General features: G+C 71.1%; 55 protein-coding genes and 5 pseudogenes (2 of these 60 running past the window's edge). 25 read left to right on the forward strand and 35 right to left on the reverse strand.

All coding sequences use genetic code 11. From position 1 onward, the window contains the following. Nucleotides 1-403 carry the 5' end (the start) of a CocE/NonD family hydrolase gene (locus K7B10_RS36805; protein WP_372481512.1) on the reverse strand. The gene continues 1,307 nt to the left of window position 1, outside the view, so 403 of the gene's 1,710 nt are visible here — the first part of the coding sequence; its start codon is at nt 401-403; its stop codon lies off the left edge, out of view. A gap of 93 nt (nt 404-496) precedes the next feature. On the opposite strand from K7B10_RS36805, the gene K7B10_RS36810 reads away from it, so the two are divergent. Next, on the forward strand, nt 497-1,213 hold the full coding sequence (locus K7B10_RS36810) for a TetR/AcrR family transcriptional regulator C-terminal domain-containing protein (protein WP_229343494.1): 717 nt from the start codon (nt 497-499) through the stop codon (nt 1,211-1,213). A 38-nt stretch (nt 1,214-1,251) separates the two neighbouring features. Here the strand turns inward: K7B10_RS36810 and K7B10_RS36815 are convergent. From K7B10_RS36815 to K7B10_RS36825, 3 genes and pseudogenes are all read right to left on the reverse strand, one after another. Then, nucleotides 1,252-1,458: pseudogene (locus K7B10_RS36815) on the reverse strand (transcriptional regulator); the annotation flags it as partial. Between the two features lie 54 nt (nt 1,459-1,512). Beyond that, nucleotides 1,513-2,112, reverse strand: coding sequence for a TIGR03086 family metal-binding protein (locus tag K7B10_RS36820; protein ID WP_229343496.1), 600 nt, complete (start codon nt 2,110-2,112; stop codon nt 1,513-1,515). 142 nt (nt 2,113-2,254) lie between these two features. Next, nucleotides 2,255-2,626, reverse strand: a pseudogene (locus K7B10_RS36825) (class I SAM-dependent methyltransferase); the annotation flags it as partial. A 95-nt stretch (nt 2,627-2,721) separates the two neighbouring features. On the opposite strand from K7B10_RS36825, the gene K7B10_RS36830 reads away from it, so the two are divergent. The 5 genes from K7B10_RS36830 to K7B10_RS36850 all read left to right on the forward strand — a co-directional run bounded on the left by K7B10_RS36830 (nt 2,722) and on the right by K7B10_RS36850 (nt 5,528). Beyond that, nucleotides 2,722-3,360, forward strand: coding sequence for a dihydrofolate reductase family protein (locus K7B10_RS36830; protein ID WP_229343498.1), 639 nt, complete (start codon nt 2,722-2,724; stop codon nt 3,358-3,360). 69 nt (nt 3,361-3,429) lie between these two features. Beyond that, a complete protein-coding gene (locus tag K7B10_RS36835; RefSeq protein ID WP_229343500.1) occupies nt 3,430-3,834 on the forward strand; it encodes a hypothetical protein in 405 nt (134 codons plus the stop codon). After that, on the forward strand, nt 3,795-4,277 hold the full coding sequence (locus K7B10_RS36840) for a hypothetical protein (protein WP_229343502.1): 483 nt from the start codon (nt 3,795-3,797) through the stop codon (nt 4,275-4,277). The genes K7B10_RS36835 and K7B10_RS36840 overlap by 40 nt, the downstream gene beginning before the upstream one ends. Nucleotides 4,278-4,438: 161 nt before the next feature. After that, nucleotides 4,439-4,660 carry a DUF7489 domain-containing protein gene (locus K7B10_RS36845; RefSeq protein WP_229343504.1) on the forward strand — a complete coding sequence of 74 codons (222 nt, stop codon included), beginning with the start codon at nt 4,439-4,441 and terminating at the stop codon, nt 4,658-4,660. Between the two features lie 298 nt (nt 4,661-4,958). Next, nucleotides 4,959-5,528 (forward strand): ribosome-inactivating family protein, encoded by a 570-nt coding sequence (locus tag K7B10_RS36850; RefSeq protein WP_229343506.1) that lies wholly within the window; start codon nt 4,959-4,961, stop codon nt 5,526-5,528. Nucleotides 5,529-5,645: 117 nt separating this feature from the next. Here the strand turns inward: K7B10_RS36850 and K7B10_RS36855 are convergent, their stop codons facing one another. The 3 genes from K7B10_RS36855 to K7B10_RS36865 form a co-directional block, all read right to left on the reverse strand. Next, a complete protein-coding gene (locus K7B10_RS36855) occupies nt 5,646-6,176 on the reverse strand; it encodes a GNAT family N-acetyltransferase (protein ID WP_229343508.1) in 531 nt (176 codons plus the stop codon). A 137-nt stretch (nt 6,177-6,313) separates the two neighbouring features. Beyond that, nucleotides 6,314-6,958: a fasciclin domain-containing protein gene (locus tag K7B10_RS36860; RefSeq protein WP_229343510.1), complete on the reverse strand. Its 645-nt coding sequence runs from the start codon at nt 6,956-6,958 to the stop codon at nt 6,314-6,316. Between the two features lie 84 nt (nt 6,959-7,042). Continuing rightward, nucleotides 7,043-8,629 (reverse strand): molybdopterin-dependent oxidoreductase, encoded by a 1,587-nt coding sequence (locus tag K7B10_RS36865; RefSeq protein ID WP_229343512.1) that lies wholly within the window; start codon nt 8,627-8,629, stop codon nt 7,043-7,045. Nucleotides 8,630-8,945: 316 nt separating this feature from the next. On the opposite strand from K7B10_RS36865, the gene sigK reads away from it, so the two are divergent. The 3 genes from sigK to K7B10_RS36880 are packed head-to-tail and all read left to right on the forward strand — an operon-like array spanning nt 8,946 to nt 10,975. Continuing rightward, a complete protein-coding gene (sigK, locus tag K7B10_RS36870; protein WP_229345694.1) occupies nt 8,946-9,533 on the forward strand; it encodes an ECF RNA polymerase sigma factor SigK in 588 nt (195 codons plus the stop codon). Further along, nucleotides 9,530-10,279, forward strand: a complete 750-nt coding sequence (locus tag K7B10_RS36875) for an anti-sigma factor (protein WP_229343514.1) — start codon at nt 9,530-9,532, stop codon at nt 10,277-10,279. The genes sigK and K7B10_RS36875 overlap by 4 nt, the downstream gene beginning before the upstream one ends. A 60-nt stretch (nt 10,280-10,339) precedes the next feature. Beyond that, nucleotides 10,340-10,975 (forward strand): carbonic anhydrase, encoded by a 636-nt coding sequence (locus K7B10_RS36880; protein ID WP_229343516.1) that lies wholly within the window; start codon nt 10,340-10,342, stop codon nt 10,973-10,975. Between the two features lie 36 nt (nt 10,976-11,011). Here K7B10_RS36880 and K7B10_RS36885 read toward each other — a convergent pair whose 3' ends face one another. Continuing rightward, nucleotides 11,012-12,466, reverse strand: a complete 1,455-nt coding sequence (locus tag K7B10_RS36885; protein ID WP_229343518.1) for a hypothetical protein — start codon at nt 12,464-12,466, stop codon at nt 11,012-11,014. A gap of 165 nt (nt 12,467-12,631) precedes the next feature. On the opposite strand from K7B10_RS36885, the gene K7B10_RS36890 reads away from it, so the two are divergent. Continuing rightward, nucleotides 12,632-12,778, forward strand: a complete 147-nt coding sequence (locus K7B10_RS36890; RefSeq protein WP_229343520.1) for a hypothetical protein — start codon at nt 12,632-12,634, stop codon at nt 12,776-12,778. 189 nt (nt 12,779-12,967) lie between these two features. Here K7B10_RS36890 and K7B10_RS36895 read toward each other — a convergent pair whose 3' ends face one another. Continuing rightward, nucleotides 12,968-14,233 (reverse strand): hypothetical protein, encoded by a 1,266-nt coding sequence (locus K7B10_RS36895; protein ID WP_229343522.1) that lies wholly within the window; start codon nt 14,231-14,233, stop codon nt 12,968-12,970. Between the two features lie 338 nt (nt 14,234-14,571). Continuing rightward, nucleotides 14,572-15,480: a LysR family transcriptional regulator gene (locus tag K7B10_RS36900; protein ID WP_229343524.1), complete on the reverse strand. Its 909-nt coding sequence runs from the start codon at nt 15,478-15,480 to the stop codon at nt 14,572-14,574. 313 nt (nt 15,481-15,793) lie between these two features. On the opposite strand from K7B10_RS36900, the pseudogene K7B10_RS41405 reads away from it, so the two are divergent. From K7B10_RS41405 to K7B10_RS36930, 7 genes and pseudogenes are all read left to right on the forward strand, one after another. Continuing rightward, nucleotides 15,794-16,084 (forward strand): annotated as a pseudogene (locus tag K7B10_RS41405) (gamma-glutamyl-gamma-aminobutyrate hydrolase family protein); the annotation flags it as partial. Between the two features lie 106 nt (nt 16,085-16,190). Next, on the forward strand, nt 16,191-16,562 hold the full coding sequence (locus tag K7B10_RS41410; RefSeq protein WP_308284698.1) for a gamma-glutamyl-gamma-aminobutyrate hydrolase family protein: 372 nt from the start codon (nt 16,191-16,193) through the stop codon (nt 16,560-16,562). Beyond that, entirely contained in the window at nt 16,559-17,290 is a 732-nt protein-coding gene (locus tag K7B10_RS36910; RefSeq protein WP_229343526.1) for a FadR/GntR family transcriptional regulator, read from the forward strand. The genes K7B10_RS41410 and K7B10_RS36910 overlap by 4 nt, the downstream gene beginning before the upstream one ends. Then, nucleotides 17,287-18,726 (forward strand): amino acid permease, encoded by a 1,440-nt coding sequence (locus tag K7B10_RS36915; protein WP_229343528.1) that lies wholly within the window; start codon nt 17,287-17,289, stop codon nt 18,724-18,726. Before K7B10_RS36910 ends, K7B10_RS36915 begins: the two co-directional genes overlap by 4 nt. A gap of 89 nt (nt 18,727-18,815) precedes the next feature. Further along, nucleotides 18,816-19,832: an asparaginase gene (locus tag K7B10_RS36920; RefSeq protein WP_229343530.1), complete on the forward strand. Its 1,017-nt coding sequence runs from the start codon at nt 18,816-18,818 to the stop codon at nt 19,830-19,832. 56 nt (nt 19,833-19,888) lie between these two features. Beyond that, nucleotides 19,889-21,298 carry an aspartate ammonia-lyase gene (gene aspA, locus K7B10_RS36925; RefSeq protein WP_229343532.1) on the forward strand — a complete coding sequence of 470 codons (1,410 nt, stop codon included), beginning with the start codon at nt 19,889-19,891 and terminating at the stop codon, nt 21,296-21,298. 37 nt (nt 21,299-21,335) lie between these two features. Then, nucleotides 21,336-21,593, forward strand: a pseudogene (locus K7B10_RS36930) (transposase); the annotation flags it as partial. A gap of 201 nt (nt 21,594-21,794) precedes the next feature. On the opposite strand, the gene K7B10_RS36935 reads toward K7B10_RS36930, so the two are convergent. Continuing rightward, complete coding sequence (locus K7B10_RS36935; RefSeq protein ID WP_229343535.1) at nt 21,795-22,850, reverse strand: AraC-like ligand-binding domain-containing protein; 1,056 nt, start codon at nt 22,848-22,850, stop codon at nt 21,795-21,797. 454 nt (nt 22,851-23,304) lie between these two features. On the opposite strand from K7B10_RS36935, the pseudogene K7B10_RS36940 reads away from it, so the two are divergent. Further along, nucleotides 23,305-23,598, forward strand: a pseudogene (locus K7B10_RS36940) (alpha/beta fold hydrolase); the annotation flags it as partial. A gap of 211 nt (nt 23,599-23,809) precedes the next feature. Here the strand turns inward: K7B10_RS36940 and K7B10_RS36945 are convergent. From K7B10_RS36945 to K7B10_RS36960, 4 genes are all read right to left on the reverse strand, one after another. After that, a complete protein-coding gene (locus tag K7B10_RS36945; protein ID WP_229343537.1) occupies nt 23,810-24,067 on the reverse strand; it encodes a hypothetical protein in 258 nt (85 codons plus the stop codon). Beyond that, nucleotides 24,057-24,293, reverse strand: coding sequence for a hypothetical protein (locus K7B10_RS36950; RefSeq protein ID WP_229343539.1), 237 nt, complete (start codon nt 24,291-24,293; stop codon nt 24,057-24,059). The genes K7B10_RS36945 and K7B10_RS36950 overlap by 11 nt, the downstream gene beginning before the upstream one ends. A 469-nt stretch (nt 24,294-24,762) precedes the next feature. Then, a complete protein-coding gene (locus K7B10_RS36955; protein ID WP_229343541.1) occupies nt 24,763-25,005 on the reverse strand; it encodes a hypothetical protein in 243 nt (80 codons plus the stop codon). A 16-nt stretch (nt 25,006-25,021) separates the two neighbouring features. Continuing rightward, nucleotides 25,022-26,236, reverse strand: coding sequence for a PI-PLC domain-containing protein (locus K7B10_RS36960; RefSeq protein WP_229343543.1), 1,215 nt, complete (start codon nt 26,234-26,236; stop codon nt 25,022-25,024). Between the two features lie 533 nt (nt 26,237-26,769). Between K7B10_RS36960 and K7B10_RS36965 the strand changes: the two genes are divergently transcribed. Then, entirely contained in the window at nt 26,770-27,678 is a 909-nt protein-coding gene (locus K7B10_RS36965) for a glycoside hydrolase family 25 protein (RefSeq protein ID WP_229343545.1), read from the forward strand. 603 nt (nt 27,679-28,281) lie between these two features. Here K7B10_RS36965 and K7B10_RS36970 read toward each other — a convergent pair. From K7B10_RS36970 to K7B10_RS36985, 4 genes are all read right to left on the reverse strand, one after another. Beyond that, a complete protein-coding gene (locus K7B10_RS36970; protein WP_229343547.1) occupies nt 28,282-30,522 on the reverse strand; it encodes a helix-turn-helix domain-containing protein in 2,241 nt (746 codons plus the stop codon). A 941-nt stretch (nt 30,523-31,463) separates the two neighbouring features. Beyond that, nucleotides 31,464-34,040 carry a class III lanthionine synthetase LanKC gene (gene lanKC / locus K7B10_RS36975; RefSeq protein WP_229343549.1) on the reverse strand — a complete coding sequence of 859 codons (2,577 nt, stop codon included), beginning with the start codon at nt 34,038-34,040 and terminating at the stop codon, nt 31,464-31,466. Nucleotides 34,041-34,245: 205 nt separating this feature from the next. After that, on the reverse strand, nt 34,246-34,458 hold the full coding sequence (locus K7B10_RS36980) for a hypothetical protein (RefSeq protein WP_229343551.1): 213 nt from the start codon (nt 34,456-34,458) through the stop codon (nt 34,246-34,248). 527 nt (nt 34,459-34,985) lie between these two features. Then, nucleotides 34,986-35,600 (reverse strand): TetR/AcrR family transcriptional regulator, encoded by a 615-nt coding sequence (locus K7B10_RS36985; protein ID WP_229343553.1) that lies wholly within the window; start codon nt 35,598-35,600, stop codon nt 34,986-34,988. Between the two features lie 37 nt (nt 35,601-35,637). On the opposite strand from K7B10_RS36985, the gene K7B10_RS36990 reads away from it, so the two are divergent. Beyond that, on the forward strand, nt 35,638-35,964 hold the full coding sequence (locus K7B10_RS36990) for a rhodanese-like domain-containing protein (protein WP_229343556.1): 327 nt from the start codon (nt 35,638-35,640) through the stop codon (nt 35,962-35,964). A 296-nt stretch (nt 35,965-36,260) separates the two neighbouring features. Here the strand turns inward: K7B10_RS36990 and K7B10_RS36995 are convergent, their stop codons facing one another. Together K7B10_RS36995 and K7B10_RS37000 are read right to left on the reverse strand one after the other, a co-directional pair. Further along, nucleotides 36,261-36,674 (reverse strand): rodlin, encoded by a 414-nt coding sequence (locus tag K7B10_RS36995; protein WP_229343558.1) that lies wholly within the window; start codon nt 36,672-36,674, stop codon nt 36,261-36,263. A 274-nt stretch (nt 36,675-36,948) separates the two neighbouring features. After that, complete coding sequence (locus K7B10_RS37000; RefSeq protein WP_229343560.1) at nt 36,949-37,842, reverse strand: hypothetical protein; 894 nt, start codon at nt 37,840-37,842, stop codon at nt 36,949-36,951. 86 nt (nt 37,843-37,928) lie between these two features. Between K7B10_RS37000 and K7B10_RS37005 the strand changes: the two genes are divergently transcribed. From K7B10_RS37005 to K7B10_RS37015, 3 genes are all read left to right on the forward strand, one after another. Beyond that, on the forward strand, nt 37,929-38,873 hold the full coding sequence (locus tag K7B10_RS37005) for a DUF6891 domain-containing protein (protein WP_229343562.1): 945 nt from the start codon (nt 37,929-37,931) through the stop codon (nt 38,871-38,873). Nucleotides 38,874-39,040: 167 nt separating this feature from the next. Further along, nucleotides 39,041-39,346: a hypothetical protein gene (locus K7B10_RS37010; protein WP_229343564.1), complete on the forward strand. Its 306-nt coding sequence runs from the start codon at nt 39,041-39,043 to the stop codon at nt 39,344-39,346. A 123-nt stretch (nt 39,347-39,469) separates the two neighbouring features. After that, nucleotides 39,470-39,985 (forward strand): hypothetical protein, encoded by a 516-nt coding sequence (locus tag K7B10_RS37015; protein ID WP_229343566.1) that lies wholly within the window; start codon nt 39,470-39,472, stop codon nt 39,983-39,985. 486 nt (nt 39,986-40,471) lie between these two features. On the opposite strand, the gene K7B10_RS37020 is transcribed toward K7B10_RS37015, so the two are convergent. The 14 genes from K7B10_RS37020 to K7B10_RS37085 form a co-directional block, all read right to left on the reverse strand. After that, the gene (locus tag K7B10_RS37020; RefSeq protein WP_229343568.1) at nt 40,472-41,713 is read right to left on the reverse strand and encodes an MFS transporter; all 1,242 of its coding nucleotides are present in this window, start codon (nt 41,711-41,713) and stop codon (nt 40,472-40,474) included. A gap of 112 nt (nt 41,714-41,825) precedes the next feature. Next, nucleotides 41,826-43,067: an Nramp family divalent metal transporter gene (locus K7B10_RS37025; protein WP_229343570.1), complete on the reverse strand. Its 1,242-nt coding sequence runs from the start codon at nt 43,065-43,067 to the stop codon at nt 41,826-41,828. Between the two features lie 45 nt (nt 43,068-43,112). After that, nucleotides 43,113-44,285 carry an L-2-hydroxyglutarate dehydrogenase gene (gene lhgD / locus K7B10_RS37030; RefSeq protein ID WP_372481513.1) on the reverse strand — a complete coding sequence of 391 codons (1,173 nt, stop codon included), beginning with the start codon at nt 44,283-44,285 and terminating at the stop codon, nt 43,113-43,115. 79 nt (nt 44,286-44,364) lie between these two features. Then, entirely contained in the window at nt 44,365-45,180 is an 816-nt protein-coding gene (locus K7B10_RS37035) for a class I SAM-dependent DNA methyltransferase (protein WP_229343574.1), read from the reverse strand. Between the two features lie 107 nt (nt 45,181-45,287). Continuing rightward, entirely contained in the window at nt 45,288-45,683 is a 396-nt protein-coding gene (locus K7B10_RS37040) for a VOC family protein (protein ID WP_229343575.1), read from the reverse strand. Between the two features lie 41 nt (nt 45,684-45,724). Continuing rightward, a complete protein-coding gene (locus K7B10_RS37045; protein WP_229343578.1) occupies nt 45,725-46,846 on the reverse strand; it encodes an Ldh family oxidoreductase in 1,122 nt (373 codons plus the stop codon). 74 nt (nt 46,847-46,920) lie between these two features. Continuing rightward, the gene (locus tag K7B10_RS37050) at nt 46,921-48,267 is read right to left on the reverse strand and encodes an ATP-grasp domain-containing protein (RefSeq protein WP_229343581.1); all 1,347 of its coding nucleotides are present in this window, start codon (nt 48,265-48,267) and stop codon (nt 46,921-46,923) included. A 75-nt stretch (nt 48,268-48,342) separates the two neighbouring features. Then, entirely contained in the window at nt 48,343-49,698 is a 1,356-nt protein-coding gene (locus K7B10_RS37055) for an aspartate aminotransferase family protein (RefSeq protein WP_229343584.1), read from the reverse strand. Nucleotide 49,699: 1 nt separating this feature from the next. Next, nucleotides 49,700-50,131: a cupin domain-containing protein gene (locus tag K7B10_RS37060; protein ID WP_229343586.1), complete on the reverse strand. Its 432-nt coding sequence runs from the start codon at nt 50,129-50,131 to the stop codon at nt 49,700-49,702. Between the two features lie 63 nt (nt 50,132-50,194). After that, a complete protein-coding gene (locus tag K7B10_RS37065) occupies nt 50,195-50,650 on the reverse strand; it encodes a discoidin/SUN/FTP domain-containing protein (RefSeq protein ID WP_229343588.1) in 456 nt (151 codons plus the stop codon). A gap of 40 nt (nt 50,651-50,690) precedes the next feature. After that, entirely contained in the window at nt 50,691-51,374 is a 684-nt protein-coding gene (locus tag K7B10_RS37070; protein ID WP_229343590.1) for an HAD family hydrolase, read from the reverse strand. Nucleotides 51,375-51,432: 58 nt separating this feature from the next. Continuing rightward, entirely contained in the window at nt 51,433-52,752 is a 1,320-nt protein-coding gene (locus K7B10_RS37075) for a 3-keto-5-aminohexanoate cleavage protein (protein WP_229343591.1), read from the reverse strand. Further along, nucleotides 52,740-53,039 carry a hypothetical protein gene (locus K7B10_RS37080; RefSeq protein ID WP_229343594.1) on the reverse strand — a complete coding sequence of 100 codons (300 nt, stop codon included), beginning with the start codon at nt 53,037-53,039 and terminating at the stop codon, nt 52,740-52,742. The genes K7B10_RS37075 and K7B10_RS37080 overlap by 13 nt, the downstream gene beginning before the upstream one ends. A 33-nt stretch (nt 53,040-53,072) precedes the next feature. Next, nucleotides 53,073-53,258, reverse strand: a complete 186-nt coding sequence (locus K7B10_RS37085) for a hypothetical protein (protein ID WP_229343596.1) — start codon at nt 53,256-53,258, stop codon at nt 53,073-53,075. A 304-nt stretch (nt 53,259-53,562) separates the two neighbouring features. Here K7B10_RS37085 and K7B10_RS37090 point away from each other — a divergent pair, with 304 nt between their 5' ends. Together K7B10_RS37090 and K7B10_RS37095 are read left to right on the forward strand one after the other, a co-directional pair. Then, entirely contained in the window at nt 53,563-54,591 is a 1,029-nt protein-coding gene (locus K7B10_RS37090) for a helix-turn-helix transcriptional regulator (RefSeq protein ID WP_229343599.1), read from the forward strand. A gap of 268 nt (nt 54,592-54,859) precedes the next feature. Continuing rightward, a protein-coding gene (locus K7B10_RS37095) for a hypothetical protein (RefSeq protein ID WP_229343601.1) crosses the window boundary here: on the forward strand, nt 54,860-55,061 show its 5' portion. The gene runs 158 nt beyond the window's last position; 202 of the gene's 360 nt are visible here — the first part of the coding sequence; it begins with the start codon at nt 54,860-54,862; its stop codon lies beyond the right edge, outside the window.

A 55,061-nucleotide genomic window follows, 5' to 3' on the forward strand; every position in this document is an offset into this window, starting at 1 on the left:
CGCGCAGCCAGGACACCGTGGCCAGGCCGTCGTCGGCCTCGTTGCGCCACAGGTCGAACGTGCCTCCCGACCCGCCGGTTCCGCGGCAGCTCTGCAGGACCACGTGAAAGCCCTGTTCGGCGAAGAGCAAGCCGTACATGGGGGACCACGGCAGGCCCCGGCCGTACGGGGAGCGCACCAGGAGGGTGGGGAAGTCGCCCTCGGTGCGGGGGAAGTAGTGGTCGGTGATCAGCGGAGTGCCGTCGGCGGCCGGCACCACCAGCCCGGGCTCCCAGCCGACCTCGTGCAGTTTGGCCGGGAGGCGGCGCCATGTCGCCCTCATCATCCGTGCGGCCAGCGGCGGTTTCCCGGCCGGTGGTGCCCAGATCGACCTCGACACGGGACCGCGCGTGGGAGTAGTCATGGTTCCCCTCCTAATTTCCGTACGTTGTACGAGAATAGCTCATGCTTGACTGGGGTCCGCAAGGGACGCCGATCAAGGAGAGGAGCGTGGACCGTGCCCACCGAAGGAAATGCCGGCGCCCCGGCAGTCGACCCCCAGCAGCTCTGGCTGGGCTCCGACCAGCCGCGCAGGGGGCGCAAGCCCGCCTACAGCCGAGAGGTGATCACGGCGGCCGCCGTGGCCCTGGCGGACGCCGAGGGGCTCGAAGCGGTCACCATGCGGAAGGTCGCAGCGGAGGTCGGAGCCGGCGTCATGTCGCTCTACAGCTACGCCCCCGACAAGGAGACGCTGCTGAACCTGATGGTCGATCACGTCACCGCCGAACTGCCGACCGCGTTCACGCTCACCGGCGACTGGCGCGCGGACCTGAAGGCCATCGCCCGCCTTCAGCGCGCCCACATGCTGCGCCATCCCTGGCTCCCCGCCGCCCTCACCACCCGCCGCGTCCCCGGACCCCACACCCTGGCCTTCCTGGAACGCGCACTCGCCGCCCTGCGGCCCGCCGGACTGGACGGGGCGGCGAAGCTGGAGGTCTTCGCCCAGCTCACGGCATTCGTGGCGGGGCACGTGGCTCACGAGACGGCGCAGGCCGCGCTGGCGCAGTCCCCTGACCGCGCCGCGGCGGAAGCCCGCTACCTCGCGGCGGTCGCCACGGACGGCAACCACCCGGAACTCGCCGAAGCCCTCTCCACCCCCGGACGCCCCCTTACGCCCGACGCCACCTTCGCCCGGTTCCTCAACCGCCTCATCGGCGGCCTCGACACCGACTGACCGAATCCCCGATCACCTCGGCGGCCGCGCGACGGCACTCACGGCCGTGGCGCGGGCCGCGGATCCGGCGCGGTCTCCAGGGCTACGGCCCGCAGGGCGGCCGCAGGCCGTACGACCGGCTCCGCCTGCGGCCGGGGGAGGCGGGCCAGGAGCAGACTCCGCTGCTCCTGCGGTCCGCAGCGCACCGGGAGGACGCGTACGCCGGGCGGCGCCGCGGCGGCCAGCGCCGCGGGCACGGTGGTCAGCCGCAGCTTCTCGGTGCGACGCCGGGTCAGGGTTCTCGGCGGGCGACCGCGGTGTCACGGGGTCGGGGGTGTCCAGTGCGGATCGCGGCCGCTCAGCCCGACCGCCCGGTCGAGCAGCGGGGCGTCGTCCGGTACGGGCACGACTGCTCCGAAGATGCCCCCGCCGCGGCCCTCGTCCTCGGCGGCCCGCAGCAGGAACGCGTGCGAGACGCGCAGCGCGGCGCGGTCGGGCGCGTACTCCTGGCCGGTGGCCCGGGCCAGGTCCCAGCCGTGGATGACCAGTTCGTCGGCGGCGACCACCCCCGCGATCTCGCCCGGCAGGTCCACGCCTCCGGCACGGGTCATGCCCGTCCAGGCAGCCGGTTCCCTCCAGGCCTCGGCCATCTCGCCGAGGGCCCGGGGCAGCCCCTCGCGCCAGTCGGCGGGCAAGGAGGGCGTGGTGGCGCCGGGGGCCGTGGCCGTCGAGGGGCCCAGGTCCTTGCGGGCGGCGTCGCGGAAAGCGACGGCGAGCCCTGAGAGGTGGCCGAGCAGGTCGCGGACCGTGTACTCGGGGCAGGGCGTCCGGCCTGCGAGCGCCGCGTCGGGGACCTCACGCGCGAGCCGGGCCACGAGCCGGGCCTGCGGCCCGAGATCGACAGCCGTCGTGTCGGTCATTTCTCCGCTCCCTCCGAGGTGCTGCGCCTGAAGGGTAGACCGGTGACGAAGCCGGAACTCATCGCCACGCGGGCACTATGTCGCGGCTGCGCCGCCACGGTCCGGCCATTCCTCCCGGAGCATCGCGTACACCAGGTCGTCGCGCCATGCCCCCCTTGAACGTCCAGTCGAAGGTATAGCCGGTGGTCGCAGGGTAGTCAGGGCGGGGATCCTGGATCGTATAGGCCACGAAAGGGTGGTCCACCGACGTGACCAGCCGGCCGCAGGGCCTGATCACTCGCCGCAACTCGGACAGCGTCGGCCCCCAGTCCTCCAGGTAGTGCAGCACCAGAGACGCGACCACGTCGTCGAACGCATCGTCGTCGAACGGCAGGGGGTCGCCCAGGTCGGCCACGTGCAGGGTGACGCCGTTGCCCAGCCGCCGTCTTGCCAGCGCCAGCATCCCGGCGCTGGCGTCGATGCCGGTGACGACCGCGCCGCGGTCGCGCAGCGCGGCGGACACCGGACGGAACCCGGGCGGGCCCGCACCGGGCTCGCCGTGTCGATGAGTTCGCGGGCGTCCGCGGGTCTATCTCTTGACGGAGACAACCGACTCATCGGGAGGAAGCCATGGGCCTCATCCACATCGAGATGTTCGCGACCCTCGACCTCGTCGGGCAGGCGCCCGGCGGCCCGGAGGAGGACCCGTTGGGGTTCCCGTTCGGCGGCTGGCAGGCGCCCCTGCTCGACGAGGTCGCCGGGGCGCAGGTCGGCGCGGCGTACGAGGGCACGGACGCCCTCCTGCTCGGCCGGCGGACGTACGACATCTTCGCCGCCTACTGGCCCCACCAGAAGGGCGGCGAGGACGGCGAGATCGCCACGCTCTTCAACAGCGTCCCGAAGTACGTCGCCTCGCGCGGCAGGCCCGACCTCTCGTGGGCCGGGTCCACGCAGCTCGGCCCGGATCTCGCCACCGCGGTGCGTGAGATCCGCGACCGGCACGAGCACGTGAAGGTCGTCGGCAGCCTGAACCTCGTGCAGAGTCTCCTGCGCGAGAAGCTGTTCGACCGTCTCGACCTCTGGCTGCACCCGATCCTGCTCGGCGTCGGCAAGAAGGTGTTCGACGGCGGCGCGGTACCCACCAACGTCACCCTCCTCGAACCCCCGGCGGCCAGCCCGAAGGGCACCGTCTACCTGCGCTACGGGCTCGCCGAAGGCACGCCCGGGACGGGGGACATGAGCGCCCCCGACCGCGGCGTCGGAAGCTGACTCCACGCCGTCCCTCCTCTGAAACAGGCGTCCGGGGCGCCGCGCAACTTCCGCCCCAAGGAGTCCCTGGTGGCCGCGGGCAAGGACGTGGTCCTGAGGTGGCACGGACCCGACACCCTCACGTACCGGATCCAGGGTCCGGACGGCTCCGCGGAGACCGTCACGTCGAGGAACGGGACGTCCGGCTGGGAATGGTCGCCGAAGGCGGGCCAGGAGCCGAAGAGGGACGCCACGTACACCCTCATGGCCACCTTCCCGGGCTCGCAGCAGCCCGGGTCCTTCCTCACCACCACCGTCCACCTGCGCAGCCCCGAGTTCGAGAGCGTGACGGCTACGAGCGGGGTGCACGCCCCGTGGGTCGAGGGGACGGCGGAGAAGGGCAGGATCACCTTCACCGCGCGGGGCGCGCGGTTGCAGGACGACGCCCGGTCACCGTGTCGGCCTCGGCCGCCACGGCCGAGGCCGACACGGTGACCGCGACGTGGGTGCGCGGCCGCGACACCGGCGCCGGGTGGATCCGGTTCCCGTCCGACGGGATCACGGTCGGCCACGGACCGGGAGGCGACCTGGGCACGGTCACGGCCGGCAAGATCAGTGTGAACGACCTCACCACGCGCCGGGCCCAGTTCAAGGAACGGCTCACCCTCCAGGGAGGGCTGACCGTGGACGACGTTCTGGAGACGCAGGACGGGCCACCGCGGCTGGTCGTCCGCGGCCGCCTCGACGCCGAGGGCGACGTGAACGCCGCCGGCGGACTCACCGTCCAGGGAGACTCGCTGTTCATCGGGAAGGTGAATGCCAACGGGCACCTGTCCGTCCGCAACAAGGACGTCGGATGGATCATGCACACCCGGGACGACCTGGTCGCGATCAACGGTGACCTGCGCGTCCACGGGGCGTTTCGCTCCGACAGATGACGGATGTCCCCGCTCGTGAGGGAGGGCCGGTGTCGTGGGCAGGTTCGCCGGGGCCATCGGCGGCCTGCCCGCAGGAGACGCTCCCGCATGACATTTGTACGGCCCGAGACGGGATGCGTGGCCCTACCGGAGGGGGTGTGGCAATCCGTAGGCTCCACACCATGTCGAACTCACACAAAATCGGACGTGACGACTCCTGGGAAGGTGTCGTGGTCGACCTGTCCAGGGGCATGCTCGACGGCGCGAACATGTACCACTTCGCCGAGATCCGCCTCGCCCACGGAGAAACGGTCAAGGTCCGGATCGGCCGCGGCCTCTGGAAGTCGATCGCGGTCGGAGACCGGATCGTCAAACGGCCCGGAGTCGACCCCGTCAAGGGGTAGCCGTTTTCACCCGCGTCCGGCGGGCCCTTCGCCTGCGTGCCCCACGCGCGTGCCGCGGCGCTCGCGGCACCGGGACCACCTGCCGATTTCTTAGCATCAGGGGCCAACTATTCGCCCGGCTGCCACCAGGGCGACTACAAAGGATCGGACCGATCCGAACCCTGCGATGGGAAGAATTCCGAAGGCGGTGTATGCGTATGCGTGAACACGGCAGGACCGAACCGATCGCGGTCAGATTACTTCGGGAAAGGCGGATGTCTGGCGGTCTCCCTTGATACGGCCGACCATGCTGAGACCCGTGTCGTTTTCCCCGGCGCACGCGTCAGCGGACGAGTACCAGTACTTGACGGCGACCATCCGGTCGAGGGCGGTGGATGCCCAGGGATTCTTCGGCGGGGCCTCGCGGCAGCCGGGGGAAATGGCCTACCTGCCCCTGCACGTTCAGCTCCGGGGTCTGTCCCTCGACCTCTACATCGAGCTCCGCCTGCAGAACGGGGGCATGCGCATCGTCGGATTCCGCAACACCCTGGAAAACGGGCAGGCCCCACGGGAAGCGTGCGTCCGGCACGTGCGGGATTCCGTTGCGCCACCCGGAATACCGCGGACCGAAGTCCTGCCGTTCGGCGGGGACCGCTCCGACTTGGAGACGGCCGCCGCCGTGCGGCGACGGGGAATTTCGCTGGGGCGCCGGCAACTGGGCAACGCGGTCACCTGGCTGCACCGGAACCGGGATCCGAAGTGCACCGCGCACGGAATTCTCGTGCTGTCGGAAATGATCTGCGAGGCCGCCCGCTACCCCGCCCTGGCCGATGCGATGTCGCGCATCTGGATGACCGGCGGACGGCTGTCGGACGCGGCACCCGCCTGAATTCCTTACCCGGGTGCGGCCCGGGCCGCACATGCGGCTCCGGAGCCGCATGTGCGGGGGAGTGGCCGGCGGCTGGAGCGGCCGTGTTCGCGCTCACGCGACGGTCGGGGTGGTCGGTCACATGGGGTACGAGAACAGGCGTACCGCTCCGGCCGGCCAGTGCGCACCGTCGTGCAGCGGCGTCCACATGGTGCGCAGCGGCATGGTCACGGGACCCCCGTGTTGTTCCACGCTGACGTCCTGGTCCAGCACCCGCCAGCCCAGCCGCCGATAGAGGGGGACGAGCGGCGGTCGGCAGAAGAGGAGGCCGTGCCGGGGGCCCATCGTCCGGGCGTGGTCGAGGGCCGCGGCCATGACGAGGCGGGCGAGTCCCCGTCCGCGTACGTCCGCTGCGACGGCCACCCCTCCGACCCCCACCACCTCGATCCCGGCACCATCGACCGAAACGGGTATCCGAAGCAGGCCCGTATGGGCCACGAGCCGGCCCTCCAGCCTGATGCCGAAGTGCTCGTCCTTGGGCAGCCATGCCAAGCCGGTGTCGGCGACACCGAACGGATCGGCGCCCTCGCCGAGGATTTCCGCCTGCTCGGTCTTCGTGTATCGGGTGAGGCGCACCGCTGTCGGTGGCACGGATGACAAGTGGTCCATCCGGACATGGTCCTGTCTCGGCGGTCCCCCTGGCCAACCGGGGTGCTCCACACCCGGGATAGCCCAACCCCGGCTGGTCCGGCGCCCCTTGCTTCCCGAGGGGCGCCGGACCGTACACGTATGGCAGCCGCCGGCTGCTACTTCGGCATCAGGACGGTGTCGATGATGTACACGTTGGCGTTGGCGGTCTTCACGTTGCCGCAGACCACACCGGCGGTGCCGTTGACCTTGTAGGTCTCGCCGGAGCCCTTGGTGGTGAGCATGCCCTTCTGCAGGGTCTCGAAGGAGCCGTTCCCCAGCTGCTCGGGCATCAGCCTCTGGCCGACGACGTGGTAGGTGAGGATCTTGGTGAGGGTGGCCTTGTCGGCGAGGACCTTGTCGAGGTCGGCCTTCGGGATCTTCGCGAAGGCGTCATTGGTCGGTGCGAACACCGTGATGTCCTTGGCGTTGTTGAGGGTGTCCACGAGATCCGCCCGCTTGACCGCGGCGACCAGCGTGGACAGGGCGGGGTTGTTGGACGCGGCCGTGGCGACCGGGTCCTTGGCCATGCCGTCGAAGGAGCCCGCGCCCTCCTTGGGGACGCCGGCACAGGCCGGCCCGAAGGGCTGGTCCGCCGTCGTCGCCTCGGCGGGGGTGCTCTCGCCGGCCCTGGCCGGATCGCCGGCGGCTGCCGGGGCGGCCTTGGTGTTGTCCGACGGGTCGGAGCAGGCGGCCAGCGAGAAGGGCAGCAGGACGGCCGCGGCGACGGCGATCCCGGTACGGCGGATCTGCATGCTGTTCATGATGGTTCTCTCCTTGGTAGAGATGGTTCGCATCGATGGGTGGTTCATGCCGGACACGGCCCGGGGGCTGCCGGTCCGGTGGTCTCAGGGGACGGTGACGAAGACGCTGTGCCAGCCGCTCGCACCGTCGGGGATCGTCCGCGTGCGGTCTTCGGTCTGCACCGCCCCGGTGCCGTCGCTGGCGCGGACGGTGAGGGTGTGTCCGCCGGGCGTGGCCCGCCAGCGGTAGGACCACTGGCGCCAGGTGTCGAGGGTGCTCTGGGCGGCGAGGACCGCGTCCTGCCAGGGCCCGTCGTCGACACGGACCTCGACACGGCTGATGCCGCGGTGCTGTGCCCAGGCCACGCCGGCGATCACGACGGTGCCGGCGGCGGGGCGGGCGAAGGGCTTCGGGGTGTCGATCCGGGACTGCGTCTTGATCGGCGCCCGGCGGGCCCACTTCCGCTTCACCCAGTACGGGTCGTAGGCGTCGAAGGTCGTCAGCTCGATCTCGGTGATCCACTTGCAGGCGGACACGTATCCGTACAGGCCCGGTACGAGCATCCGGACGGGATAGCCGTGCGCGAAGGGCAGCGGCTCGCCGTTCATGCCGACCGCCAGCATCGCGTCGCGCCCGTCCATCACGTCCTCGACGGGGGCTCCGAGGGTCATGCCGTCCACGGAGCGGGCCACCAGCTGGTCGGCCCCGCCGCCCTTCGAGGGAGGTTGGACACCGCATTCGGCGAGCAGGCCGGCGAGAGGGACACCGAGCCAGCGGGCGGTGCCGACGTAGGGCCCGCCCACCTCGTTGGACACGCACGTCAGGGTGATGTCGCGCTCGATCAGCGGTCGGGCCAGAAGCTGGGCGAGGGTGTACCCGCGGGGCCGGGTGACGCCCTTCCCCTGGATCCGCAGCCGCCAGGTCCCGGCGTCGACCTTCGGTACGACAAGAGCGGTGTCGACCCGGTAGAAGTCCCGGTTGGGCGTCGTGAAGGCACTGATCTCCGGGACCTTCAGCTGAGCTCCGGCCGGGACCGCGGGCGCCGGTGAGGCGGGGGCGGGCAGCGCGAGGCCGGCGCGGGAGGCCACGGCGCCCCGGCCGCGCCGCCCGGAAAGGGTCCGGCCGGCCACCCCGGCTCCGGCGGCGGACGCCGCGGTCACGGCCGCCACCGTGAGGAACCCCCGTCGGCTCCAGCCGCTCCCGGTGCCCGTGCCACCTGAAGTGGAGCCGACGGGGGCGGCTTTGCCGGCCAGGCCGTACAGGACGGCCGCGGCCGTGAGGGCGCCGACGACGGAGGGGAGGGCGTCACCGGCACCCGCGGAATCGGGCCTGCTCAGGGCCGCGGCCGCGCCGACTACCCCGAACACCAGGGCTCCGGCCGCCCCCGTACGCCGCAGCCGCAGCGACACGACTCCCAGGACGGCCGCGAACAGGGCCAGCACGAGCAGGATGCCGACCTGGAGGACGGTCTTGTCGTCCTCGCCGAACGTGCGGATCGCGAAGTCCTTCACCGCCGCGGGCGTCCGGTCGATGACCGCACCGCCGACCACCGTCACCGGCCCGGCGGCCGGCCGCAGGAGACCGGCGGCCAGCTCGGCGACGGCCAGCGCGCTGAACCCGGCCAGAAGCCCGGCCAGCGCCCCACGGGCGGTGCGGAGGAAGGTGGTGCGGAAGCTGCTCACACCCGGCATTCGCCTCCACCCGACCGGTGGATTGGTCTGTCACCCGAACGAGTGACAGTCGCCTTCTCGCGGCCTCCAGGGCCTCTGCGCGTCTGCGACGGTGACGCCCCCGCCACCCCATCCGGACGCGCTTGCGCTACGAAGTACGGGTGAGAGGCACTCTGCACGGCTCTGCTGCCGGACCGCCCCGAGGCGGCTGCCCGGCAGGGCCCGACTTACGAAGGACTCCCATGCCATGGACACCCCGCCCCCGGGAGGCCGGCCCCGGCCGCCCCTTCACCCGGCTGCCGCGGCCGGAGCCCGCCCTGTGAACCAGCCGCACCCGATGAACCAGCCCCATCCGACCGGTTCCTCCGGCCACACCCGCCCCGCCGACCTCGCCGCACTCATGCAGCAGGTGGAACGCGGTGACAAGCAGGCCTTCTCGGCCCTGTACGACGCTCTCGCACCCATGGTCTTCGGGATCGTGGTCAAGGTCGTGCGCGACCGTGCCCAGTCGGAAGAGGTGGCCCAAGAGGTCATGATCGACCTGTGGCGGCAGGCCGCCCGCTACCGGCCCGAGGCGGGCAGCGTGACCACCTGGGCCTCGACCATCGCCCACCGGAGGGCGGTCGACCGGGTCCGCTCGGCACAGGCCGCCGCCGACCGCGAGCAGGCCCAGGCGGCCCGCGAGCACCACACGGCCTTCGACGAGGTGTCCGAGGAGGTCGAGACCCGCCTGGCGAGCGAACAAGTACGCCGCTGCCTGCGCGGCCTGACCGAACTGCAGCGCCAGGCCGTGACCCTGGCCTACTACGGGGGTCTGACCTACCGTGAAGTCGCCCAGACGCTTCGCACCCCGCTTCCGACCATCAAGACACGCATGCGCGACGGGCTGATCCGGCTTCGCGACTGCATGGGGGTGACCACGTGAACCAGCACGCATCCGATGTCCACGGCCTGGCCGCGCCGTACGCGCTGGACGCCCTGGATCCCGCCGAGCGCGCGCAGTACGCCGCCCACCTGGCCGCGTGCGAGGCCTGCCGGCAGGACGTGGCCGACTTCCGGGCCACCGCCGCGCGTCTGGCGGCCTCCGTGGCCCAGGCCGCGCCCGAGCTGATGAAAGAGCGCACGCTGGCGGCCGTCGATCACGTACGACAGCTCCCGCCCCGGGTTCACGCAGCCGCCCCGGTCCCCTTGCGCGGCGTGCTGCGCCGCAAGGCGCTGCCGATGGCCTTGGCCGCGAGCCTCGCCGCGGCGGCCTCGTTCGCCGGCCTGGCCGCCTGGCAGCACCAGGAGAAGCAGCAGCTGGAGCAGCGGGCCCGGCAGAGCGAGCAGCGTTTGGACGCCGTCAGCGGTGTCCTGGCCGCGCCGGACGCCCGTACGGTCCACGGCCGGGCCGGCAACGGAGCCTTGACCTCGGTCGTCGCCTCCGACCTGCGGAACAGGGCGGTCTTCACCGCCACCGGCCTGCCCGCGCCGCCCGCGGGCAGGACGTACCAGCTGTGGCTCGACCACGACGGGACCATGCGCCCGGCCGGGTTCATCCGCCAGGACGGCACCGTCCTGCTCGACGGAGACGCCGCCGGCGCGGCCGCCGTCGGCCTGACCCTCGAACCCGCCGGCGGTTCCCCGCAGCCCACCACCGCCCCCCTGCTCCTGATGGCCCTCCCCGCCTGAAGCCACGGCCCCGGCGGACCCCGCGGTGTGGCGGTCCGGGCGGGGTCGTAGCCTGCGGTCATGAGTACCTCGCCGTCTCCCGCTCCGTCCGAGGCCTTCGAGCTGCTGCTGGCCGGGAACCGCCGGTTCACCGCGGGCTCGTCCGAGCACCCGAATCAGGACGCCGCACGCCGTACCGAGACGGCGCCGGCCCAGCGTCCTTTCGCCGTGCTCTTCGGCTGCTCCGATTCACGGCTGGCCGCCGAGATCATCTTCGACCGCGGTCTGGGCGACCTGTTCGTCGTCCGCACCGCGGGCCACGTGGCGGGTCCGGAGGTCCTCGGCAGCATCGAGTACGCGGTGAGCGTGCTCGACTGCCCTCTGGTCGTCGTGCTGGGCCACGACACGTGCGGCGCGGTCGGAGCGGCGCGCGCCGCCCTGACCGACGGCGTCAGCGCCACCGGTTACGTACGCGACGTCATCGAACGCGTCACCCCCAGCGTGCTGGCCGCCCGCGCCGCGGGGCTCACCGACGAGAACGACATCATCGCCGAGCACATACGGCACACCGTCGACCTCCTCCTGGACCGCTCCCGCGTCATCGCCGACCAGGTCACAGCGGGGCGCACCGCCGTCGTGGGCCTGTCCTACCGGCTGGCCGACGGCAGCGCCCGCGTCGTCACCACCCACGGCCTTCCGGGCGAAGCGGCGGCCTGACCGCCCGGTCACGTGCCGCGGGCCACGGTGACCGGGTCAGTCCCGGCCGCCGCCGCGGGCGTCCAGGGCGGTGATCACCGCTCCGCTGCGCAGTGTCGCCGTCAGGGCGGGCGGGGGAGCGGGGGCCGGGGGAGCCTGGGCGGTGAGCGTCCGGCCGGCCGTACGGGAGTGCAGTGACCCCGTGGCGGTGATCTCCGCCACCTCCCGGCTTCCCGCGGCCAGTTGGTAGCCCCGGCCGGACGGAGCCCGCCAGAGCGTCGCCGCGAGGACGTGCTGTCCGAACCGCCCGCAGGCTGCGGTCGACTCGGCATGTGCCACGGCCAGGGAGGCCCCTGTCGGCGGCCGGAGCCGGATCCGGACGTCGCCCCGGCCGTCCCAGTGGGTGGCGCGGGTGCAGGACCAGACGGCTCGCCCGGTGCTCTCGGGGAGTTCCGTGACGGCGAAGTCCCACAGGTTGACCGCCCGGACCGCGCGCCCGTCCACCTCACCCAGCGTGCAGGCCTCCTGGGCCCAGCGGGCCAGGGCGGCGGGCCCCGTCGCCTCGCGGGGCTGGCGGGCGGGCGGCACGTCGGCGCCCTCGGCGGGCGGGGTGTACGTCAGGTGGACGGGGAGCAGGCCACCGAGGTCGGCGAGGAGGAAGGCGTGCTTCTCCACGATCCGCGGCGAGGAGGCGACCTCGAGGACCGGGCGCGGTCCGCAGCCCTCGCTCCCGGCACCGCGCGTGGCGGCATCGCCCTCGCGCTGCCCCGCTGCCCCGTGCGGGAGGTCGGTGGTGACCGTCCCGTCGGAGCCGATCGGCAGGGGCCGGGCGGCGCCGGCGGGGGCGGTCAGGTCCCGGACCCCCGCGGTGGCGATCCACGGCGCGAGGAGCCGGCGGGCGGTGCCTGCGTCCCGGGTCAGGGTGACGGCTGCCGCCGTGGTGACGTTGGCGTCGTCGGTCCGGGCGATGTCGAGGCTGCGGCGGCCGCCCCGTTCGGTGTAGCGGACGATCCGGTCGGCGTCGAGAAAGACGACGACGAGGGTGCCCGGCCCGGGATCGCCCGCGAACAACAGCTGCGGCGGGTGCCCCGGCGGCTCCGCCGAGACTCCGGGCGCGACGGCGACGGCCGTTTGCGAAGTCGGCGCGGCCCAGGTGCCCAGTGCCCGGGTGAGGAGGGCCCGGTCCCCGGTGCGCGGACCGCGGGCCGGCCAGGCGGTGAAGTCGACGCGGCCGGTGTCGGACCAGGCCTGGGCGGGCACGCGGACCAGGCGCGCGGGGTCGAGGGCCGCGCGGGCGGCGGGAGCTCCGGCGTACGGGGCGGGGAGCCCGGAGTCCGGCCCGCCGGCGGTGGCCCGGGTGAGCCCGGCGGCCAGCAGCAGGACGGCGGTCAGGCCCCAGGCGGCGCGGACGCGGGTGCGGCGCAGCAGCAGATCGGTGGGGCGGGTGTGGACGTCCGCCGGGTGTGAGATCGTTTCGCTGGCGGACCGCGGCCCCGTCCCGACCGAGAGCACGGCACTGCCGTCGGCGCGGGACCCCGTAGCGCCGCCGGGTCCTCCCGGCGAAACCGGATCGGCCTCGGCGTCCGGTCCCGCCGATTCCGCGGCCCCCGGCGCCGCGCCGGCGGCCCCCGGCGCGGCTGAGGCGTCACCGGCTGGCAGCCCCAGCCCCAGCAGTGCATGGCCACCGTGGCCGGCATCCCCGGGCCCAGGGCGGGCACCGGGGAGCGCTACGCCCTGGCAGGCTTCCGCCGCCTCCTCGCGGAGAAGGCGCAGCGCACACGGGAGCGCTCCGACTTCGCCGATGGCTGGCTGCCCCGCATCTAGCCGCGCCATCGGCGTCACTTCGGCTCGGCACGCAGCAGCATTTCCTCCGGTGTGGAGGGTGTTTCAGGGGGAGGGATCCCATGCCTCGGGGCCTGCGCCGCGCCATTCCACGAAGTCGGGGTCGGTGACGGGCGGGTCTACCCGGCGATCGTGCGGTTGTGGGAGAACGCCTGGGCCGAGTTCGTACCCTTACGGTCCGGGTGGGGTGGCGGTCTGATCGTCGTTCAGGCGGGCTCGCCACTCGCTGACGTGTTCATCGGGTAGGGAGGCCAGGCGGGCGATCTCGGCGTCACTGCGTCCGTCGGACCAGGCCAGGATCCGTGTCACGGTGCGGTTTCGTCCGGCGCGGAAGTCCTTGAGCAAGTTCTCAAGGCGTTCGACTTCCTCGCCTTCGAAGAGGAGTTGCCGGTCGACGCCGGCGCGTTCCTCGGCACGCAGGTGTCGGAGGTAGGTGTTGAGTCCGGTCAGGACGAGCCCGTGTTCGCGCGCGGTGTTTTGGAATCTGTCGTTCAGGTCGGTCAGCACGCAGTCGGGGACGTCGGCGAGTGTGGCTCCGGGGGGTCTGGCCGCTTCCCAGGTGCTTTTGCCGGTCTCTGTGGTCTCCAGCCAGGTGCGGGCGTCTGTCGGGGTGCGGGCGCCGGATGCCTGTGCGCGGTAGGCGTACAGGGCGGCCCGGTGGCCGTAGAAGGTGAAACCGTCCTCGATGTGCCTCTCGGCGGTGCGGCAGGTTCTGCCCGGCACTCCCCCGTAGCCTGTGGCGGGGTGGTAGTCGGCGTAGGCGTCGAGTTCGGCGTCGGCGGCCACGGCCCAGGAAGGGTCGCAGAGCTCGGGGTTGGCGGCGAGGAAGGCGCCGACCTCCACGCGCCAGGCGGGGGTCGGTGTCGTGCGCAGCCTGGGCCAGTGGAGTGCGCCGGAGGGGTCGAGGGTGTGGGTCGCGGTGTGTTCGATGTCGTCCCAGGCGGTGGCGGCCTCGGCTGACCATTCGAGTTCGCCGTCCGGTCCGATGCGGTGGATCGAGTCGACGAGGCGCTGCACGGCGGGGAGTATGCGCTGTGCGAGGGTGTGGAGCTCTTCGGCGGTGAAGAAGCGCCAGGTACAGCCTTGCTGTGGGTCGTGGGTGAGGTGGCTGAGGAGTTGGACCATGGTTGCGGGGGCAGGGATGGTGCCGTCGCCGAGTGCCCTGCGGGGGAGTCCGGGGAGTTGGCCGGTGAGGTTGTCCCCGGCGGCGCGCCAGTTGGTGTCGCCGAACCAGACGGCGCCGTCGTGGGGGTCGATGGCCAGCCACTGCTGGTATCGCGTTCCGGGGCCGTAGCGCTGTTCCTGCTGTTCGGCGTGCTCGTCGTGCCATACGTACTCGGCTGGTGGCGGGTCCAGCTCTGCGGCGATGAAGGCGTCCTCGGGGCGGTAGCCGGTGAGGATGCGGGCCGTTCCTGGCGCGCTGTCGGCTGCGGTCATGAGGGGTTTCCTCTCGGTGGAACGTCAACCGGGGCCAACGTAGTCCGCTCGCCACATAGTAGTTCAACTTTCAGCCACTGCGTCCGATAGTCGGACGCGCTGGGAACGCTGGCCTCGCGGAATGGTCTACGCGCGTGCAAGCGGCGCCAAGTTGGCTGCAATTCACGTGGCCTCCATGGCCTGTTCACCTCTGGCTGCGGCGTCCGATCGGCCTGCGGGAAGGGGGACGGGGAGCAGCGTTGCGATCCCCTTCCCGCAGCCGGCGCCCTTCCGGGCTGGGGGGTGGATGCGTGGTGAGGCGGCGGGCCGGCCGCCTATGGCTGCGGGCGCCGTGCGCGTCAGGAGAGTGCGGCCCGCGCTTGGTCGGCGAGCATCTGCTCGAGGTCCAGGACGGCGCGTGGGGTGTGCCGGGTGTCGATGCGGACGGCATAGATGAAACGGGTCAGGCGGGGTGCGGCCAGGGGGCGGGCGACGATCTCGGGGCTGGTGCGGGGCAGGGCGAGCTGTGGCATGAGGGCCACGCACATGCCCGCGGCCACGAAGCCGAGCACGGTGTTGAAGTCGTCCCCCTCGTACTGCAGGCGGGCCTGGAAGCCGGGCGTCCGCGCCATCTGGGAGAGCAGTTCCAGGCGCAGTGCGGCCTCCGGGGCGGCGATCCACGTCTCGGAGGCGAGGCTGGCCAGGTCGATCACCTCCCTGTCGGCCAGGCGGTGGTCGGCCGGGACGACGGCCACCACCGGGTCCCGGGCGACCAGGGTCCGGCGCAGCATCCGGGGCGGAGGCATGGGGATGAAGTCGTAGTCATAGCTGAGGGCCAGGTCCATGTCGCCGCGCTTGAGCCGGCTGTAGCCGGCTTCGGGTTCGAGTTGGCAGAGGCTGACCTGGACGTGGGGGTAGGCGGCGTGAAGCCGGGCCAGCGCCTGGGGAACGATGCCGGTGGCGGCCGAGGCGAAGGCGCCGAGGCGGATCCGTGCGGCGGTGCCGGCGCGCATGGCGTCCAGTTCGGCCGATGCCGCCACCAGGGCGCTGCGGACGCCCTGTTCGGCGTCGAGGAGGACTTCGCCGGCCGGTGTGGCGCGCACGGGGCGGCGCTCGAGCACCCGAAGACCGGCGCGGCGTTCGAGTTCGGCGATCTGCTGGGAAACGGCGGGCGAGCTGTAGCCGAGTTCGCGTGCGGCGGCGCTGAAGGAGCCGTGCCGCACCACGGCTTCGAGGGTGGCGAGCAGGCGGGGGTCGAGTCCGTGCACGGAGTTAAGGCTCACTTATCTGTCGCGAAGATGTGTTTTCTTGTGATTCAAGATGAATGCCAGCAGGATTCTTGCTCGCGGCAAGAAGAACGCAGGCCTGTGTCCCCGGGCCGCGCGAACGCCTCTCCCCGCCCTCACGGCGCCCTCCACCCGTACCGCCTTCGCCTCCGCAGCCTGCCGTGGACGGGGCACGGCGGCGGACGGTGCGGATCGAACCGTCGACGGGCACCCCTCACGCCCCGAAAGGAAGTGGTATGCCCCAGCAACCGCTCATGGGACTCACCACCTACCTCGCCAACGCGCAGTGGGGTGAATGGGACATTCCCCCCGCGGTGCTGCCCGCGGCGTACCCGGACTGCGCACAGGCGGCGGGCGGCCGCACCGTGCTGCCGCCGCCGGACGGGCCGGAGGCCGCGGCCGATGTGGTCGGCCGTCTGGACGCGATCGCCCTGAGGGGGGTGAGGGCCTGGATCCCGCCCCGTACGGGGCCGTGCCCCATCCGCGTACCGGGCCGCCGGTGCGTGAGCGCGACGGGTGGGAGCGGGCCGTGCTGGCCGCCGGCCTCGCCCACCACACACCCGTGCTCGGGGTGTGCCGGGGGATGCAGCTCATGAACGTACACGAGGGCGGCACCGTCATCCAGCACCTGCCCGACAGCGTGGGCCACGACGGCAACAACCCCTACCGGGGCCACTTCTGCCGCCCACGCCGTGACCACGGCGCCCGGGACACAGGTCGGCGCCCTGCCGCCGGGGACGCATCAGGTCGCCACGCACCATCATCAGGCGGTGGAGCGCCTCGGCGCGGGGTTGATCGTCGCCGCCAGTACGGCGGACGGCACCGTCGAGGCGATCGGGAGCAGCCGGTACCGCTTCGCCGTGGGCGCCCAATGGCACCCCGGAGATGGGTGTCGACGCGCCGGCCGTGCAGGCCCTGGTGGCTGCCGCGGGCTCCGCCGAAGGTACCGGTCCTGCCCGGACGGCCGGACGGAATACGCGCACGGTGCGAAGCGCGCAGGGCCGGATTTTCCCGACACAGGTGTCTTGACACCTCGGGACGCACCCCTCAGGATCACAGCGTGAACCTGTCAGACAGCCAGACAGGTGGCTCCCTTCCGCGACGCGTCAGCGCCATGGAAGCGGTATTCGGCCACCTGCGCAGCGCCATCGAGCGCGGTGAGTACGTCGTAGGCGACAAGCTCCCCTCCGAAGCCGAGTTGTGCCGCGCCCTCGAGGTCAGCCGGCCCGTACTGCGGGAGGCCCTGCGGGCCCTGCAGGCCATGGGGCTGACCGTCTCCAAGAGCGGCAAGGGCACCTTCGTCGTGGCCAACACGGTCGAGGACCCCACCTTCGGCGACTACGCCGCCAGTGACCTGCTGGAGGTGCGCCGGCACGTCGAGATCCCGGTCGCCGGGTACGCCGCAAGCCGCCGCACCCCCGAGGATCTGGACCATCTGAGCCATCTGCTTGACCGGATGGAGCAGGAGACCGACACCACCGCGTGGGTGGCGATGGACACCGTCTTCCACCTGGCGGTGGCCGAGGCCTCCCGCAACCCCGTCTTCCGCCGCGTCATCGAGGAGATCCGCGACGCACTGGCGCGTCAGTCGACCTTCCTCAATGAACTCGGCGGCCGGCGCGAGCAGTCCAACTGCGAGCACCGGGCGATCCTGGAGGCGCTGGCCGACGGCAGCGAGCACGACGCGGTGGAGGCCATGTCCCACCACCTGCTCCGGGTCGAGACGACCCTCACCGACATCGTGCGCCCCCAGCGCACGGACACTTCCACGGAAGGCAGACCCGAGGCGTGAGCGAGCAGTTCCTCAAAGACGAGAAGCGCCCCACCGCCCGTCATGTCGACGCCGGGGACACCGGCTACAGCAAGTCCTTGAAACCCCGGCACGTCAACATGATCGCCATCGGGGGTGCGATCGGCACCGGGCTGTTCCTCGGCGCGGGCGGACGCCTCGCCGAGGCCGGGCCCTCCCTGTTCGTCGCCTACGCCGTCTGCGGCGTGTTCGCGTTCCTCGTCGTGCGCGCGCTCGGCGAGCTCGTCCTGTACCGGCCGTCCTCCGGCGCCTTCGTCTCGTACGCCCGGGAGTTCCTCGGGGAGAAGGGCGCGTACACCGCGGGCTGGATGTACTTCCTCAACTGGGCGACCACCGGCATCGCCGACATCACGGCCGTCGCCACGTACACCCACTACTGGCACCTGTTCTCCGATGTCCCCCAGTGGGTGATCGCCCTCATAGCCCTGGCCGTGGTCCTCACCGTGAACCTCATCTCGGTGCGGATCTTCGGCGAACTGGAGTTCTGGTTCGCCATCGTCAAGGTCGGCGCGCTGGTGGTCTTCATGGGGATCGGGATCTTCCTCCTGGTCACCCGGCATCCCGTCGACGGCGCCGTCCCCGGCTCTGCTCTGATCACCGGCAACGGCGGGATCTTCCCCAACGGCCTGCTGCCCATGCTGCTGATCATCCAGGGCGTCGTCTTCGCCTACGCCTCTGTCGAGCTGGTCGGCGTCACGGCCGGTGAGACCGAGAACCCCGAGGAGATCATGCCGAAGGCGATCAACTCGATCATGTGGCGCGTGGGCCTCTTCTACGTCGGCTCGGTCGTCCTGCTGTCGATGCTGATGCCGTGGAGCAGCTACAGCGCCGGCCAGAGCCCGTTCGTGACCGTGCTCTCCCACATCGGTGTGCCGGCGGCCGGCGGCGTGATGAACCTGGTCGTCCTCACCGCCGCCATGTCCTCGCTCAACTCCGGCCTCTACTCCACGGGCCGCATCCTGCGCTCGATGGCCGTCAACGGCTCCGCCCCGCGCTTCACCGCCCGGCTCAGCCGCACCCAGGTGCCCTACGGCGGCATCCTGCTCACCAGCGGCATGTGCGTCCTCGGCGTCGGGCTCAACTTCGTGGTTCCGGCGGATGCGTTCGAGATCGTGCTCAACCTCGCGGCCATCGGCATCCTCGCCACCTGGGGCATGATCATGGTCTGCCACCTCTTCTTCTGGCGGAAGACCCGTGACGGCGAACTGACCCGTCCCTCCTACCGCCTGCCCGGGTCCCCGTGGACCGAACTCGTGACACTGGCCTTCCTCGCCTCCGTCCTGGTCCTCATGTACGCCGACGGAGGGGCGGCGCGCACCACCGTGCTGTGCGTGCCGCTGATCGCCGCGGCGCTGGTCGCCGGCTGGTACGCCGTCCGCGGCCGCGTGGCGCGCGCCGCCGCGAAGAGCGAGGGCTGAGCCGGGCGGCGGGCGCGGCCCGTCCCCCCGGGCCGGGCCGGCCGCCGGCCACCCCGGTCAGCAGCAACCCACCACCGAACGAGGCAGTGATGCGCAGCAGTCTCCTCGCGGACGCGCCCGCGATGCGCGAGCCCCAGCACGCACCCGTCGCCCACGTCACCCGGGGCGGCGTGATCGAGGGAGTCCACTACGGATCCGTCGTCGTCCTCGGCGGTGATGGCGACGTCCGGTTGAGCATCGGAGACATCGAGGCCGCCTGCTACCCGCGCTCAGCCCTCAAGCCGGTCCAGGCCCTCGCCATGGTGCGGGCCGGGCTGCCGCTCGACGGCGCCCTGCTCTCCCTCTCGATGGGGAGCCACTCCGGCGAGGAGCACCACCTCGCAGGTACCCGGCTGATCCTCGAACTGGCCGGCCTCACCGAGGACGACCTGCGCAACGTCCCCGACGTGCCGTACGCCCCGGCGGTCCGGGATGCCTGGGTGCGCGAGGGCCGCGGGCCTTCCCGGCTCGCCCAGAACTGCTCCGGCAAGCACGCGGCGATGCTGTACCTGTGCAAGCTGGCCGGCTGGCCCCTGGAGAGCTACCTCGACCCGGGCCACCCGCTTCAGAGGGCGATCGCCGAGGTCGTCGAGGAACTCACCGGCCAGCACATCGCGAACGTCACCGTCGACGGCTGCGGAGCCCCGCTGTTCGCAGTGTCCCTGCACGGCCTGGCCCGCGCCGCCGCCCGCATCGCCACGGCCGGTCCGGACACCGCCGGGCGCCGGGTGGCGGACGCGCTGCGCGTCCATCCGGAGATGGCCTCCGGCACAGGGCGAGACACGGCCCAGCTGATGCGCGCGGTGCCCGGGCTGCTGGCCAAGGACGGCTTCGAGGGCGTCCAGGTGGCCGCGCTGCCCGACGGCCGGGCCGTCGCAGTGAAGATCTCCGACGGGGCGGACCGGGCGCGCATCCCGGTGACGGCCGCAGCCCTCGCCCGGGCGGGAGTCGAGCCGCGGCTGCTCGCCGGGTTCGAGGGCGAGCCGATGACCGGCGGCGGCCGGCCCGTCGGCGGCATCCAGCCGGTGGCCGCGCTGAACCCGCCCACCATCCCCGCCACCGCCTGACTCCATCCCCTTTCACCACCTTGACCCACCCACCTCAGGAAGAGGGCCGCACACCCATGACCGCCGCCACCCGCAGCGAACACGACCTGCTCGGAGACCGCGAAGTCCCCGCCGACGCCTACTGGGGCGTCCACACCCTGCGCGCCACCGAGAACTTCCCCATCACCGGCACGCCGATCTCCACCTACCCGCACCTGATCGACGCCCTCGCTGCCGTCAAGGAGGCCGCAGCCCTCGCCAACGGGGAACTCGGCCTGCTGGAGCCCGCGAAAGCGGCCGTGATCGTCGCCGCCTGCCAGGAGATACGCGGCGGCAAGCTCCACGACCAGTTCGTCGTGGACGTAATCCAGGGCGGCGCCGGCACCTCGACCAACATGAACGCCAACGAGGTCATCGCCAACCGGGCGCTGGAGCTGCTGGGCCACGCCAGGGGCGAGTACCGGCACCTGCACCCCAACGAGGACGTCAACCTCGGCCAGTCCACCAACGACGTCTACCCGACCGCCGTTCGGATCGCGACCGCCTCGGCGGTGCGCGGCCTGCTCGAAGCCATGGCCGTCCTGCAGAACGCCTTCGCCCGCAAGGCCGCCGAGTTCCACGACGTGCTGAAGATGGGCCGCACCCAGCTCCAGGACGCCGTACCGATGACCCTCGGGCAGGAGTTCTCCGCCTTCGCCGTCATGCTCGACGAGGACCGCAGCCGGCTCGCGGAGGCCCTCGGACTCATCCACGAGATCAACCTCGGCGCCACCGCCATCGGCACCGGCCTCAACGCCCCTGCCGGGTACGCCGAGGCTGCCCGCCGCCACCTCGCCGACATCACCGGGCTGCCCCTGGTCACCGCGGCCGACCTGGTCGAAGCCACCCAGGACTGCGGCGCCTTCGTCCAGATGTCCGGCGTCCTCAAGCGCATCGCCGTCAAGCTGTCCAAGACCTGCAACGACCTGCGCCTGCTGTCCTCCGGGCCCCGCGCCGGACTCGGCGAGATCAACCTGCCGCCGGTCCAGGCGGGCTCGAGCATCATGCCCGGCAAGGTCAACCCGGTGATCCCCGAGGTCGTCAACCAGGTCGCCTTCGAAGTGATCGGCAACGACATCACCATCACCATGGCCGCCGAAGCCGGACAGCTCCAGCTCAACGCCTTCGAGCCGGTGATCCTGCACTCGCTGTCGAAGTCCGTCACCCACCTCCGCGCGGCCTGCCTCACCCTCGCGGAACGCTGCGTGAGCGGCATCACCGCCAACACCGAGATGCTGCGCGCCACCGTCGAGAACTCCATCGGCCTGGTGACCGCCCTGAACCCGCACATCGGATACACCGCCGCCACCGACATCGCCAAGGAGGCCCTCGCCACCGGCCGGGGTGTGGCCGAACTCGTCCTGGAACGGGGCCTGCTGCCGGCCGAACAACTCACCGCCCTGCTGCGGCCCGAGGCGATCGCGGGGACCGGCCCGGCCCGTACCTGACAGCCACCGCCGGGCGGGTGCACCAGAGCGCGGGCGGGTGCGACGGGTGCGGCACGCGTGGGCTGAGTTCGTGCCGTTCCTGCAGTTCGACGCGGAGATCCGGCGGATCGTCTGCCCGACCGACACGATCGAGTCCGTCAACGCCAGGATCCGCCGGGCCGTCCGCGCCCGCGGTCACTCCCCCTCGGAGAACGCGGCTCTGAAGTGCGTCTGCCTCGCAGTGATGTCCCTGGACCCGGCCGGCGCCGGCCGCAAACGCTGGACGACCCGCCGGAAGCGGGCCCTCCAGGCCTTCGGGGCAACAGTTCACCCTGACGCGCCGAAGTCAGTAGCGGCGGGGCAGGGGGACGACGCCCTTGGCGTCGTCCCCCTGCCTTGGATCCGGGACCGTGGCGGACGTACTGAGCCGGCGGCGAAGCCGCTGGACTTCGTCGTCCTTGGTGGCCCCTCGCCCCGCGACTCCCGAGCGGCCTTCGCCTGCTCCGCCAAGACCGCTTCAACGGTCCGCTCGATGTCCTGGGCGTACTGGAGGAGAGGCCGGATCGACGGGATGAAGAGGGGTGTCCGCCCTGGCCAGGTCTTCCGCCCGGGCCTGCCTGCGGAAGGCCGCGGGCGGCAGGCCGTAGGCCTCGCGGAACGCCCGGCTGAACGCGGACGCGTGCCGGAAGCCCCGCCGGGCGCCGATGACGTGCACGGGCACCTCCCGGTGCAGCGGGTCCGCCAGGTCCTGGCGTGCCCGCGCGAGCCGCTGGCCTTGAACGAAGGCCGCGACCGTCGCCCCGTCCCCCTCCTGCTGGAACACCCGGTGGAGATAGCTGACGGAGATGTGGTGGGCGGCGGCGATCGCGGGGACGTCCAGCAGCGGATCGTCGGCGTTGTCCTGGATGAAGGCCATCACGCGGAGCGCCAGGGCGCGCCGGTGCGTCTCCGGGGTCAAGGACCGGTCCGATTCGAGGACGCCGGCGAAGAGCGAGGCGACGAGATCGGCCAGTACGCCGCTCAGGCGCGGCCCCTCGGCCGGCCGGTATGACCGGCTGTCCTTGGTCACCTGGTCGAGGAAGGTGGCCAGCAGGGCCCCCATTCCCTCCCGGGCCGAGATGCGCTTGCCGATGACCCGGCCAGCGGTGTGCGGGGGCAGCGGCAGCAGCGCCTTGGGTACCTCGACCCCGATGATCTCGACGGAATGCGGGCCGGAACTGATCTCGAACGGCCGTGACGTGTCGCTGGTGTGGATGTCGAGCACACCGTGCACCACGGTGTCCTTGCCCAGCGTCACCGCTCCCGCCCCGCGTTTGATCAGCGAGAGGTGGAACGCCTCGGGGTCCGACCTCGCTATCAGCTTCGGTGTGCGCTGGAAGGTCAGGGGACGGCATTCCATCGGATAGACCGTGATCCCGCCGAGCGAGATGACGCGCTGGTTCACCCAGAAGTCGGCGGCGTGCTCACTGCGCATCTCCATGGGCGCATGCGTCTCCGACATCAGGGCCCGCCAACTCTCGAAACGGTCGGCGGGCGCTAGCTCCGCGCTGCGGAACGTTCTCTCGGGCAGCATGATCACGGGTTTACACCGGCCGTGACGGCCCGCGCAACAAGAGCCGGGGCCCCGGGGCGCGGGCCGCGGGGCGACTCTCCGTCAAGACACTGTGCACGGCAGGCCAATGCGCGGTGCTCCGGGGTTCGGCAGAGTGGGTGCCGGAGGGTCGGTGAGGGGACGGGAAACCGGAGATCCGCCGACGACCGGGGCCTCTCGTGGTCCCGGCACTGAGCTGACGCCGCCCGAGGACGGGGGTTTCGGGCGGCGTCAGCTCAGTGCCGGAACCAGGCCCTCTACTCGTTTGTGGCAGCCGCTTCGCGATGCTGATTCGTGCGTGGTCGTCCCGCAGTTCGCGCGGCCGACGCTCATCGATGACGGCTGCGGCTTCCCTCCATGCACTGCATGCGTTCTGGCGTTCCGGGAGCCAGGGGTAGTCGGACGGACCAATGCCCGGGAACTCGATCCCGCACAGCGTGCCTCGCTCGCCTACTACCGCGATGCCGCGGAATCAGCACGTGGGAATCATGACGCCCTCGAACGGGGGAACTTGACCGTCCCGGTCCTGGGAATCTCCAGCTCCCACGGCTCGATCCCCGACATGGCCGCCTCCCTCAGTCCATGGGCCAGGAACGTGACCGGCGCCGTCATCCCACAAGCCGGACACTTCATCCCCGACGAACAGCCCGGCGCAACTGTGGAGGTGTTGACCGCGTTCATCGATCACGAGCGTGTCGAGCAGTTCGCGACAAGCTGGTCAGTCCGGTGACGTCGGCGAGATCAGCCAGCAACAGTGCCCCGGCATGACCCACCACTCCCACAAGAAGATGGCGGCAGCCGCCGGACGTCCCGATGAGGGAGTCCCCCGCCAGGCTCACGGCGAGGGCCAGACCGGCGGGGTGTGCAGGTCTTCGGATCCATCGGAATCCTGGGCGTTGCCGTCCGCTGCGTCGCGCGGCCGGGGCGATCGGCGTCGATACTCAGGCTTCCACGTACGCGACGATCGTGATCGTCCGGAGGGCGGTCGCGTAGTAGATCACGCGCACGGCGTCGATTTCGTCCGTGTAGTCGCGCAGGAGCGTACCTGACACTTCGGTGCCCAGCTCGGGGTTGACACTGATCGCGACCACCGCACGGTCCAGGCGGTGTGTTTCGTCTGCGGTGAGCTTGTCCAGCTGGGTGAGGGCGGGCTCGACCATGATGACGCGTGCGCGACGCGAGGAGTGGTCAGGCGACACGGGGCTGCTCGTCTGCGAGGCGTGCCAGGTGGTCGCCGCGAGTGGTCTCCCAGGGCACGCCGACCTCAGCGGACGGGTAGCCGTACGCGGCGATGTCTTCCGACACCGAGGAGAGGGCGTCGGCTTTCGCCCGCTGTTCGGCCGCGCAGGCGCGGGGGGAGGCGGCGGTGTGCTCGTCGAGGGGCTGACGGTCCGGCACGGGCGCGGTGTCCGGCTGCTGGCTCATCCGGGGCTCCTGGGCTGCCATCTGGCGTGTGAAGCTCCACGGTATCGCCGCGTCCAGGCCCTGCAACCAGGTGACGACGAACCTGCGGCCCACATCGACGAACGCCCCGGTCGCAGCTCCCGTTCGGGCTCGTGACGCTCGCAGCCGCCCAGATCGGTTCGCGGCTGGGCCTGGTCGGCGCTGCTCTCTGGGGAGGACCGGCGGTACCCGCGCCGCTCACCCCGTTGCCCCGGGCCGCATCGCCACCCGGGGCAACGGGCCCGGTCCGCCCACCTCGGAAGCAGTGCACCGGTGCCGCTCGCGCCACCCAGTGCCAGTTCACGGGGAAGGCGCGGGTGTTCCCCGGCCTGGAGCTGACCGCCACCGTCTTGTCCGGGAAGATGGGCCGGGGTCCGAGCCGTCGGTGAATCCCGTGGGAAGGTCCCGGGCCGCTTCCCGTGGGAGCGGCCCGGGGGCACCGGGGGAGGTGTCACGCCGTGTTGTAGGCGATGATCGCGCGGGCCAGATCTGCGGGCTGAAGGCCGTCCGGGGCTCCGGTGACGTCGTCCACAGCGACTATGTTCAGGTTCCTTCGCAGGTCAGGGACGTTCCAGGGGCCGATGAGCTGCTGATGCAGGAGCGCGTTGTAGGAAGCCGCACGGTCCAGGAGGAACGTACGGGTGATCCCGGAAGGACCGCGGAAGGACGCCGGGGCCTGGCGGATGGGGGTCATGCGCCAGCAAGCGCTCTCACTGGTGACGGGAGTGACGTTGCGCAGGTAATCGGGCGGGCAGGACCAGCACTGTCCCTGCCAGGGGAAGGCGTCCATGCGGGGGTCCCAGAAGGTACCGGAGGGGCAGTTCCACGCCCAGGCTTCGTTGCGCACGTATGCCGCAGAGGTACTGACCGCGCGGCTGGGCAGCCAGCAGGCGTCGCCTTGGGTGACGGGGGTGACGTTCCGTACGTATTCGGCCGGACAGCTCCAGCACTCCCCTCCGTTGCGGGGGTCGTAGAAGGAACCCGAGGCGCACGTCATCGAGTCGGGCAGCGCAGTGAAGCTCTGTTGCAAGCCTGCCAGGCCGAGCAGGGTGTCCGGCTGGACGATTCCGGCCATGACGAAGAACTCCGGCGTCCTCCCCCGGGTCCCTGGCCAACGCTGCCCGGTCGCGTGCGAGGGTCTCCGCGAACAGTGCCCGGGGGTCGGCGAAGTCCCTGAGGTAGTTGCCGGCCGGCGGGCTGTCTGCGGGGTAGCTGCCGCGGCCGGAGGAGGTGGCGGTGGCATTCCACGCCAGGGCCCGGTCGGCCAGTCCCGAGTCGTCCAGCAGGATCACGTTCTTGCCCGCGGCGACGAGGCTGCCGTAGGTCGACGTCGGCGAGAACTGCTGCCGGGAGGCGATCCTCGCCGTGCCGGCGACGGCGGCGAAGCGGTCGTACGCCTCCGCGGTGGCCGCGGGCAGTTCCGCCGCGGGGGCGGAAACGGACAGGCTGACGACGACGATCTCCGCAGGGTGCGCGGCGATCCACCGGCCGATCTGCTCGGCTTCCCCGTCCGGTTCGAAGAACGGGGCACCGAGCGGGGCTCCGTGGTACGTGAACCACTGGCCGTCCTGCTTGCACAAGCGCAGGTCGACGTAGCGGGACCCGGTCGCGAGCTGCTCGGCGATGGACACGCGCTGGGTCCTGGAGACGCTCGCGGCCAACTGCGGGAAGGTCCTGGCCAGGTCGTAGATGTAGCCGGTACGGCACTGCCCCGACCGCGCGGTGATGCTCCAGGACCCGGCGTCGTGGCTGCCGGGCATCGCGATCCGGTTGAGCGGGGTACGGGCGAGGCGCGGGGCCAGGTCCCCCATCCACGAGTCGAGGCGGGTCTGTTCCGCTGCGGCGAGGCTGTCGGCACGCGCCTGGGCGCCGGCGGGCAGCCACATCATGGCGAGTGTCGCTGCCAGGACGAGCAGACCGTTCAACGCGGTTCTTCCTGGTGGTGAAGCACTTCTTCGCGATGCGGACATGGGCCCGTGCCTCCAGGGCATACGTGGCGACGCCTGTCGGCGCAGCCTGAGGGGCCGCTCAGAATGCCATGAACGGATTGACGTGACCATGCCATCGCATGGGTATTCCCAACATGTCCGGTTCCCTCCGGCCGTCGGCTCGGAGCTCCCCTCGATGCGAAGGGTTCGGGAGGGAACCCGGGCCGGGTCGTCGAACAGGCCGGCGCCGGGTGGCCCGTGGCGGGCCGGCCCGGGGACGTCGGCGGCCACCGAGCGCCGGTTCGTCAAACGGAATCGATTCTTCGGCTCAGGCGCGAATCGGCCGACGAGCCGCTGGGGAACCTCTTGTGGTACCGATCGTTCCGCATACCTCACCGCCGCCGACCAGTCCTGGCCCCTCGCCCGAGGCGGCGGCGTCTCCCTCCCCGGCCTGGAACACCCGGCCTGCGCTGACGCACCGGCGCCGGGCCAGGGCCGGAAGCCATCCGCGGCAAGAAGGGCAACGCCTGATGGGCATCCACGGACAGGACTGGGCGTCCTACCAGAGCGACGAACCGAGCCTCGCCGGACTCGACTTCGTCTTCACGAAGATCACGGAGGGCCTCGGCTACACGAATCCGAGGTGGGTCCGCCAGCGCGACCACGCCAAACGCCACGGCCTGGTCTGGGGCGCCTACCACTACCCCCACATGGCAAACGACCCGGAGCGCGAAGCCGACTTCTTCCTCGACCAGGCGGCCTGGCAGCCCGGCGACATCCTGGTCCTCGACTGGGAGGGCTACGACAACGCCAACGCCGGTGTCTCCAAGGCCCGCCAGCGGGCCTACAAGGAGGACTGGCTCCGCTACGTGAAGGGCCGAATGCCGGGTCACCGGGTCGGCATGTACTGCAACGCCGACTACTGGAGGAACGTCGACACGACCAGCTACTGCGGCGACTTCCTGTGGATCGCCACCGCGGGCCGCCGCGCGGGCGACCCGGGGATCAAGGCCGGATGGATGTTCCACCAGTACGACGACAACCCCGTCGACAAGGACTACTGCCCCCTGCCCAGCCGCGAGGATCTTCGCGCCTGGGCTCTCGGATCCCCGGAGGACGACATGCCCCTGTCCCAGGCCGACCTCGACGCCGTAGCGACCGCCGTCTGGCGTCACACCGAAACCAACGCCGCCACCGGCCGCCCCGTCGACATGGGCGCGGTCATGGCCTGGATGGACAAGGTCCACAACAACCAGACCGACGCCGTCGCACGACACATCGCCGCGACACAGGCAGCAGTGAACGCACTCGCCGCCCAACTCGGCCAGCAACACGGTGTCGACACCGACACCGTGGTCGCCGCGGTACGGCAGGCCATCGCCGACGCCGTGATCAACGTGGACATCCACGTGACCGGCACCCCCACCCCGACCGGCTGAGAGGCAACACCCCCGCTCCGCCGCCATCGGCCGCGAAAGAGGCGAAGCCGCCCCAGCTTCTTGGCCTTGGCCACCTCGGTCAGCAATTCCTGACAGGCACCGCCCCAGATGTCCATCGGCCGCACGCTCACCTCGTTGACCCGGCTGGAGGTATCGGTCAGCGCCTTCACACTGCGGTCGCCTCCCGAGCCCCACCAGTCCTTCAGCTCTTCGCCCGGAGTCGAAGCACACCCGGCCAGCAGGACGGCACCGAGCACCACCCCGGTCGCGGCACGGCGAGCACGGATACGTGCCCGCACGTGCTTCCCCCGCCTCTCGCAGTCCCACCGATGCTGTCAGGAACCGCGGCCCTGGGCAGGAAGAACAGCGGAACCGCCCGCACACCCGTCCGCCATCGCCGAGCACTTCGGCCCCTGCCGGGGCCGGGCGGAGGCGCATGACCGTCGTCGAGGCGCTCACCGGTGACCTGCCGCACGCCGACCTGGTCCGGCCGCCGTCGCGGTGTCGCCGGGGTGCAGCGGCGTTGCCGAAGGCACGGGGCCCCGCTGTCACCGGCTCGGCCGTGGATGCTCGCCGGGGGTGTGGCGTGTGCCCGGGCGGGGCTCACGTGCGCTTCGTGAGGCGTGCGACTGCCGCGTCGTATCGTGCCCGGAGTTCCGCGTCCGGCGATACGTGCAGCAGTGCGCCGAGCGCCCGTACTGCACCGTCCTCGTAGCCGGAGGTCTCCGCCTCGCGGGCCGCCAGGTCGAGCTGTCCGATGCCCTCGGTCTTGTGCCCGAGCCCGAGCAGGGCCTCTCCGCTCACCATGAGCAGCAGGATCCGGGGTACGTCGGCCGTGCCCGGTCGGTCGTCGAAGGCCAGGGCCTCGGTCGCCGTGTCGAGGGCCTGGCGCCATTTCCCGGCGTCGGCCCAGTGGCGGGCGAGGTGCTGCATGGCCAGTCTCTCGATGGTCCGGTCGCCGGCCCCGCGTGCCAGTTCCACGGCCCGCTCGCATGTCGTGGCGGCTTCGTCCGGGCCGCCGAGGGCGGCTCGTGCCATGGCGAGGACGATCAGGGCGTTCGCCTCGGCCACCGCGTCACCCTTCCGCGAGGCGAGCGCGGAGGCGGCCTCCAGGTGGGTGAGGGCCTCGGCGATGCGCCCTTCCTCGATCAGCACCCAGCCGAGGACGCTCAGCACCCGTGACTCGCCGTGCTGGTCGGCGTCGGCGCGGGCCGCCTCGAGGGCGGTCTCCAGGAGCGGGACCCAGCCGTCCCGTACGCGCCACACGATCAGCGGCCACAGGGTCAAGGCGATCCGCCAGGTCCTGTCGTGCAGTCCGGCGGTGTGTGCCGCTGCGACCGCCTGGGTGAGGTCGTCCCTTTCGGCCGCGTACCAGGCCACGGCGGCGGACCGGTCGTCGAACTCCCGCACGGCGGCGGGCGGGAGGTAGTCCGCGGGCAGCGGGAAGCAGTCCTCGTTGCCGGGCTCGGCCGCCGCCACGGCTGCGAGGGCCGTGGCGATGTAGTGGTCGAGCACGCGCTTGAATGCGTCGGGCCCGGCGTTCAGGCTGCGTGCGTAGAGCCGTACGAGGTCGTGCATGGTCCAGCGGCCGGGCGTCGTCTCGGTGACGAGGTGGGCGACGGCCAGCCGTTCCAGGGAGGTCTCGGCGGCTGCCGGGTCGGTGTCCGCAAGGGCTGCGGCGGCATACCGGTCGACGTGTGTGCCGGGGTGGCGGCCGAGATGGGCGAACTGGCGGGAGACGTGTGGCGGGAGCTGCTGCAGTGTCACGCGCAGTGCCGCTCGTACGCCGGTGTCCTCCACGTCCAGCAGACTCAGCCGGCGTGTCTCGTCGGACAGTTCTGCGGCCATTGCGCCCAGTGACCAGGTGGGCCGCCCCGCCAGCCGGGCGGCCGCCACCCGCAGGGCGAGGGGCAGGCCGCCGCACAGTTCGGCCAGCTGTCGCGCGGCCGCCGGTTCCGCGCGTACCCGTTGTGTGCCGAGCACCGTGGCGAGGAGCATCGTGCCGTCCTGCGGTGTGAGGACGTCCACGGCGACGGGCCGGGCGGTGTCGGTGACGATCAGCCCCGGCAGCCGGTGTCTGCTGGTGACGACGGTGACGCAGCGGCGGCCGCCCGGCAGGAGCGGCCTGACCTGCTCGGAGTCACGCGCGTTGTCGAGTACCACCAGGATCCGGCGGTGGGCGGCGAGCGACCGGAACAGCGCGGCCGCGCCGTTGGCCGACTCCGGGATCCGGTGGTGCGGCACACCGAGCGCCGGCAGGAACTCGCGCAGCACCTCCATGAGGGCCGGCTCGCCCGTGTCGCCGAAGCCGCGGAGGTCGGCGTAGAGGCGCCCGTCGGGGAATTCCTGACGGTTGTGGTGGGCCCATTGCAGGACGAGGGCCGTCTTGCCGACCCCGGCGGGTCCGACGACCAGGCAGACGGGCGCCTCGCCCACGGCGGCCCGGGACAGGGAGGCGAGTTCCGCCGCCCGTCCGTGGAAGCCGCGCGGTGCGCGCGGCAGCAGATCGGGTGTGCCGACCGGTGCGACGGCGTGCGGTACGGCGGCGTCCGGTACGGCGGCGGGTGGCGGGGGGTCCGGCACGGGGGCCGGGCGGGGGCGGCCCAGGCTCGCGGCGCGCTCCAGATCTCGGGTGTCGGCCGCGTCCAGGCCCAGGGCCGCGGCCAGCGCCTGAACGGAGCGGCGCTGCGGACCGCGGGTGTGTCCGCGCTCCATGTACGACAGCGCCCGCACGCTCACCCCCGCGGCATGCGCCAGCTCCTCCTGGCTCAGTCCGGCCCCCGTCCGCAGCCTGTGCAACAGCGCGCCGAAGCGGCCGGCGGTGGCCGGTGTACCGGTGTCCATGTCTGGATGTCCCCTGGTCAGTGCGCCCCCGCGGAAACGCCGTACCTCTGCCAGAAGAGTATGCACGAGACGGCTTTTGCCGCTGAAACGCACTGTTGGGCCCCTCTTCCAGGGAGTTGGCAGGAGGCGACACGGCCCTGGAGCCGGGCCGACACCGTGCGGTGGTCCGCCGGGGCGCGGTCGGGGTGGCCGGCGGAGGCCGCGGTCGACGGCGGTCGACGGCGGTCGACGGCGGTCGACGGCGGTCGACGGCGGTCGACGGCGGTCGACGGTGCGGGAACGGTACGCCGAGGGCCTGCGTCCCGGCCTCGCCTTGACCGCAACCGGCAGACGGCCGGGCCCGGACATCCGTCGTGGATGTCCGGGCCCGGCCGTCTGCCGTGCACGGGGGGAGGGGGTCCCGTGCGCGGCTCCTGTCGCGTCCGTGTGGATGCGGGGGGGCTTGTCGGACCCTGGTGGACCGTCAAGGACTGCTCTTCCCACCGCGGTTCCGGCTTCCTGCCAAACGCGCCGGGGGGTGTGGGGCCGGCTGCCGGCGCCGGCCGTTCGTGTTCCGGGTGGGACTGCGGGAGTTTCCCGCAGTCCCACCCGATGCGGGGGTGAAGCTTTGCCCCCGCCGGTCAGCCGGGCTGCTCAGTGGTCAGAACGGCCCGGCGACAGCGGAACCTGCCGCTTACTTGACGCCGGTCTTGCAGTACCAGATGGTGCTGCTCTGACCGATGGCGCCGTCCAGCTCCTCCGACTCGGACTGGGGGGTGAGGACCTGGAGGTCGAGGATCGTGTTCATGGAAATTCTCCTTCGAGCGTGGTGATGTACGAGCGGAAGACGGTGGCCGTCCAGGACGGCACCGCGCCGTAGGGCTATGGCCACTTGCCCCGGGCCGTGGTGCGTCGTCTTCGCGGGCCCCTCTCGTCGGCGTACCGCGGCGGGGTGCTTGCTGTCACAGTCGTTCCTCTCTTTCGCAGGGGCGGGGGATCAGGGGCAGCACGGGCAGGCGGCCGGCGACCGTGTGCAGGGCGTGGAGGACGCCCGCCGTACCGGTCGCCAGGTCCATGGACAGGCGCATGTTCTGGGCGCCGATGGTGGCGATGCCGCCTGCGTAGGGCAGTGCGTGCCAGGCGAGGTCGCGGACGTGGCCGGTGAGAGCGTCCGCCAGATGCGGATGGCGCTCGGTGACGCCGTTGTGGGCGAGGGTGGCGGCCAGGCCCGACCGTCCGGCGACGAGGCCGCTGTACGCGGTGAAGTCCAGGTCCAGAGCGGTGTGCAGAGCCTCGAGGGTCTCGGTGAGGGCGTCCCCGGGACGGTGGCGGAGGTAGCCGGCCAGGGCCACGGCGATGCCCGCGCTCCCCGACCCGAGGGTCGGCGGCGGTCCGGCCGGGTCCTTCGCCGCAACGGCGTCGTGGAACCTCTCCAGGTCGAGGCGGACGGCTTGGCGCGCCAGGTCCAGATACCGGCTCTCCTTCGTGTCCTCGTAGAGGCCGACGAAGAACACGGCCGGTCCGCTCCAGCCGCGCATGAGCCCGACGCGGCCCGCGGGCACCCGCCCGGCCCCGGCAAGCCGCGCGGCGAGCCGCTCGCCCGTCTCCAGCGCACGGGTCTGCAGTCCGGGCATGTCCAGGGCCCGCGCGAGATGGCGCAGGTTGAGTCCGATGCCGGCCAGCCCCTCGTACAGTCCGGACGGGGTCGCCTCGGTGGTGAGGGCGGTGGCCCGGTCGAGGACGTCGACGGCCTGGTCATGGCGGCCCAGGAGGCTCAGGGTGTGAGCGGCTCCGTGCAGCCCGTCGTACAGCCCTGGACGGTGCTCCACGTCGCGGTGGGTGGCCTGCCACAGCCACTCGTGGTGTTCGGGGTCGGTCCGATGCCCGGCAGCGGTCAACGCGTAGAGGATGCCCGAGGCGCCATGGGCGAGGGTGTAGCCGCCGTCGTACAGGGCGGTCGGCTCGCCGGGGAAGAGCCGGTCGGTGCGCTCGGGGGTGGCGCTGGCTTCGATGGCGGCGGCCAGAGCCTGCGTCAGCTCGCGGGCCGGTGGTGAGGCCGGGTCGTCCGCGGCCGCGGCGAACAGCGCCGCCTCCTTGCGTCCGGAGGGGGCCGTGACACCGGGAGGGGTCAGGGAGCGGCGTACGCGCTCGCTCCACGCGGCCGGGAGCGGGAAGAGCCCTGCCGCCGCCTCGGCGAGCTGTCCGGCGCGGGCCGGGTCGAGGTCCAGCATCGTGGTCAACGGCAGCAGCAGGGCCAGGCGCAGACTGTCCAGCGCGTAGCGGTCCCGGTCGAAACCGGTGGCGTGCGGGGCGACGAAGCCGGGAGTGGCGATGCTGGGCTCCGGGTCCTGGGTCCCGGGCCGGTAGGCGATCTCGAAGTCGATGAGCGCGACACGCCCGTCGGGGCGGAGCATCACGTTGCCGGGGCTCAGGTCGCCGAAGACCGTACCGGTGGCGTGGACGGCCTTGAGGATGCCTTCGAGCTGGTCCAGGACGTCCAGCACGGTGTCCGCGTACTCCTGGCGCTGCTTCGCGTCGCGGCCCGGCACGGTCAGCGGGTTCGCAGTGGCGACGAACTGCTGAAGCGTCCGGCCCTCGATGTACTCCTGCACCAGGAAGTGGTGTTCCCAGGCCGTGAACGTGTTCAGCAACGCGGGAACGCAGTCCAGATGGGACAGGCGGCGCAGTGTCGCTGCCTCCCTGTCCAGCCGGACCACCGCGTCGTCGCCCGCTCCGTCCAGGCCCGCCATGGGGCGGGCCTCCCGCAGGACGACGCGGCGTCCTGTGGCGTTGTCGGTGGCCAGGTAGATGCCGCCGCCGTTGGAGTAGTGCAGGGCCTTCTCGATGCTGTACGGGAGGACGGGCTCGTCCTCGCCGCCCCGCCCGGCGTTCATCTGCTCGGCGATGAAATCGGGCACCGGGGCCCAGGCGGGAACCCTGAAGGCCGGAGTGCGCTCGTCGGGGACCAGCACCCCGTCGGGGCGCACGACGGCGGGAGTGCGCTCACCGGCCTCGGACAGGCACTCACGGCGGGCGAAGCCCCCGTAGCGCACGTACAGCGGGCCCTGCCGCCACCGCAGGTCGCTGAGGATGTACGGGCCGCGGTAGGTGCCGAGGACGGCATCCAGATCGTCGAGGACTTTCCTCAGGGCGGCCGCGTCGACCGGATAGACGGTGATCAGCTTGCCGCTGCCGCCACGGGGCGCGTACTTGCTGTTGGTGGACTGGTGCACGCGCGAGTCCGGCAGGAACTTGAACGTCACGGAGCGGGAAACGCAGTAGTCCCACACCTTGTCGATGACCTCGGCCGCGTCGCAGGCCGTGACCGAGACGTGGACCTTCCAGCCCTGCTCGGGGAGCCGGGCATCGCAAGGGCTCAGGTACACCCAGTTCCCGGCCTGGACACGACGCCAGCCGGCGGGCGCGGGACGCCCGGTGGCCGGGAACGGCGAGCCCGCACGGGACGCGGGCGGGTGATCGTAGAACTGCACGTCCGCCCGGCAGTAGGCAAGGTGGTTGGCCTTCTCCACGAGTTCCACCTCCTCCTCTTCCTCTGCACGGCAGTACGTGCGACGGTCTGTCGAGCGGCGGCCGTCCGGACGGCCACACCCGCCGGCCGCCCCGTTCCCGGTGACGGTCCGCCAGGGGTGTGTGCCTGGGAGGGTGCCCCGCTGCTGTGACTTCAGAAGACCATTCCCGGGCTCCCCCGCCCAGGCAGTTCCACCGGCAGAAGTACCGTCGCCCCTACTTTTGCCGGACGCACTCGTCCCGACGGAACGAGCCGGAGAAGACGGAGACCTCGACGCTGTGTCCGTGGTGCGGCATGAACGGGTCGGCGCTGATGCGGGCGTGGTCGTCGGCATCGAAGCGGAGCTTGAGGCTGGCGTGCGGGACGATGGCGATCTCGTGGGCGCGGGGGCAGTGACAGCGCGTGGGCCGGAACGGTGACGACGCCAACCGGGCCCTCGCAGTGCCGTCCCGGAGGCCGCCCAGGAGGTCGTTGCGAGCCGTCGGGGCCTGTCTTGCGCTTCCGGATGAACGCTACGGCCGGTAAGCAGGGGGCGGGTTCGGTGGCATGGTGAAGCCACTCCCGTACGATCCGGGGCCGACGTGCGACGGGGTCTGCAAGGAAGTGGTGGTGGTCGTGGCCCCGGCCGCGTGGGAGTCGCCGGGCTGACCACGGGCGACCGGATGCCCGGCCGAAGCGACGGGGTGGGCACGGACACCCCGCCCTGGCCGGCACACGCAAGTGGTGGTCCCTCGGCCTGTCCCTGACAGAGGGCCAGGCCGATCACCAGCGTCGAACGCGCGCGCTCGGCGAGCCGAAGCCCTCTACCGGCAGGCCGCCGACACCGGGCAGCACGCCCTGCGGGAGGCCGCCGGTGCCGGTACCGATTCAGTAGGCGCCGCAGGGGCTCCAGCCGCCTCGGAGGAACGCAGAAGCTCCTGGGGCAGGCCGCGCCGTGGCCGACGGGACGGGTTCGTCACGTCGCGCGGTGGGCGAGGCGGAGCAGGCCGCTGCGCATCCGCTGTTCGCCGATTTCCGGCAGGAGTGCGGCGACGTGATCGGCAGCCAGGGCGGCAAGCAGGGCGTGGGCGGTGTGATCGGGGTCGGGTGCGGTGGCGAGGAGGATCGCCACATGGCGGTGCCAGAACCGGTAGGCCCCGATCCTGTAGCGGGCTCCGGGGGTGGCGGTCTCGGACATCCGGACCAGCGCCAGGTGCTCGAGCAGGTAGTCGAGGTAGGCGTTGAGGAATGCGGCCAGGCGCTCGTCGGCCGGGGCTCCGGGGCCGAGTGGGGGCGGTCCGTGCAGGATCGCCTCCTGCAGCACGCGCTCGCGGGCGTCCAGCAGGGCGGCGGCCAGCCCTGACTTGTCACCGAACCGGCGGAACAGGGTGCCTTTGCCGACGCCGGCGGCCGCGGCAACCTGATCCATGGACACCGCCTCGACGCCCTGCTCGGCGAACAGCCTGGCGGCTGCCTCCAGCACCGCGGCTCGGTTTCGGGCCGCGTCCGCACGCTCCTTGGGCGGCGGCGTGTGCAGCAGTTCCAGCGGCATTGCAGAAACGGACCGCAGTCCGCTATCGTCGTGAGTCATAACAGGACTGTAGTCCGATTCCCTTGGAGGCAGTGGCATGACCGCACTCATCACCCGCGACGAGCTGGCAGCAGCGATCGAGGCCGGCGCCGTGACCGTCGTCGACACGCTCGGCGGCGAGTACTACGCCCAGCAGCACCTGCCCGGCGCCTTGGCGCTGATCCCGGCCGACGTCGACACCCAGGCGCCCGGCCTGCTCCCCGACCGCGACGCCGCGATCGTCACCTACTGCTCCAACCCGGCGTGCCCCAACAGCGGACAGGTCGCCGATCGGCTCAGCGCCCTCGGCTACACCGACGTCCGCAAGTACCGCGAGGGCATTCAGGACTGGGTCGAGGCCGGCCTCCCTACCGAAACCGCCTGACCTCCGTCCAAGGGCGAAGACTCCGTACGGAGTCTTCGCCCTTCCGCACGTGGTCGCGATGAATGGCCAGGGTGGGGCGGCCCTGTCGCGGCGGCTCATCAATGGGCCGGCGTTTCCCTCGTCCGCGGCGGCAGGGGAATTGATCCGGATCGCTCGCGTGTGACGTGGAGGGTGTTTGCTCCAGCCTGTGGAGCAGCGTCGCGGAGCAGTCCCCCCGGGGATCCGCGTGGGACGAGCCGGGGCCCCGTGGGCCCTCGTGCAGGCGTTGGGGGCCCGGCTCGCAAAAGGGGTGTGCGTCAGCTGCCGGCGGAGAGGTTGCCGGACAGGACCGGGATGTTGTCCAGGATGTGGGAGAGCGGCTCGTCACCCTTGGCCTGGGTGGAGTTCTCGGTGCACTGCTGGTTCATCGGGTTGTGCAGGACGTTGATGTCCTGGACGCCGACGTTGGCGATGAGGGCCACCAGGGACTGGGCGTTGACCTTGGCCGGCAGGCCGATGCAGGGCTTGTTCAGGGTGCCCTGGACCAGGCTGAGCTGCGGGCTCATCGCGCCTTCGGTCTTCTGGTTGCCGTAGATCTGCGAGGCGCCGTTGCCGTTGACGGAGTTGATGCCGTTGTCGTTGCCGATGGCCATGGCCGGGGCAGCAACAGCAGCGCCGGCACCAAGGATCGACGCGGTGGCGGCGGCGGTAGCCATCATCTTCTTGATCATCAGTGGTCCTTCTGCTTATACGAGCGCATGATGGTGAGCACCTTGATCAACGACGGGACCCCGGGCAGGTTCCGCCCCTTCACCCGATCACCCCCTCGCCCGCCCGAGCGAAGGAGAAGGCCGAGCTGCCCGCGAGCCTGCCGCGCCGCCCGGCATCGCGCTCGCCGCGCTGTCGAGGCACTCGGGTGCCGCCCAGTACGCGGGAGCCTCTCCGCCTTGCGAGGCACAGCACCGGATTACGCGGGCTTGACCGGCGAGATCCGAAAGAGGCGGCCTAGCCGGACCGCCTCTTCGACAGTACGGCCGTCTCTCCGGCATCCGGATCGCCCATGAGTACGAAGAGTTCGGGGTGCTCGTCCGTTCCCGCCACCTTCCAGCTCAGGTTCGCGTCCTGGCAGTCGGGGATGGCCAGGTCGACGCCCGCCCGGTGCCCGCGGGCCGCTTCCAGGGGTTTCCACGTGCCGTGGCCGGAGCAGTGGTCCACGACCTCGAACCCCGTGTAGACCGGCAGTTCCCGCGCCGTCACTTCGCCCTGGGGGCCGAGTTCCAGGTGGACGCCGTCGCCTGCCCACTCGCCGACGTAGTCTGCGCGCGCCAGGACCGGCGGCTGGTACGCCGGCGCGGTCACCCCGAACGTGAAGGCGATGACCACCGCGGGCGCGATGAGGACCAGGGCCCACCGCCGCGCCCTGACCTTCGGCACCAGCCGCATCCGCGCGTACACGGATGCCCCCACGGGCAGCACCCCGAGGGCTGCGATCCAGCCGAACGTGGCGGCGTACGCGGTGCCGGCGATCCACGAGACCGGTACGGCGTACCCGGCCGCGAGCAGACCCAGTGCGGGCGGGGCCCACCATGGCGCGGGAATCCGCGTGCGCACGCCGACCGCGTTCGATGCGACCATCACCGGCGTGGTGAAGAGCAGGCTGTGCGCGAAGCCCAGCGCCAAGCCGATGCACGGCCCGAGGACCGCCTGGACGACGAGCCAGAAGAGCACCGCGATGGCGCCGCCGTACCCCCGGCCGTAGGGCTCGTCCGCCAGCGCGGCGAGCTGCGCGTACAGGGCCGCACAGATCAGCTGAACTCCTCCCACGACCTCGGCGCCGGGCGCAATGGCGCTCCAGTCACGGGTTCTCCGGCGTTCCGTCGTGGCGATGCGGTTCCGCATGACGAGCCCCCGAGACTTTCTTGAACACGTTCAATTGATGTGCACCCTACACCTCCACTGTCAGACGGGTGTGCCAGAGTCCGTGCATGTTCGAGATCGTGGTGAAGACGGAGAACCGGGAGCGGCACGTCCGCGTGTCCGCCGAGGAACTGGCCGGGCTGGTCCGGCGGATCGGTGGCGACGGCGACCGGTTCCTGGTGCTCCAGCGGCTACCCGATCTGCCCGACGTCTTCGCGCAGGTCTGGCACAAGGCGGGTGGCAACTACACGCTGGAGTACCGCGACGGCGCCCCTGACCGGCACTTCGAGACGGTGGCCGACAACCCCGAGGCCGTGATCACGGCGCTCGCCGGCTGGGCCCGCCGGGAGGCCGGCTGGGAAGCGGGACCGGCCTGGTCGCTGCTGGACATGGGCCCGGTCCACGAGGTGCCGCCGCTCGACCTCGGCGAAGACCGGCGAGCGGAGTTGGAGGGGCGCGTCCGCGAGGCGCTCGTCGGCGGATACGCCTCGCGCGCCGAACTGGCCGAGCTTGCCGAGGAGTACCTGGTCACCCCGGAGCACCGGCCCGTTTCGCGCGAGCAGGCGCAGGCGCTGGCCGACCGGTTGTGGCTGGAGCGGGTCGCGGAGCAGACCTCATGGGAGGGCGAGACCGACCCCGAGCGGCTGACCCGCGCGTTCACCGCCCTGGAGGAGGCCGGAATCACCGCCCGCGAGAACTTCACCTGCTGCCGCAGCTGCGGCCAGTCCGAGATCGGCGGCGAAGGCGGTCCCGACGCCCGCGGCTTCGTCTACTTCCACACCCAGTGCACGGACTCCGCCGCAGCGGGGCACGGCCTGACGCTGCTCTTCGGCGGTTTCGACGGCTCGGCCGAGACCACTGCGGCCATCGGCCACGAGGTCGTGGCGGCCCTCGGAGCAGTGGGCCTCCGTACGGAGTGGGACCGCGACCCGGCCCGGACCATCACGATCACTCCCCTGGACTGGCGCCGCCGCCTGGTCGGCCAGTCCGCTTCCTTCGGATCACCTCGCTGACCAGATGAAGATGGCGGCAGGCGAGGTGGAGTCCGGCGAGGTGGAGGGTGGCGGTCTTGTCGTAGCGGGGCGGCAGGCCTGAAACGCCTCCGGACCGCCGCGCTCACGAGGGACGGGCCCGCGATATTTCGGCGGCGGCCGTCGCCCACGAGTGGCAGTCTGGGCCGATGCCTCCCTGGACTCCGTCGGCCGCACTCTTCGACAACCTGCGGTATCTGCTCAACGAGTGGGATCCGATCGGCGTCGCCGACCTCTCGCAGGACGAGTACGACTGCATGCTCGCCCCCTTGTTCCAGCGCCTCCACCGTGGCACCACGCGGGCGGAGATCGGCGAGTTCCTCTGGTACGAGCTGGAGGACCACTTCGGGCTGGACCCCGTCGGCCATCGGACCGATGCGATGGCCGACCGGCTGATCGCCTGGTGGTCCGCGGTGGGCCCGGCCCCGGACACCGGCGGGACACCGGCAACCTGAGAGCTGCCAGGGATGCCGACGGCCGGGTGCGGCCAAGGAGCACATGGACACCCACGACCGAGGCAACTCGCAGAACCGCTCCGCGGAGATGCAGGCCCTGATCGACACACTGGAGAACTGGCCGTGACCGGCATCGAATTACTCGCCTCCTTCATCACGACCGGGCGCCTGCACGGCATCGGCATCGGCATCGGCATCGGTTCCACCCTCGCCGAGGTCGACCGGGCCCTGCCACACCCCCACCTCGACGTCGTCGGCGAGGGCGGCGTCTCCCTGCGCCGCGACTACGGGTTCGTCGAGTTCTACTTCAACCCCGGGCAGGAGTGGGTGATGTCCGGCGGCTCGATCGAGCTGCACCGCCTCGCGAACGCCCCCGAGCCGGCCGCCCGGTGGGCCGCGGGCACGGGCGTCGGGTTCGCCCCGTACACCGCGTGGGCCGAGGTACGGCATGCGCTCTCCGAGACCCCTCCGGTCCCGGAACTCACCCTCAGCGACCAGGGAGGCTTCCTGGAGTACCGGGCGGAGAAGTCCTGCGTCTCCGTACTCGTCGTGGACGACGAGGAGGAGGAAAGGGGCCATCACCCGGGCCACGGGGACGTGTGGAGCGTCAGCCTGTGGGCTCCCGTACGAGCCAGCTGACCCATCGACCGGAGTGCGTGAGGTCGGTACCCCCGCCGCTCACCCCCGTGGCCCCGGTCCGCATCGCCACCCGAGGCGACGGGCCCGGTCCGCCCACCTCGGAAGCAGTGCATCCCTTCCAGCTTCCCCCTCGGCTGCCCGGCCGGTAGGTCCGGCCGAAGACGGGGACGACGGACAGGTCGTCCCCGTCGCCGCCGGGCGGCCCATCCGGCAGTCCGTGTGATCGAAGCGCGCGGGCGTCGGCGGAAACCGTCTCCGTCAGCGGGGGGGGGAGGCCGGTTCGAGGCGCCGACGGGGCGCGAGGTCGACCGAGGAGCGGGGGGCGACGCCCTGCGGCCGGCTCGGCAAGGTGTCCGCCCACGACGGACGCGGGCGGGGTCAGAGGCGGAATCGAGACGATAGTCGCTTCGTCACGTCCACGAGCACATATCGGACCTCGATACAGGCAGGACGGCCGGAACCCCTCGCGTGCTCCGCCCCAACACCTCAGGCCGTGGCCTTGGGCTGCGCCTCCTTGTCCTCGCGCTCCGGATACTCGGTGGGTCGGTGGCGCCCCGCCCAGCGGACGGCGAGGGGGGCGGCCAGGCCGGTGAGGGCGAACAGGGCTCCCATGACGTACCAGCCGGGGCGGCCCCAGGTGATGCACAGGAAGATGATCAGGGCCGGCCCGGCGGCCTCGGCCAGGCCGGCTCCGAGCCCGAAGACACCGAGGTACTGGCCGGTGGCCCGCTCGGGCGCCAGGGCGAAGGAGACCTCGAACCCGGCGGCCGCGTGCCAGAGTTCGCCGATCGTGTGCACGGCGACCCCGGCCAGCAGGAGGGTCGCCGCGGCCCAGCCGGGGATGTCCTGGGTCAGCGAGATCAGTACGCAGGCCAGGAGGAAGGCGAAGCCGGAACGGCGGTAGGCGAGGGCGCCGGCGGCGGGTGTGTCGATACTGCGGCTTGCCCTCATCTGACAGGTGACCACGAGGACGGTGTTCAGCAGCATGGTGCCCGAGATCAGCCAGTGGGGGGCCTCGGTCGCCGCGATGAGCCACAGGGGGACGGCGACGGTCAGCACCTTGAACTGGATGGCCATGACGCCGTCCAGAACGGTGAGCGCCAGGTACGGCCGGTCCCGCAGGGCGATCCAGCGCGGACCGCCCGCGGCCTTCTCGGGTGCGACCGGCCGCAGGCGGAGCACGATCAGGGCGGAGGCCGCGAAGGCGAGCGCGTTGCCGACGACCATGAGCTGGTAGGCGCTGTGGGTGCCGACCTGCACGACCCACCCCGCGAGCACGGCGCCGATCGAGATGCCGATGTTGGTCACCGCGCGCAGGTAGGCACGGAACTCCTGCGGCCTGTCCCCGCCGTGATGGCGGATGATCGGGCTCCGGGCGGCCAGGCCCGCCCCCTTCGCCCCGGTGGCCGCGCACACCGCGATGACGAACGGCCAGAAACTGTCAGCCAGCATGAACCCGGCCGTCGCCAGGGCCTGGACGACGAGGGTGGCGGCGTAGACCCCGCGCGCGCCGCGCCGGTCCGCCAGATGGCCTACCCCGATCCCCACCGCCAGCGAGAGGACGCCGGCGATCCCGAGCCCGAGTCCCACCTGGGAGGCCGGCAGGTGGACGGCCTGGGTGAAGTACAGCACTCCCGCGGTCAGGTAGAGGCCGCTGCCGACGGTGTAGACGAAGTTCGAGGCGGCGATGGTGCGCTGCGGTCCGTGTTCCGGCAGCAGGTGGGGCATGGCGTGCTCCGCATCCTGGGAAGGCGCCCAGGGTAGGGCTTATTGCAAGCAGTTCGCAATAAGCGGGGGTGGGTGGATGCGGCCGCCGGCCGGGGCCCGTCCGCTGGGGATGTCAGCCGCATGCGATCCGGCTGACAAGGTAGAAGTTCAGACCGATGACGAGCACGGCGATGGCGGAGGCGGCTGCCGTGGTCGGGGCGCGGTTGGCCAGGGGGCCCATGACCGAACGGTCCTTGGTCAGCAGGATCAGCGGCACGAGCGCGAACGGGATTCCGAAGGACAGCACGACCTGCGACCACACCAGGGCCTGCGTCGCATCGACGCCGGCGAACAGCACGACCAGGCTCGGCAGCAAGGTGATCCCGCGCCGTACGGCGAGCGGCAGCGACCGGTCGAGGAAGCCCGACATGATCACCTGGCCCGCGTAGGTGCCGACGGACGACGAGGCGAAGCCCGAGGCCAGCAGCGCGATCGCGAAGGCGAGTGCCGCGCCTTGGCCGAGCATCTCGCCCAGACCGGCGTGCACGTCGTCGATGCTGTCCGCGGGCCGACCCGAGGGGTGGAAGAGCCGGGCCGCGATGATGAGCATCGCGGCATTGGCCAGCCCGGCCAGGCCGAGGCCCACCAGGACGTCGCGTCGCATCGATCTGACGAGGGTGTGGTGCCCGTTGCCCGGACCGCTTCCGAGGTCCCTGGTGTGCGCGCTCGTGAGACTGGAGTGCAGATAGATCACATGGGGCATGACCGTGGCGCCGAGGATTCCCGCGGCGAGCAGGACGCTCTGCGCGCCGGAGAAGCGGGGTACGGCGCCGCCCGCGATCCCGCCGAGGTCGACGCCCGCCAGTATGGTGTCGATCACGAATCCGGCGATGATCACGAAGAGCAGTCCGGCTATCGCCAGTTCGAAGCGGCGGTAGCCGCGCGACTCCAGCCCCAGCAGCGCGAAGGCGGCGGCTCCCGTGACGAGGCCGCCGATCGGCAAGGGCAGCCCGAACAACAGGTTGAGCGCGATCGCACCGCCGATCACCTCCGCAAGGTCCGTTGCGATGGCGACGAGTTCCCCCTGCACCCACAGGAGGAGGACGACGGGCCGGGGGAAACGCCTGCGACACATCTGGGGGAGGTCGCGCCCTGTGGCCAGGCCGAGTTTGGCGGACAGCATCTGCACCAGGACGGCCATGGCATTACCCGCGATGATCACCCACAGGAGCAGGTGGCCGAACTGGGAGCCGGCGGCGAAGTTGGTGGCGAAGTTCCCCGGATCCACGTAGGCGATGGCCGCCACGAATGCGGGTCCGTACATGAGCGCCCGGCGTCGGGCCGGTTTGCGGGCGGACGCGATGGTCGCCGTCACAAGTGTTCACCTCGGTCGGGGTCGTGGTGCGGGTCTGTGGAACGGTCAGTTCTCGAGGACCTGTGCGGCGATGAGCCGGGCGATCTCCAGTGCGGCGGTCGCGGCGGGGGAAGGAGCGTTGAGCACGTGCACCTGTCCACGGGCGCGGATGTGGAGGAAGTCGTCGACCAGGGTGCCGTCGGGTCGAAGGGCCTGTGCCCGCACTCCGGAGCCCGCCGGGGCGATGTCGTCCGCTCCGATGGCCGGCACGAGACGAGCGAGGCTCGCAGCGAAGCGGCGCCTGGACAGAGAGCGGACGACTTCGCCGACGGCCGTGCGCGGATAGCGCCGCGCGAGCCGCCACAGACCCGGATACCCTGCCGCGTCCACCACGTCACGAACGCGCACGTCGCGCCTTCGGTATCCCTCGCGGGCGAGCGCGAGGACGGCGTTCGGCCCCGCATGGACGGTCCCGTCCAGCATCCGGGTCAGGTGGACGCCGAGGAACGGCAGGGTCGGGTCCGGTACCGGATAGACCAGGCCGCGTACCAAATGTCGGGCGCCGGGCCGCAGCTGGAAGTACTCGCCTCGGAAGGGGACGATCTGCGCCGGCGGCCGCAGTCCGGCCATCGCGGCGATGCGGTCCGCCTGCAGGCCGGCGCAGTTGACCAGTCGGCCGGCGCGGATCACGCCGTCGGGGGTGGCGACCTCGGTGACGGTGCCCCGTTGGCGGATGCCCAGCACCTGGGTGTCCAGCCGCAGGTCGGCGCCGGCCGCGGTGAGCTCTTCGACGAGGCGTGCGCAGACGCCGGGGAAGTCGATCGAAGCGGTGGACCGGACGTGGAGTGCTTGAAGGCAGGCGACATGCGGCTCGATCCCGCGCGCCTCCTGGGGGCCGATCAGTCGGGCCGGGACGCCGTTGGCCCGGGCCCGGTTCGCGAGCTCGTGCAGGCCGGGTAGTTCGCCGGCGGAGGTGGCCACGATGAGCTTGCCGCAGACATCCACCGCGATGCCGTGGTCCCGGGCGTAGGCGACGATGGACCGGTTGCCGGCGACCGCGAGCCGCGCCTTCGCCGAACCGGGGGTGTAGTAGACGCCGGCGTGCGCGACCTGGGAGTTGTGGCCGGTCTGGTGTGCGGCCCAGTTGCTCTCCTTCTCGCAGAGGATGACGTGGGATCCGCGGGCGGTCAGTTCGCGGGCGACGGCGAGTCCGACGATCCCGCCTCCGATGACCACCACGTTCGGTCGTGACGGCCGTGATGCGGGAAAGGATGATCCAGTGAAGGTGTCCATGGCACGGTTCCGGTTCTTCGCCCGCTCACGCGGCCCGGGCCACGACGACCGGCTGGTAGTAGCTGCTCCGCTGTCCGGGTGCCATTCCTTGGGGGTCCTGGTGGTCGGGGAAGAACCACCGGACGTCGGCGAAGCCCGTCGCTTTCAGGGCTGCGTCGAATTCGGCCCGGCGCAGGGCGCGGTAGTCGATGGTGCGCACCGTGGTGTCCCAGCCCTCCCGGTTCCGCTTCTTGAGCAGCATGATGTGGTGCGCCGTCAAGGTCCGGCGGTCCTGCGCCCAGTCCCACGCCTGAACGACGATGCTGCGGTCGTCTCCGCTGCCGAACATCTCCGGGGCCAGTCCCTGGACGTTGTCGTCCGCGAGCCGGTCGTAGTCCCGGATGGTCGCGAGGAACACTCCGCCGGGGCGCAGACAGCGGTGTGCCGAGGTCAGCGCCTGCCTCAGGTCTTCGTCGGTGAGCAGGTGCGTCAGCGAATTGCTGCCCGAAATGGCGGCGTCGTAGTCGCGGCCCCCGTGGTCGGCGATCCGGCGCACGTCATGGGTGACCAACTCGACGTCCAGCCCACGGGCCGCGGCTTCCTGGCGCGCCCGCTGGACGGCACGCCCGCTGAGGTCCGAGCCGGTCACCCGGTAGCCCTTCGCGGCCAGGGGCAATGCCTGTGTGCCGATGCCGCAGGTGACGTCGAGGACCTTGGCGGGAGGATCGACTCCCTCGGTGGCCAGCAGCCCGGCGAGGACCTCGGTGTAGTCGGTGGCGAAGGCCCACCAGTCGTCGTACATGCGGTGGTAGTTCTCGGCCAGGCCGTCGTAGAAGTCCGCGTTCGGGTCGTGCTGCGACATCTTCGTCTCCGTGGGGGGGTCCGGTTCACCGTGCGGATGGAGGGCGGGGCCGGCACGCGACGTCGGCCGGACGTCGCGTGCCGTGGCACCGCGTGGGGCGTCCGGTATCAGCGCTCGATGTGGTTGCTGAGTTCGAGCAGGTTCCCGTCCGGGTCGCGGACGTACACGCTGTTGATCGGGCCGAGTACGCCCACCCTCTCGACGGGACCGGACTCGATCACGGCGCCTTCCGCCTCCATGTGGGATATGACCTCCTCGATGGGGTCGGTCACGATGAAGCAGAGGTGCTCGGTGCCCGGCCCGGGGTTCTGGGCGTGCGGGGCGATCTCCTTGCCGACTTCGTGCAGGTTGATCTTGGTGTCGCCGAACCGCAGAGCCTTGCGGTTGTCGACGAGCATGCTGAAGGTGATGACTTCCATGCCGAGCACCCGGCTGTAGAAGTCCACGGTGGCGTCGATGTCGTTGACGGTCAGGACGGTGTGGTCGAGTCGCTCGTACTTCACGGGGTTGTCTCCTGAGTGGGTGAGGGAGCGTTGGGGAGCCGTCAGGTCTCGTACGTCAGGGCGCGGACGGGGGCGATGCCGACGAACGCTGCGATGTCGTCGAGATCGGCCACGACGGATTCCAGGACGGGGATTCCGTGCGCCTGGCGCGCCGCGGTGAGCGCCCCGCGCCGGTCTCCCGGAAGGCGGACCCGGTCCTGCGGATCGGCCGGTGTGCCGTCGCGGACTTCCTGGGCCAGCCGGTCGACGCCGGCACGGATGACTTCCGGATCGCCGAGTGCGTCGAGGCCGATGCAGAACACGAAGTGGCCGAGGCCTCCTTCGCCGCCCTGATAGGTGTGGCGGCTCCACTGCGCGCCGGCCAGCGGTCCGCAGAGCAGCTCGATGAAGAGGGCCAGGGCCGACCCCTTGTGGCCACCGTGGTCCTTGTCCCCGCCGCCCAGCGGCAGCAGCGCGTACCCCTTGCGGTGGATGAGGCCTTGGACGGTCTCGGGGATGTCGGTGGTGGGCCGGCCGTCCGGTCCCAGGGCCCAGCCGGTGGGCATCGGCTTGCCGAGGCGGTCCAGCTGCTCCAGCTTGCCGCGGGAGACGGTGCTGGTCGCACCGTCGAAGCAGAGGGTGCCCCGGGCGGTGGGTACGGCGTAGCAGAAGGGGTTGGTGCCGAACATGGGCTCGTTGGTGCCCATCGGGGCCACTTGGGGCACCGCGTTGGTGGAGACCATCGCGAGCATCCCGGCCCGGGCTGCCCGTTCGGCGAACCATCCGGCGATGCCCATGTGGTTGGAACGCCGGACCATCACCGCCGAGGTGCCGATCCGGCTCGCCCGGTCGACGGCGAGGTCGACGGCCGTGCGCAGGGCCGGCTGTCCCAGGCCGTTGTGTGCGTCCAGGACGCATACGCTGCCCTTGTCGGAGATGATCTCCGGCACGGCGTTCCGGTTGATGTCACCGCCGTGCAGCCCCTCGACGTAGCGGCGCAGCCGGGCGACCCCGTGGCTGTCCACTCCGCCCAGGTCCGCGGCGACGAGTACCTCCGCCGTGACGACTGCGTCGTCGTGGCGTGCACCCGCGGCGCGCAATGCCTCGGTGGTGAATCTCGTGAGTTCGGCGGCGTCGATCAGCCGCCTCCACCCCTCGTGGTGCTGCTCGGGGGCAGATGTCATGCTGGACCTCCTCTGTGTCCCGTGGGACCGGTACCTCGGGCACCGGTCCCACGAGCCGGTCCGGGCCTGCGCGGTCAGCCTGCGGCCGGCTCGGTCTCGATCGTGACGGCTCGGCGTACCCGCGCTTCCTCGGCGTCGATGTCGCCGTCGGCCGGTACGTCGAAGATCGCCGTGACGGCCCGGTTCGAGGACTCGGTGAGGCGCTCCAGCCGGAAGCCGCGCGGCTTGATCACGAACAGCTCGTGCACCGTGGCCGGGGCGTGCTCGTCGACCGCCGCCAGCTCCGGCCAGATGCCGGTGGTGTCCGCCAGCCAGCGCGGCGTGATCCCTTCCAGTCCCTCGGCCTTGACGTCGCGAAGCGTGCCCGGCGTGTGCTCGAAGTAGACCTGGCGTGCGCGGCGCCGGAAATGCGCCGGGTACTGGGTCGGCCGGCCCATGGCGATGTCGATGAGAACGGGCTCGATGGGGCTCCCGGTGGACAGGTGGTACAGGTGGAGGCATCCGTCTCCCGGCGCACGCGCCGCGATCTCCATCAGCACCACCCGGCCGTCGTCGGTGATGCGGTACTCCGCGTGCGCGTAGCCGTTCTCGAACTCAAGCCTCTCCACCACACCGAGCTGGGCCTCGGTGATCAGAGCCGTCTCGCGCTCGTCGAGGTTGGCGGGCGGGGTGGTGTGGATGAGCTCGACGAAGAACTCGGTCGAGTCCTCGTTGGTGCCCTTCTGGGTGAGCAGGGTGACGATCGGTTTGCCGTCGCTGACCAGGGTGTCGACGTTGTACTCGCGCCCGGTGACCCTCTCCTCGACCAGCAGGCGGTTGCCGGCCTTCAGGTCGGCGACGGCGTCGATCAGCGCCTCACGGTCCTCCACCACGCGCACCCCGATGCTGGACTCCCGGTCGAGCGGCTTGATCGCCACGGGGAACGGGCCGTCGTACTCCGCGGCGAGCAGGACTGCCTGGGCGCGGTCCGCGATGCCTTCCGCGGGCGTGGTGACCAGGACGGAGGTGGGGCTCCACTGGTCCAGGTAGCGGCGCTGGAGGAGCTTGTTGCGGCATACCGTCGAGGCCCGCCAGCCCGGATTCGGCAGGCCGAGCATGTCGGAGACGACCTGGCCGGCGTCCACGTAGACCTCGGCATTGACGAGCACGCCGCGTACGTCGTATTGCCGGGCCCAGCGTGAGGCCTGGTCGGCGATGCCGCTGATGTCCGTGGCGTCGCGCAGGCTGACCTCGTCGAGATCGGCGAACGGGTGGCCCGGCGTTCCGAGCAGCTCGATGCCCTTCTGCACCATGGCGGACCCCTGCCGCTGGGAGACGGCGAGGACGGCGAGGCCGCGCGCCCGCAGTTCGGTCAGGGACGGGCCGATCTTGGAGAGGTCGCTGAAGATGATGAAAGCCGGCTGCTGTGCGGCTGCACCCACGGGAATGCACATCCCTTTCGTCGTCGAATCGGCGTGGAATCAGGGGATCGGGAAATCAGTGGACCGGTCGCGGCGTCAGCTGCACTGGGCGGCATCGGCGGCTGCGTTGAACAGCGCGAGCGACTCTGCGAGTTCGTCCTCGGAGGTGGTGACCGGCGGCATGATCTTGAGCATGGCGCCGCCGAGGGTGGACGGTACGCAGACGAGCAGACCGCGCTCGATGCACTCCGCGGCCAGCCGCTGGGAGGCGCCCGGATCGAGCGCACCGTCCTCACTGGTGCAGGCGACACCGGCGATCAGACCCATCGTCCCGATGATCCGGCGGCGGGCCGGAAGGCGGGCAGCCCAGTCCGCCAGCCCCTCGGCGAGCTGACGCCCGCGCCGGGCAGCCTCGGCGACGATGCGACCGTCGGCGTAGAGGGCGAGGTTCGCCTCTGCGGCGGCGAGCGAGATCGGGTTGCCACTGTGCGTGCTGGTCAGCTCTCCGGGACGGACGTTCGCCGCGAAGCGCTCGTCGCCGATGAGAACCGCCGAGATCGGCAGCGAGCCGGACAGGCCCTTGGCCACCAGCAGGAGGTCGGGCCGGACCCCGATGTGCTCGTAGGCGAAGAGCGCACCGGTGCGGCCGAAGCCGGACTGGATCTCATCGAAGATCAGCAGGGCGCCGTGGCGCGTGCACCACTCGCGCAGGGCTCGCGCGGCCTCGGGATCGATCTGCCGCAAGGTGGACCCCTGGTAGATCTCGCCCACCACACAGGCAACGTCCTCGGGACCGGCACCGGCCTTGCGCAGGGCGTCCTCGATGACCTCCGTGTTCCATCCCTCGCCGCGCCCCGGATAGGGGACGCGTACGAACACCTCGTCGAGTTCCGGTGCCCAGTCGCGCTGTGCGGGCAGGCCCCCGGAGAGCTGAGCGCCCAGGGTGCGCCCGTGGAAGGCGCCCTCGAAGCTGACGACGACGGACGGGCGGGCGGCGGCCGATCGCGGCCGGCGGGCCATCGCGTGCCGGCTGGAGATCTTCAGAGCTCCTTCGACCGCCTCGGCCCCCGTGGTGTACAGGACCGACTGGGGAAAGCCCGTCAGTTCCGACAGGGCGCGGACCGTACGAGCCCGTACCCGGGTGGGGAACATGTAGGCGTGCAACAGCCCTTGGCGGGCCTGCTCGGTGATCGCGTCGACCACCTCGGCGCGGGCGTGCCCGGCATTCGCGGTGAGGATTCCGCTCGTCCAGTCCAGCCAGGAGCGGCCCTCGCGGTTGTAGACGCGGCTGCCGGCGGCACGGTCCCACACCACCGGGTGCTGGGTGTGCATGGTGGCCGGCTCATGGCGCCTCAGTGTCTCGACCACCCATGCGTCGCCCTCGCCCCCCTCCTGCACCGGACTTGCGTGGGTGGGGCCGAGGAAGGCCGGGCTCTCGTGCGTGGCCGTCATGTCAGCGGACCGTCCAGGCCGTGCCGCTGGTGTCCGACGCGGTCACCGCGACGGCCACCAACTGCTCCTCGCCGGTATTGACCAGCCCGTAGAAGAGACCTGCCGGTGCCACGCAGACCATGCCGGGCTTGACCGCGGACCGGCTGGGCTCGGGCAGCGGCCGCTTCGGCGGTGCGTCGAGGGGGTAGTGCGCGGAGGGCACGTAGGCCCCGGCCGCCTCGGGCTCCTGCTTGTCGAAGGCCTGGAACTCGCCCTCGCCCTGGAGTATCAGGAACATTCCGTCGGCCTGCGGGTGCATACGGGCCGAGATGTCCTGCCCCGGGCTGAGCCGCCAGGCGGAGGCCTGCATCCGCTCGCTCGCCCACAGGCCGAGCTTGCGCGGCACGGGGTCGGAAACAGGCTCCGTCGGCACGGAAACGGCGCGAACCACCATGGTGTTTTCCCTTCTCGAAGACTTGTGTCGTTGTGACGGCGAATCCCGGACGAGCCCGCCCGGCTACGCTTCGAGGAACTGCATCTGCATGATCTGGGTGAAGTACTTGCCGCTGGGGCGGATGGCCACCCCGGCGGTTTCCACCCGGATGCGCCGGGTCGCCACCGGCTCGAGGTCGCCTTCGAACCATTCGCCGGCCTCGACGTGGATGTTCTCGGTGTCCAGCACCGTCTTCTCGCCGCCCTGCTCGGGGTAGACGATGACGCGCAGTCCGACGGGGAACCCCGTCTTGATCACAGGGACCGGACGCCGCTGCAGGCGGATCTTCAGCGGGACGTGCACATCGCCGAGATCGATGTCCAGGAACTCGGGCTGGGAAGCGTTGCGGCTCGCCGAACCCCAGCCGGTGTAGGGGCTCCCGTCGAAAAGGAACTGCTCGTTCCAGAAGTCGTACCGGTGGCACCCGGAGGAGTCGGTGACGAAGCAACCTTCGATGAGACGCAGCTGATTGACGGTCATGACGGTGGGTTCTTCCTTTCTGGAGGGGACGTTTTCGGATCTACGCGCGGGCCGCGCCGAGTTCCTCGAGCGCGCGGGGCACCCCGGCGAGGCCGTCGAGCACGACGTCCGCCTCGGCGCGGGCCGATTCGGTGTGCGCAAGCCCACGGTCGAGGAGGATGGTCGCCATCCCCACGCCCCGGGCCCCTGCCAGCTCGTGATGCTGGCCGTCGCCGACGAAAGCGCAGGACTCGGCCGAGACACCAAGCTGATCGGTGGCGTGGAGGTAGATTCCCGGGTGCGGCTTGAGGGTCTTGACCCGGTGGGAGAAAACGGTGATGTCGAAGTACTCCCGGAGCCGGAGGTGGTCGAAAATCCATTCGGCGTGGTCGGAGGCGTTCGAGACCAGGGCAAGTGCAAGCCCCCGCTCGCGCAGCCCGCTCAACAACGCGACCGCCTGATCATCGACCTCGAAGCTCGCCGCCATGCCGGGGAAGTGACGCGTGACGGCGGCACGCACCGCGTCCGGGGAGCAGTGAACGCCAGTGGCCTTGGCGGCCAGCGATATCCGCTCCACGATCCCCGGAACGATCCCCGCCATCGTCTCGTCGTGCAGCTTGTCGTACTCCGGCTTCCAGGCCTTCAGGTCCAGGCCGAGCTCTTGTCCGACGTCGCGGAAGAAGGGATTGCCCGGGGACCTGTGCACGAGTGTCGAGAAGAGGTCGAAGCAAACCCCTTGGAACATGCGAATCGTTCTGTCCTCCAGATGAGGGTCGACATGCGTCGACGGGACGGATGAGCCATCAGATCGACTGCAGGGCCCTGTCGTCCTGAGGGTCCGCGTGCCGGCCGAGCGGCCGCTGGCGCTGCTCGAAGAGGAGACTGCGCTTGACCCAGTTGAGGCCCATGCGGTCGAAGATCACGTCGTGGTCGGTCTCGACCCGCGCTCCGTTCGCGGCCATCTCGCCCAGGACGATCTCGGCGAGGCCGCAGTTGTCGGCCAGCCGAAGCTCCCCGTCGCGTTCATCCCGCACGGTGACGGCGTACGGCGTGTCCTCCATGCCGAACCGCAGCACGTCCACCCCGCTGTCCGGCTGGGCTGCATACGTGGCAAGTCGGCGCAGGGCGCACGCCGCCCGGCCACGCCGTGCGCCCACGTCCAGTCGCGCGACGTGCCGGCCGGCCTGCTCCGGCAGTACGGCGGCGCCCACCGTGATGGTCACGTGGCGCTTCTTCACCCCTGGCGCGGCGAGGTCGTACTCCAGCTTCCGCGCGGTGTCCACGACCCGCTTGAACTCGGCGTAACTCTTCGGGAAGGGAAGGCGCGGCGAGAATCCGAACAGCAGGGTGATGTTCAGCTGGCCGCTGCCGCCCAGCCGTATGCCGGGGTGCTCGACCGCGTACCGGCTCATCGCGTAGCTTCGGGGAAACTGAACCCACTCGACTTCGTGGAAGAGGCCGAGCCGCTTCCGGGCCTGAATCGCGCTCCGGTAGACCTCGAACTGAATCAGGGGCGAAGTCCGTCCGTAGTCCGCCCCGTTGCTCGTGGAGTACGTTTCCAGACTGGTCGTCGTCAGGCGGTCTGACGGCTCGTAGTCAGCCACGATCTTCGCGAACCGCTCACTGTCGACGAAGTCCAGGCTCAGGTCTCCGTACCGGCGCTCCACCTCGCACATCAGCTGCAGTTCGACGGCGGCCTGAACGGTCACGAAGTGCGCGCCCCCGAGGTGGAGCGGAATGCTGCTCTGACTGATGCGCTCCCACTCGCCGAATCTCTGAATGCTTTCCCGAACCTCGGGACCGTTCCGGCTCGCGCCGAAGCTGATCAGCATTTCCTTGCAGCGGCGCTGCAGCGGGCGGCTTATCTGCTGATAGATCTCGTTGCTCGTGGACTGCTCGTGCGTTTCCGGATTCCTCGCATGGTAGTGGTAGTAACGGCACCCCATACCATAGAGGGCCTCCGCTTCAGCGATCAGGGCAAGCGGCGAATTCTTGATGGTGCTGCCGGTGCTGATCTGGTCGAGGAGTACGTCTCCAGTCGCCCGATGGTTGCCGGGCGTGAATTTGGCGCCAGTGGATGCACACCCGAGTATGAGGCTCTTTTCACCTGTTACGGCTTCCATTTTTCCCCAAGGTGTTGCTGCTCATGGGCCGCCAGCAGCCGGCCAACCCAACCGCGCAGTGCCGGGGTGGCCAGCACGGCGTCCACCACGTCCGAGACCTCCTCGGGGGAGGTCTCGGCGGGCGGGGTCAGGGCGAGCGTCGCGGAGCCGCGGGTGCAGCTGAGGAGCGAGGCGCCCCAGTGCGCGGGCAGGCCCGCGATCAGCCGTACTGCGGCGGTCTCCGGCGCGGCTCCGCCGGCTCTGCTGATGCGCAGCCAGTACGTGGTGCACATGGTGGATTCCCCCATCCTGCGGCGGGATCCCCCACGGGCCGCCAGGTCTCAGCCCCAGTCGTGGACGTCGCGGGTGTCCACGACGGGCTGCGTGGGCTGCTCGGCGCCGAGATCGTCGGCGTGGGCCGAAACGGCGCCGAGGAAAACGAGTGAAAGCGTCGCCAGCAGCAACAGAACTCCGCGGCGCATCGCCTTCTCGGCCGGATTCTTGAAAGAGTGAGCGATGGTGTCCATTCGTGCCCCCGTGGCCAATCGTTTCTTTCTCGGTTCAAGCTCGCTGCGAGGACAACTCTGCCGCCGCTCAAGGTGGCGATCGAGGGATCCGCAACTCAGCTTCCTGCACATCCATGAGGCCACTTGCTGCACGAGGACGGCTGGACGATGGGCACGGACCAATACGCCGAGAGGCCCGGAGCAGGAGACACAGCCTCGGTCCGGATATCGGAACGACACGTTCGGGCAGCGGATGTAGGGTTATCCACGACTCACGCCGGGGGACGCGGCCGGGCACCCCCGCGCCCAGCAGTGAGGAGGAGTGGTGACCGAGCCGAACCTGCGGTTCCTGGGAGTCGAATCCGAAGACGAAGAGACCTACCGACTCCTGCTGCGCCGCGGGCGCTTCAGCCGTACGGAAGTCGCCGACCAGCTGGAACAGGACAGAGAAGACACCGAGACCGCACAGGATGCCGAGTCCGCCTACCTCCGCCTGACGCAGCTGGGGCTGGCCACCGAGACCCCCGGCGGGCTGGCACCAGTCTCGCCCGCCAAGGCCGTGGAAGGACTGGTGGAACGCCAGGTGGCCCGGCTTCGCGGTGAGTTAGAGGAGCGGGCCGCCACCAGCGCGGTCGTCGATTCACTGCTCGCCGAGCACGACAAGTCCCTGGCACACGCCGCCCATGCCCCCCACGTCAGCGGGACCACCCAGCACATCGAGGGGATGGCCTCCGTACGAGCAGCCATCGACGAGCTCACCTTCTTCACCCGGACCGAGAGCCTCACCACGAGCCCGACCGGAATACTGAGCCCGGAGAGCATCAGCCACGCGAGACTGCTGGACAGCCGCATCCTGCGCCGCAAGGTGCACATGCGGACGCTCATGGCCGCGCCGGCCCTCGAGGATGCCACCACCATGAACTACCTGTACGAACTCGCCTCACAGGGAGCGGAGATACGAATTTCGTACGAACCTCTGGAGCGCCTCATCATCTGCGACCGGTGTGCCGCGCTCACACCGATCGACCCCGCCCACACCTCCAAGGGCGCGATTCTGACGCGCGATCCTGGGCTGGTCTCCGCCCTCGTCTCCCTCTTCGAACGTATGTGGAATTCGGCGCAGGAACTCCCCGCTTCGGCTCACGGCGAAGCCACAGAGGCCGGATTCGTCAACGCCTTCCAACGGCAGATCCTGTCCTCTCTCTATACCGCGGAGAAGGACGAGATCGGAGCACGGGAACTCGGCATCGCCGTCCGCACCTACCGCAAGCACGTGGCCGCGCTCATCCAGCGGCTGGGTGCCACCAACCGTTTCCAAGCCGCGCTGCTGGCACGCGAACGGGGTTGGATCTGACTCCTCCTGGCCGCATCCCACTTGTGAACGCCAGCCGAGCCCAGGCGCAGTCGAAACGGTCTGCGTACGGGCGGCCGGGGCACGTCCGGCACTCGAAGAGGTAGACCCCGCCCAGGTCGCCCAGCCTCGGGTCGGCGCCTTCGTCGTCGACGCCCCGGTCCTCGACGGGGACCGCCGGCTCTAGAGGTCGCCCCGGGTGGGGTGGGTCAGTGCGAGGTTGTGGAAGCGGGCCCACTTCGCCGGCCTGGACGCGCTCGACTCGAGGCTGATGACCTTCGGCGCGTACTACCGCCACATCGCCTGCCCGTTTGAATTGGTGTTCACGCACGCAATCAAGAGCTTCATGCTCGACGGGGACGGCTTTCGGGCAAGGAACTACTACGTGTGGGATGCCGGGGAGAAGGCCCGCGCCTTCTTCACGGAGGGGATCGTCGAGAAGGTGACGGGGATCCATGGCGTCCCGCCCGAGA

The organism is Streptomyces flavotricini, assembly GCF_020639365.1.
GTDB classification, from domain to species: Bacteria; Actinomycetota; Actinomycetes; order Streptomycetales; family Streptomycetaceae; genus Streptomyces; species Streptomyces flavotricini.

What these genes read in the sequence shown, in the direction of transcription:
- K7B10_RS36820 (WP_229343496.1), bottom strand. Translation starts at nt 2,112, where the DNA reads ATGACCGACACGACGGCTGTCGATCTCGGGCCGCAGGCCCGGCTCGTG.
- K7B10_RS36830 (WP_229343498.1), top strand. Translation starts at nt 2,722, where the DNA reads ATGGGCCTCATCCACATCGAGATGTTCGCGACCCTCGACCTCGTCGGG.
- K7B10_RS36845 (WP_229343504.1), top strand. Translation starts at nt 4,439, where the DNA reads ATGTCGAACTCACACAAAATCGGACGTGACGACTCCTGGGAAGGTGTC.
- K7B10_RS36855 (WP_229343508.1), bottom strand. Translation starts at nt 6,176, where the DNA reads ATGGACCACTTGTCATCCGTGCCACCGACAGCGGTGCGCCTCACCCGA.
- K7B10_RS36860 (WP_229343510.1), bottom strand. Translation starts at nt 6,958, where the DNA reads ATGAACAGCATGCAGATCCGCCGTACCGGGATCGCCGTCGCCGCGGCC.
- K7B10_RS36865 (WP_229343512.1), bottom strand. Translation starts at nt 8,629, where the DNA reads ATGCCGGGTGTGAGCAGCTTCCGCACCACCTTCCTCCGCACCGCCCGT.
- sigK (WP_229345694.1), top strand. Translation starts at nt 8,946, where the DNA reads ATGAACCAGCCCCATCCGACCGGTTCCTCCGGCCACACCCGCCCCGCC.
- K7B10_RS36880 (WP_229343516.1), top strand. Translation starts at nt 10,340, where the DNA reads ATGAGTACCTCGCCGTCTCCCGCTCCGTCCGAGGCCTTCGAGCTGCTG.
- K7B10_RS36890 (WP_229343520.1), top strand. Translation starts at nt 12,632, where the DNA reads ATGGCCACCGTGGCCGGCATCCCCGGGCCCAGGGCGGGCACCGGGGAG.
- K7B10_RS36895 (WP_229343522.1), bottom strand. Translation starts at nt 14,233, where the DNA reads ATGACCGCAGCCGACAGCGCGCCAGGAACGGCCCGCATCCTCACCGGC.
- K7B10_RS36920 (WP_229343530.1), top strand. Translation starts at nt 18,816, where the DNA reads ATGCGCAGCAGTCTCCTCGCGGACGCGCCCGCGATGCGCGAGCCCCAG.
- aspA (WP_229343532.1), top strand. Translation starts at nt 19,889, where the DNA reads ATGACCGCCGCCACCCGCAGCGAACACGACCTGCTCGGAGACCGCGAA.
- K7B10_RS36935 (WP_229343535.1), bottom strand. Translation starts at nt 22,850, where the DNA reads ATGCTGCCCGAGAGAACGTTCCGCAGCGCGGAGCTAGCGCCCGCCGAC.
- K7B10_RS36950 (WP_229343539.1), bottom strand. Translation starts at nt 24,293, where the DNA reads ATGAGCCAGCAGCCGGACACCGCGCCCGTGCCGGACCGTCAGCCCCTC.
- K7B10_RS36955 (WP_229343541.1), bottom strand. Translation starts at nt 25,005, where the DNA reads ATGACCCCCATCCGCCAGGCCCCGGCGTCCTTCCGCGGTCCTTCCGGG.
- K7B10_RS36965 (WP_229343545.1), top strand. Translation starts at nt 26,770, where the DNA reads ATGGGCATCCACGGACAGGACTGGGCGTCCTACCAGAGCGACGAACCG.
- K7B10_RS36970 (WP_229343547.1), bottom strand. Translation starts at nt 30,522, where the DNA reads ATGGACACCGGTACACCGGCCACCGCCGGCCGCTTCGGCGCGCTGTTG.
- K7B10_RS36985 (WP_229343553.1), bottom strand. Translation starts at nt 35,600, where the DNA reads ATGACTCACGACGATAGCGGACTGCGGTCCGTTTCTGCAATGCCGCTG.
- K7B10_RS36990 (WP_229343556.1), top strand. Translation starts at nt 35,638, where the DNA reads ATGACCGCACTCATCACCCGCGACGAGCTGGCAGCAGCGATCGAGGCC.
- K7B10_RS36995 (WP_229343558.1), bottom strand. Translation starts at nt 36,674, where the DNA reads ATGATCAAGAAGATGATGGCTACCGCCGCCGCCACCGCGTCGATCCTT.
- K7B10_RS37000 (WP_229343560.1), bottom strand. Translation starts at nt 37,842, where the DNA reads ATGCGGAACCGCATCGCCACGACGGAACGCCGGAGAACCCGTGACTGG.
- K7B10_RS37005 (WP_229343562.1), top strand. Translation starts at nt 37,929, where the DNA reads ATGTTCGAGATCGTGGTGAAGACGGAGAACCGGGAGCGGCACGTCCGC.
- K7B10_RS37010 (WP_229343564.1), top strand. Translation starts at nt 39,041, where the DNA reads ATGCCTCCCTGGACTCCGTCGGCCGCACTCTTCGACAACCTGCGGTAT.
- K7B10_RS37020 (WP_229343568.1), bottom strand. Translation starts at nt 41,713, where the DNA reads ATGCCCCACCTGCTGCCGGAACACGGACCGCAGCGCACCATCGCCGCC.
- K7B10_RS37035 (WP_229343574.1), bottom strand. Translation starts at nt 45,180, where the DNA reads ATGTCGCAGCACGACCCGAACGCGGACTTCTACGACGGCCTGGCCGAG.
- K7B10_RS37045 (WP_229343578.1), bottom strand. Translation starts at nt 46,846, where the DNA reads ATGACATCTGCCCCCGAGCAGCACCACGAGGGGTGGAGGCGGCTGATC.
- K7B10_RS37055 (WP_229343584.1), bottom strand. Translation starts at nt 49,698, where the DNA reads ATGACGGCCACGCACGAGAGCCCGGCCTTCCTCGGCCCCACCCACGCA.
- K7B10_RS37060 (WP_229343586.1), bottom strand. Translation starts at nt 50,131, where the DNA reads ATGGTGGTTCGCGCCGTTTCCGTGCCGACGGAGCCTGTTTCCGACCCC.
- K7B10_RS37065 (WP_229343588.1), bottom strand. Translation starts at nt 50,650, where the DNA reads ATGACCGTCAATCAGCTGCGTCTCATCGAAGGTTGCTTCGTCACCGAC.
- K7B10_RS37070 (WP_229343590.1), bottom strand. Translation starts at nt 51,374, where the DNA reads ATGTTCCAAGGGGTTTGCTTCGACCTCTTCTCGACACTCGTGCACAGG.
- K7B10_RS37075 (WP_229343591.1), bottom strand. Translation starts at nt 52,752, where the DNA reads ATGGAAGCCGTAACAGGTGAAAAGAGCCTCATACTCGGGTGTGCATCC.
- K7B10_RS37080 (WP_229343594.1), bottom strand. Translation starts at nt 53,039, where the DNA reads ATGGGGGAATCCACCATGTGCACCACGTACTGGCTGCGCATCAGCAGA.
- K7B10_RS37085 (WP_229343596.1), bottom strand. Translation starts at nt 53,258, where the DNA reads ATGGACACCATCGCTCACTCTTTCAAGAATCCGGCCGAGAAGGCGATG.